This window comes from Streptomyces sp. NPDC090106, assembly GCF_044747265.1.
Lineage (GTDB): Bacteria > Actinomycetota > Actinomycetes > Streptomycetales > Streptomycetaceae > Streptomyces.
The window spans coordinates 115,343-173,013 of record NZ_JBIVDS010000006.1; the positions used below are offsets into that span (position 1 = coordinate 115,343).

Here is a 57,671-nt window from a genome sequence, read left to right on the forward strand (position 1 = left end):
CCCCGCCGATCTGCCGCCCCCGCCACCAGCTCTCCTGGAGCCCCGCCTCCTCCTCCACGCTCCGCACCAGCCGCAGCAGCAGCGAGCAGGAGTGCTCGGTCAGGACGCTCTCCACCCCGGAGATGAACTCCATGTAGAAAGGTTCCAGGCCCAGTTGGCGCGCGGGCCGGCAGATCGCCAGCCCCACCGTGTCCACCCGCGACCCGGCCAGCGTCCGTGCCGTCGGGTTCGGCTCCCACCCCAGCTCCCGCGCCGCCCGGAAGATCCGGTCCCGCGTCGCCTCCGACAGCCCCGGCTTGTGGTTGAAGGCGAGCGACACCGCGCCCTTGGACACGCCCGCCCGCGCGGCGACGTCCTTGATGGTGACGCGGGAGGCCGGCCGTGCTGTCATCGAGGCGGCTCCACGCAGAACAGGGCCGCCCGGGCGGCGTCCGCGCCGGGAGTCCGCCAACCGTCGACCCCGATGGTCACCCGCTCCCCGGGCAGCAGTGTGACGAGCCCCCGGTCCGCCCGCGCCCCGGGATCCAGCCGGTCCGCCTGGAGCAGCAGATCCCGCACCAGGGTGCGGGCCGTCACGGTCACCGAACCCGCCGCCACCGACACGTCGAACTCCGGCTTCGGGTAAGGGATCTCACGGTCGGGCGCCGGGAAGTACAGGGCCCGCAGCGGAACCAGGTCCACGTCCGCCCCCGGAGCCGCGTCCGCCACGAGGAACTCCTCCGCCCCGGCCGGCTCCAGCTCCTTCGGAACCTCCACGCGTGCCACCGCCCGTGCCCCCGCGGTGAACGCGACGCTCGCCTCCCCGAGCGGCGCCCCCTCGACGGACATCCGCCGCAGCCGCACCACGCCCGTCCACGGCTCCGCGCCCTGGTTCACGACGGCGACGGTCCCCTCCCGCACGGTCAGGAGCCGGTCGGCGTACAGCCGCCGCAGCTCGTGATAGAGCGGCTTCTCCCGCCCGTCCCCGTCGATCGCCGCCCAACTCGTCACCGGCCAGCAGTCGTTGAGCTGCCATACGACCGTCCCCGCGCACACCGGCCAGTGCGAGCGCCAGTGCTCGATCCCGGCGGCCACCGCCCGCGCCTGGTTGACCTGCATGAGGTAGTGCCAGCGGTCGAAGTCCCCCTCGGGCGGCACGAAATGGCGCGCGAGCCCCCGCTCCAGCTTGCCGTTCCCGTCCTCGGCCTTCTGGTGGTGCAGCATCCCGGGGGAGTCCGCCGCGAGCACTTCACCCGGCAGCGCCCGCCGCAGCGTGGCGTACGCGGGCGGCGCCTGCCAGCCGAACTCGGCCATGAACCGCGGCACGTTCGCCCGGTACCCGGCGTAGTCCTCCCGGTTCCACACCTCCCACGAGTGATGGGTGCCGTGCGCCGGATCGTTCGGGTGGTGCTCCCACGACCCGGACCAGGGACTGCCCGCCGTGTACGGCCGCGTCGGGTCCAACTCGGCCACCACCCGCGGCAGTACGCCCAGGTAGTACCCCTCGCCCCAGGAGTCCCCGGCCAGCCGCGGCTCCCACCCCCAGTCCCGGAACCCCCACAGGTTCTCGTTGTTCCCGTTCCACAGCACGAGCGAGGGATGCGCCATCAGCCGTACGACGTTCTCCCGCGCCTCCGCCTCCACCTCGCCCCGCAGCGGCTGCTCCTCGGGGTAGGCGGCGCACGCGAAGGGGAAGTCCTGCCAGACGAGCAGCCCCAGCTCGTCGCAGACGTCGTAGAAGTCACCGCTCTCGTAGATCCCGCCGCCCCAGACCCGCACCAGGTCGACACCCGCGCCGGCGGCCTGCGTCAGCCGCTCCCGGTACCGCTCGCGCGTCACCCGGGACGGGAACACGTCGTCCGGGATCCAGTTGACGCCCCGCGCGAAGAGCCGCTCGCCGTTGACGACGAACGTGAATCCGGTGCCGTGCTCGTCCCGCGACCGGTCCAGTTCCACGGTGCGGAACCCGACGCGCCGCCGCCACACGTCCAGCGGCGCGCCCTCGTGCAGCAAGGTCAACTCGACTTCGTACAGCGGCTGTTCGCCGTATCCGCGCGGCCACCACAGTCGTGCGCCGGGGACTTCCAGACGGATCCGGCCGTGTGTGCCGTCCACGGAGCCGCGCACCCGCACCCCGCCGACCGTCGCCTCGACGGCGAGCGGCGCCTCCACCCGGGTCCGCTCCACGTCGATCGCCAACTCGACCACGCCCACGCCCTGTTCGACGCCGACAAGGGGCCGCACCCGGGCGATCCGGGCCGTCGACCAGCGCTCGGTCCGCACCGGGCGCCACATCCCGGCCGTCACCAGGGTCGGACCCCAGTCCCAGCCGAACGAGCAGGCCATCTTGCGGAGGTACTGGAAGGGCTCGGCGTACGCGTTCGGCCGCTCGCCGACCTGCCCGCGCACCGCCTCGGCCTCCGCGTAGGCGGAGGCGAACCGCACCGACAGCCGCCCGGACAGCCCGGTCACGTCGAAGCGGTAGGACCGGTGCATGTTCCGGGTGCGCCCCAGCAGCCGTCCGTCGAGGCTGATCTCGGCGACGGTGTCGAGACCGTCGAAGACGAGATCGGTCTGCTCATGACCGTCGGCCGCCACGATGTCCGTCCCGTACGTCCACTCCCGCTTCCCGACCCACGCCACCTCGGTCTCGGCGCGGCCGAGAAAGGGATCCGGGATCACCCCGGCCGCCAGCAGGTCGGTGTGGACGCAGCCCGGCACGGTGGCCGGGAGCGCGGCCCCCTCGTGCCCGAGGACCCAGCCGTCGGTGAGCGGTGTCGCCTGCAGCATGTACGCACTCCCTAAACCGATCAAGTCAGATCAAGTCCCGTGCCGTGGAGGCTTTCGGCAGCCATGGCATGCGTTGGCGAGATAGGGACTTTACCGGTTAAGAAAACGTTGTCAGAGTACCGAACCAGCCAACCCCCACGTGCTGTCCGTCAACCCGCAAGTGCTCGTCCGTGTCGTGAGTGTTCGTGAACGGAGCTGATGCACATGTACCGCCGTACAGTCCTGGCCGCCGTCAGCGGAGTGCTCGTCCTCGCCGCCTGCACGGGAACCGGCGGCTCGTCCAAGGGCGCCGACGCGAAGGCGCCCACCGACCCGTCGAAGGTCACCGGCACCATCAAGGTCCTCACCGTCCGCACCGACCTCGTGCAGGACGGGACGCTGGACGACTACGCCGCCGAGTTCAACAAGGTCTATCCGAAGGTCAAGGTCGAGTTCGAGGGGCTCACGAACTACGAGTCCGAGGTCAAGATCCGGATGAACACCGAGAACTACGGCGATGTGCTGCTGATCCCGGCCGTCATCCAGAAGAAGGACTACCCGAAGTTCTTCGCCTCCCTGGGCACCCAGGAGGAGCGCGCCGCGAAGTACCGGTTCACCGACTACACCACCGTCGGCGGCAAGGTCTACGGGCAGAGCCCGGTCGGCGTCGCCCCCGGGTTCATCTACAACAAGCGGATCTGGTCGCAGGCCGGGATCACCCGATGGCCCACCACCCCGGCCGAGTTCATCGCCGACCTGAGGGCCATCAAGGCGAAGACGGACGCGATCCCGTACTACACCAACTTCTCCGCCGGCTGGACGCTGACGTCCTGGACCTACGTCAACGGCGCGGTCCACTGCGACACCCGGGCCACCGAGAAGCTCGCCACCGGCGACCCCTGGGCGCAGGACGCCGATCTGCGGGTCGGCGACACCATGCTCTACGACCTGGTCAAGGCCGGGCTCATCGAGAAGGACCCGACCACCAGCAACTGGGAGGAGTCCAAGCCCCGTACCGCCAAGGGCGAGATCGCGACGCAGTGGCTGGGCACCTGGGCCATCGTCCAGTTCCAGGACGCGGCGAAGAAGGCCGGCGTCGACCCCGACGACATCGGCTTCATGCCGTTCCCGTCGCAGACGAACGGCAAGTACTGCGCGACCGTCGCCCCCGACTACAACCAGGCCGTCAACGTCCACTCGAAGCACAAGGACGCCGCCCGCGCCTGGATCGACTGGTTCACCGACAAGTCCGGCTACGTCGAGGACAACCTCTCCATCTCCCCGCTGAAGAACGGCGCGATGCCCGCCGTCCTCAAGCCGTACGAGGAGCAGGGCGTCCAGCTCATCGAACTCGACGACGCCAGGGGCGCCGAGGTCAAGCAGATCGACAGCGAGTCCGAGGTCGGCATCTACGCGCCCGAGTACCGCCAGAACCTGGTCGACCTGGCCCGCGGGGCCCGCAAGGGCAGCCTCGACGACTTCTTCGCCGACCTCAGCGGTCGCTGGACGGACGCCGAGAAGAACCTGGGGTCCTGATGACGGACACGACGCACGAGGCGGCGGCCGTGGAGGTGACCCCGGCCGCCCCGCCCCCGGCGCCCGCGCCGCGCACGACCCGGCTGTGGCGCGGCGTCACCCCCTGGCTGTTCCTCCTGGTCCCGCTCGCGCTGCTGATCACCTTCACCTACGCGCCGATCGTCAACATGGTGGCGTACAGCTTCACCGACTGGGACGGGGTGAGCCCCGAACTGCGCTACACGGGCGCGCGGAACTACCAGGAGATCTTCACCCGCGAGGATCTCTTCCGGGTGTTCTTCGTCAGCGGTTACTACCTGGCCGCCTCCGCCGTGCAGATCGTCGCGGCGCTCTATTTCGCGACGGTCCTCAGTTTCGACGTCCGCTTCCGGAATTTCTTCAAGGGCGTCCTGTTCTTCCCGTATCTGATCAACGGGGTGGCGATCGGTTTCGTCTTCCTCTACTTCTTCCAGGACGGCGGCACCCTCGACTCGGTCCTGGCCCTCTTCGGCGTGCACACGGACCACGCCTGGCTCGGCACCCCGTTCTCCGCCAACACCTCGCTCGCGGGTGTCTCCGTCTGGCGCTATCTGGGCCTGAACTTCGTCCTGTTCCTGGGCGCGATCCAGTCGATCCCGGGGGAGCTGTACGAAGCGGCCGAACTGGACGGGGCCAACCGCTGGCACCAGTTCCGGTACATCATCGCGCCCGGGATCAGGCCGGTGCTGACGCTCACGGTCATCCTCTCGATCTCCGGGTCGCTGTCGGTCTTCGAGGTGCCGTACATCATGACGGGCGGCGCGACCGGCACGGAGACCTTCGTCATCCAGACCGTCAACCTGGCCTTCCGCTTCAACAAGACGGGGCTGGCCTCGGCCGCCGCGGTGGTCCTGCTCCTGATCATCCTGCTGGTGACCTGGATCCAGCGGCGCCTCGTCCCCGACGACAAGGTGGACCTCGTATGACCCGCCGCGCGGTCACCCGCACCCTCGTGTACCTGTCCCTGGTCGCCGCGGCAGTGATCGTCGTGCTGCCGCTGGGCGTGGTCTTCCTGACGTCCCTGAAATCCGAGGACGAGATGGCGCGGGGCAGCGGGGCGCTGACCTTCCCCGACGACGTCCTGCACTTCGGCAACTACGTGACGGCGTTCCGGGACGGCGAGATGCTCTCGGCGTTCGCCAACACGGCGTTCATCCTCGTCGTCGCCGTCGGTGGCACGGTCCTCATCGGCTCGATGACCGCCTACGCCATCGACCGCTTCACCTTCCGCTTCCGCAGGCTGGTGGTGGCCCTGTTCCTGGTCGCCGCGCTGGTCCCCGGGGTGACCACTCAGGTGGCCACCTTCCAGATCGTCGACAGCTTCGGCATGTTCGACAGCCTCTGGGCGCCGATCACGCTCTACATGGGCACGGACATCGTCTCGATCTACATCTTCCTGCAGTTCGTCCGGTCCATTCCGACCTCGCTCGACGAATCGGCCCGCCTGGACGGCGCGAACGCCTTCACGATCTACCGGAAGATCATTTTCCCGCTGCTGAAGCCGGCGATCGCGACGGTGGTCATCGTGAAGGGGATCACCGTCTACAACGACTTCTACATTCCGTTCCTCTACATGCCGTCCGAGGATCTTGGCGTGATCTCGACGTCCCTGTTCCGTTTCAAGGGCCCGTTCAGCGCGCACTGGGAAACGATCTCGGCAGGAGCGATTCTCGTGATCCTGCCGACCCTGATCGTCTTTCTCTGTCTCCAGCGCTACATCTACAACGGCTTCACGAGAGGAGCGACCCGCTGAGGACATGCGACCGGGGCCCCGGTGCCCGAGGCCCCGTGACCGGCGCGGCTCAGGCCGACAACGCCTTCACCAGCACCGGAGTGACCAGCTCGACCTGCCAGGGCCGGGCCCCGTGGGCCGCGAGAGCCGCGGAGACCGTCGCGGTGTCCACGGTCTTCGGGGGCTCCCAGCAGACCCGCCGGACCGTGTCCGGGGTGATCAGGTTCTCCTGCGGCATGGTGATCCGTTCCGCCAGCTCGGACACACCGGCTCGGGCGGCCGAGAGGCGTGCGGCGGCGGCCGGGTCCTTGTCGGCCCAGGCGCGGGGCGGCGGGGGACCGGTGACGGGCTGGCCGGGCGCGGGCAGCTGGGCCTCGGGCAGGGCCTTGGCCCGGTCCACGGCGGCCTGCCACTGTTCCAGCGCGCGCCGGCCCATCCGCTGTCCGAAACCGTTCAGCGCGGAGAGCGCGTGCACCGTGGCCGGGAGGGCGAGCGCGGCCTCCACGATCGCCGTGTCCGACAGCACCTTGCCCGGCGACACGTCACGCCGCTGAGCGATCCGGTCCCGCGTCTGCCACAGCTCCCGGACGACCCCGAGCTGACGGCGCCGCCGGACCTTGTGCATCCCGGACGTACGGCGCCAGGGGTCCTTGCGGGGCTCGGCGGGCGGTGCCGCGGCGATCGCGTCGAACTCCTGCCGGGCCCAGTCCAGCTTGCCCTGCCGGTCCAGCTCCTTCTCCAGCGCGTCCCGCAGGTCGACCAGCAGCTCCACGTCGAGCGCGGCGTAGCGCAGCCACGGCTCGGGGAGCGGCCGGGTCGACCAGTCGACGGCGGAGTGGCCCTTCTCCAGCACATAGCCGAGGACGGACTCGACCATCGCACCGAGCCCGACCCGGGGGAACCCGGCGAGCCGCCCGGCCAGCTCGGTGTCGAAGAGCGAGGTCGGCAGCATGCCTATCTCGCGCAGACAGGGCAGGTCCTGGGTGGCGGCGTGCAGCACCCACTCCACCCCGGCCAGCGCCTCGCCGAGCCCGGAGAGGTCGGGGCAGGCCACGGGGTCGATCAGGGCGGTCCCGGCGCCCTCGCGGCGCAGCTGGACCAGGTAGGCGCGCTGCCCGTAGCGGTAGCCGGAGGCGCGCTCCGCGTCGACGGCGACGGGTCCCGAACCGGCGGCGAACGCGGCGATCACCTCGGCGAGCGCGGCCTCGTCGGCGACGACGGGCGGGATGCCCTCGCGGGGTTCGAGCAGGGGGATCGGTTCGGGTCCGGCGGCCTCGGGCCCGGGTTCGGGTTCCGGCGCCCCCGTAACAGAAGTTCCGCCGTCTTCCGGAGGGGCGCCTCCGGTGGTTCGCAGTGAGCTGTCTGCTGCGGTGTCTTGGGCGTCGGTCACATGTCAAGGGTATCTGTGTATGGACAGCGCCCGTCGACGGAACGTTCCGTCGACGGGCGCTTGAGGGGCGTAAACCAGTCAGTTCGGTGAATGCTCTGGCTCACGTCCGTGAACGGCGAGACGCGCGGGGCGCCTCAGTGGATGATGCCGGTCCGCAGAGCCACCGCGACCATGCCGGCGCGGTCACCCGTGCCGAGCTTGCGGGCGATGCGGGCGAGGTGGCTCTTGACGGTCAGCGCGGACAGGCCCATCGAGACGCCGATGGCCTTGTTCGACTGGCCTTCCGCGACCAGCCGCAGGACCTCGACCTCACGGCCGGACAGCTCGCGGTAGCCGCCCGGGTGGCTCGGGGCACCCGGGGGGCGGCGGTGCATACCGGCGCCACGGGCGCCGATCGGAGCGGCACCGGGTCGGGTGGGGAGCCCGAGGTTGGTGCGGGTGCCGGTGACGACGTAGCCCTTGACGCCACCGGCCAGGGCGTTGCGGACGGCGCCGATGTCGTCGGCGGCGGAGAGGGCGAGGCCGTTGGGCCAGCCTGCGGCTCGGGTCTCCGACAGCAGTGTGAGGCCGGAACCGTCGGGCAGGTGGACGTCGGCGACGCAGATGTCGCGGGGGTTGCCGATGCGGGGACGAGCCTCAGCGACGGACGAGGCCTCGATCACGTCGCGCACACCGAGCGCCCACAGATGGCGGGTGACGGTGGAGCGGACGCGGGGGTCGGCCACGACCACCATCGCGGTCGGCTTGTTCGGGCGGTAGGCGACCAGGCTTGCGGGCTGCTCGAGGAGAACGGACACCAGGCCTCCTGGGGTGCGGGGACGACTTGGAAGGTCACAGACGTCTTCGGCACCGGATCCCGGGTCCTTTAGAGAATGATCACGATCTAGTGAGTAACAATTGGTGCAATTCGGACGTGTGGTCGATCGTTCGGTGAACGAATCGGTTCGTTCGAGAGGTCACTCCTGACTGAAAGTGGCCGTATCGACAAAGTGATGCTGAAACGTCCCCGACGAGTGAGAACCGTCGGGGAGGGTCTTCGGCCCGGAGGACGAAAGGGTTCAGCGGGACTGCGGGCCGCGGCGCTGCGGCAGCGTGACCACGGACGCGTCACCCGGGCCCGCCGGCGGCAGACCCGCGATCTGGGCCAGCAGATCGCACCAGGCCACCAGATGACCCGCCGCGTCCGGCACACCGCCCAGACCCGTACGCGGCGTCCAGGACGCCCGGATCTCGATCTGCGACGCCGACGGCCGTTCGGACAGTCCCCCGAAATAGTGGGAACTCGCACGGGTGACGGTGCCGCTCGGCTCACCGAACGCCAGACCGCGGGCCTGGAGCGCACCCGTCAGCCACGACCAGCACACCTCCGGGAGCAGCGGATCGGCCGCCATCTCCGACTCCAGCTCCGCGCGCACCAGCGTCACCAGCCGGAACTCCCCGCGCCAGGCGTCGTGCCCGGCCGGGTCGTGCAGCAGCACCAGGCGGCCGTCGGCCAGATCCTGGTCGCCGTCCACGACGGTCGCCTCCAGCGCGTACGCGTACGGGGCCAGGCGCTGCGGCGGCCGTGTCGGCTCCACCTCCACCTGCGGCCGCAGCCGCGCGGTCCGCAATGCGTCGACGGCGGCCCGGAAGGGCATTGGAGCGTCACTGCTCGTACCGAGGTCCCCCTCCTTCGCGTCGTCCATTCCGCCAGTGCCGTCCGACAGTCGTCCCTGAGCCGCAGCCATGGCGGAAGATTAGGGGAATCACGGCCCGCTACGGGGCTGACACCCCGGCCCGGCGACCGCCCGGGGTCGGGGGACCGGCGTCGAAGGGCCCCCCGCGGACCGTGCGAGACTGGCCCCGTGAGTGCCAACGACACCCCCAAGGCCCAGCCCCCCGCCGCCACGTACGAGTCGGCCTTCCTCAAGGCCTGCCGGCGTGAGCCCGTGCCGCACACCCCGGTGTGGTTCATGCGGCAGGCCGGGCGCTCACTGCCCGAGTACCGCAAGGTCCGCGAGGGCATCCCCATGCTGGAGTCCTGCATGCGGCCCGAGCTGGTCACCGAGATCACGCTCCAGCCGGTGCGCCGGCACAACGTGGACGCGGCGATCTACTTCAGCGACATCGTCGTCCCCCTCAAGGCCATCGGCATCGACCTCGACATCAAGCCCGGTGTCGGCCCGGTCGTCGAGAAGCCGGTCCGCACCCGCGCCGACCTCGACCGGCTGCGCGACCTGACCCCCGAGGACGTCTCCTACGTCACCGAGGCGATCGGCCTGCTCACCGCCGAACTCGGCGCCACCCCGCTGATCGGTTTCGCCGGCGCGCCTTTCACCCTCGCGAGCTACCTCGTCGAGGGCGGTCCGTCGCGCACGTACGAGAACGCCAAGGCGATGATGTACGGCGACCCCGAGCTCTGGGCCGACCTCCTCGACCGCCTCGCCGAGATCACGGCGGCGTTCCTGAAGGTGCAGATCGAGGCGGGCGCCAGCGCCGTCCAGCTCTTCGACTCCTGGGCCGGCGCGCTCGCCCCCGCCGACTACCGCCGCTCCGTCCTGCCCGCCTCCGCGAAGGTCTTCGACGCGGTCCAGGGGTACGGCGTCCCGCGCATCCACTTCGGTGTCGGCACCGGTGAGCTGCTCGGCCTGATGGGCGAGGCCGGCGCGGACGTCGTCGGCGTCGACTGGCGCGTCCCGCTCGACGAGGCCGCCCGCCGCGTCGGCCCCGGCAAGGCGCTCCAGGGCAACATCGACCCGACGGTGCTGTTCGCCGGCCCGGACGCGGTCGAGACCAAGGCCCGAGAGGTCCTCGACTCGGCCGCGAACCTGGAGGGCCACGTCTTCAACCTCGGCCACGGCGTCATGCCGTCCACCGACCCGGACGCGCTGACCCGCCTCGTCGACTACGTCCACACGCAGACGGCCCGCTGACCGGACCTCACCACGTCTCCCGGGACCGCGCCCTCCTGCCGAACAGCAGGCCGCGCGGTTCCGGCGGCGGTGGAGTGCCCGGTTTCAGCGGCCAGGCGAGCAGCATCCCGGCGAGGAAGCCCGCGATGTGCGCCGCGTACGCCACGGTGCCCGCGTCGGAGACGCCCTCGCCGGAGGAGTACACGGCCTGGAGCACGAACCAGAAGCCCAGCACCAGCCACGCGGGCAGCCGCAGCGGCAGGAACACCAGGAACGGCACCAGCACCCACACCCTGGCTCTCGGATACAGCACCAGATAGGCGCCCAGCACCCCCGCGATGGCCCCCGAGGCGCCGATCAGCGGATCCGTGGACGACTCGTTGAGATACGCGAAGCCGTACGACGCCGCGTAGCCGCACACGACGTAGAAGACGATGTACCGGACATGGCCCATGCGGTCCTCGACGTTGTTGCCGAAGATCAGCAGGAACAGCATGTTGCCCAGCAGATGCAGCCAGCTGCCGTGCAGGAACATCGCCGTGAACACCGACAGGAACGGCGACTTGTCGTAGCCGGGCTCTCCGATCACGCACCCCGGGCCCTGCTGCCCCACGGCGACCTCGCCGGTGGGCACGCGCGTGGGCAGCTGACCGTGGATCAGCTCCTTCGGCACCGCCGCGTAATGGTCCAGGAACGCGTGCAGATGACACAGCTGGGAGATGCTGCTCTCGCCCGCCACCGAACCGGCTATGCCGGGCGTGGACAGGAAGACCAGCACGTTGGCGGCGATCAGCGCGTACGTCACCACGGGGGTGCGGCGCACCGGGTTCACGTCATGGACGGGGATGACCACACCGGAAATCTGCCCCCGATACGCCCGTCGAACCGGTGAACGCCCGCACGCGTGCGTGCGTATCAGTCGGAAACCGACGTGCAGGGACACGCACGTGCAGGAACAGGCGACGTGAGGAACAGGCGATGACCGACCGAGTGACTCCTCCGATTCACGCACTGCCCGACGGTGAGGCCGAGATCGCGGTGGTGGTGCGGCTGCCGTGGGAGGACGTGGCCCGCCTCGGCCAGGAGGCCGGGCGGCTCGCCTCGCAGATGCAGCGCCCGGTGACGCTGGACGAGGCGGTCAGCCACCGTCTGCGCTCCGCCCGGCCCGCCGCCGCCCACGCCAAGCCCGCGGGCGAGCAGCCGCCCGCCATCCCGACCGCCGCGTCCGTGTCCTCGCTGCCCGCCCGGCCGCCCGCCGAACAGGCCCGGCAGGCCATCGAGCGGATCAACGGGACGGCGGGGGCGGGGGCGTAGCGCCGTCGCGCACCTTCGCGGCGGCCTTGCGCGCCGCCACCAGCACCGGGTCCCACACCGGGCTGAACGGCGGTGCGTAGCCGAGGTCCAGCGCGGTCATCCGCTCCACCGTCATCCCGGCCGTCAGCGCGACCGCCGCGATGTCCACCCGCTTCGCGGCGCCCTCCCGGCCGACGATCTGCACGCCCAGCAGCCTTCCCGTCCTGCGTTCGGCGAGCATCTTGACCGTCATGGGGGAGGCGCCGGGGTAGTACCCCGCGCGTGAGGTCGACTCGATGACGACCGTCTCGTACTGGAGGCCGACGCGGCGGGCGTCCTTCTCCCGCAGTCCCGTGCGGGCGATCTCCAGGTCGCACACCTTGCTGACGGCGGTGCCGACGACACCCGGGAAGGTGGCGTAGCCGCCGCCCACGTTGGTGCCGATGACCTGGCCGTGCTTGTTGGCGTGGGTGCCGAGCGCGATGTGGCGTTCCTGCCCGGAGACCAGGTCGAGGACCTCCACGCAGTCACCGCCCGCCCAGATGTCCTCGTGCCCGCGCACCCGCATCGCGAGGTCCGTGAGCAGCCCGCCGTGCCGCCCCAGGGGCAGTCCCGCGGCCCGCGCGAGCTCCGTCTCGGGCCGTACGCCGATGCCGAGCACCACCACGTCCGCCGGGTACTCCGCGTCGGCGGTGGCCACCGCCCGCACCCGCCCGTCCCCGTCGGTGAGGACCTCGGTGACCTCCGTGTCGTCGACCATGGTGATGCCGAGGCCCTCCATCGCCTCGTGCACCAGCCGCCCCATGTCCGGGTCCAGCGTGGACATCGGCTCGCTGCCCCGGTTGAGGACGGTCACCTCGTAGCCGCGGTTGATGAGCGCCTCCGCCATCTCCACGCCGATGTACCCCGCGCCGACCACCACCGCCCGGCGGCCACGCGTGCGTGCCAGCGTGTCGAGGAGCGCCTGCCCGTCGTCCAGGGTCTGCACCCCGTGCACCCCGGCGGCGTCGGCACCCGGCAGGTCCGGACGGATCGGCCGCGCCCCGGTGGCGATGACGAGCTTGTCGTACGACGTCCAGGACTCGGCGCCGCTGTCGACGTCCCGCGCGCGCACCCGCCGCCCCGCCACGTCGATCTCGACGACCTCGGTCCGCGTGCGCAGGTCGATGGCGCGGGCCCGGTGCTCCTTTGGGGTGCGGGCGATCAGCTGGTCCCGCTCGGGGACGTCGCCGCCCACCCAGTACGGGATGCCGCACGCCGAGTACGAGGTGAAGTGCCCCCGTTCGAAGGCCACGATCTCCAGCTCGTCCGGACCCTTCAGCCGGCGCGCCTGGGACGCCGCGGACATTCCCGCGGCGTCCCCGCCGATCACGACCAGCCGTTCCCGCGCGGTCCCCGCACTCATGCTCATGCTCATGCGAACACGCTACGAGGGCCGCGCATTTCAGTCCTGCCCGGCCTCGCCCCGCGGCACCGGACGGGCGGTCGGCAGCGGACCCACCGTGGCCGGGGCCGCGGCCGGGCGGCGGGGCAGCCGGGGCCGGATCAGCCGCAGCCAGACCAGCACCAGCAGCGCGAGGCCCGCCGCGAAGGGCAGCACGGCGGCGAGGGCGACGCCGATCCAGCGCAGCGTCGTCACGAACGCGTCCCAGCCGCCCGCGAGCGCGTCCACGATCCCCGGGTCGTCGTCCTCGGCGGCTTTCACCACCGGCTTCTCGGACAGCGACAGCGTGATGGTGGCCAGGCTCGCCCGGTCCTTCAGCGACGCCTGACGGGCCAGCAGGGACTCCAGGTCGGCCTGGCGGGAGCTGAGTTCGCCCTCCAGGGTGACCACGTCGCTCAGCTTCGTCGCCTGGTCCATCAGCTCCCTGATCCGGACCACGCTCGCCCGCTGCGACGCGATACGGCTCTCCACGTCGACGACCTGGTCGGTGACGTCCTGCGCCTTCGAGGTGCGCTCCAGGAGCCTGCCCGAGCCCTCCAGATCGGCCAGGACGTCCTCGTACCGGTCCACGGGCACCCGCAGCACCACCCGGGTCTCCTCGGCGCCGTCCTCGTCCCGGGACGTCGTCTCCTGGCCGACGTACCCGCCCGCGTTCTCGGTGCTGCTCCGGGCCGCGTCGAGCGCCTTGGGCACGTTCTTGACCTGCACGGTGAGTTCGGCCGTGCGGATGATGTGCGCCGCGGGCAGCCGGGGCGCGGAGGTCGCCTGCCGGGCCCCGCCGCCCGAGGCGTCCGCGGCGGCCCCGGAGGCGGCCTCCGGGGCGGCGGCCTTCGCCCCGGAGTCGCTCCCGCTGCTCGCGTCGTCCGCGCCGGAGCAGCCGGACAGGGCGAGCGCCGAGGCCAGCAGGAGGCCGGCCAGGGCCTGGACGGGTCGTACGGAACGTCGTGCGCGCATGGGACTGCCCCCCGAGGGCGGTGACTGGTGACGACTGACGCTTCTTCGACGCGGGGGCGGCACGGAACGTTGGGCCCCGCCGGTTCCGAAGCGGTCACGGTCGGGACTCGGAAGGGACAAAGGTCCCTGGCGGCACTGTCGGTGACGTCTGAGAGGGTGGAGCCATGAGCGCAGCAGGTACGACGGAGCACGTCGTCGTCATCGGAGCCGGGATCGCGGGACTGGCCGCCGCACACCGGCTGGTGGGCCGCGGGGCGCGGGTGACCGTCCTGGAGGCGTCCGGCAGGGTCGGCGGCAAACTCCTGCCCGGCGAGATCGCGGGCGCGCGCGTCGACCTCGGCGCGGAGTCGATGCTGGCCCGCAGACCGGAGGCCGTGACCCTCGCCCGCGAGGTCGGCCTCGGCGACCGGCTCCGGCCCCCGGCCACCGCGACCGCCTCGCTCTGGACCCGCGGAGCCCTGCGCCCCATGCCCAAGGGCCACGTCATGGGCGTTCCCGGCACCGCCGCCGCCCTCGCCGGCGTCCTCTCCGACGAGGGCCTCGCCCGCATCGCACGCGACGCCGACCTGCCCCGCACCGAGGTCGGCGACGACGTGGCCGTCGGCGCCTACGTGGCCGAGCGGCTCGGCCGGGAGGTCGTCGACCGGCTCGTGGAACCGCTCCTCGGCGGGGTCTACGCGGGCGACGCGTACCGCATCTCGATGCGCTCGGCCGTCCCCCAGCTCTTCGACGTCGCGCGCACCCACACCTCGCTCACCGAGGGCGTCCGCGAGATCCAGGCCAAGGCCGCCGCGAACCAGGCGACCGGCCCCGTCTTCATGGGCATCGACGGCGGCGTCGGCAGCCTCCCGCTCGCCGTCGCCGAGTCGGTGCGCGCCCGGGGCGGCGAGATCCTCACGGACGCGCCCGTGACCGAGCTGCGCCGCGCGGGCGCGGACGGCTGGCGGATCGTCGGCGGCGACCGCGTGCTGCACGCCGACTCCGTCGTCGTGGCCGTCCCCGCGCCCGCCGCCGCCGCGCTGCTGCGCGCCGAGGCGCCCGCCGCCGCCGCCGATCTCGCCGCCGTCGAGTACGCCTCCATGGCCCTGGTCACCCTCGCCTACCGCCGCGCCGACGCCGCCCTCCCGGCGGGCAGCGGCTTCCTCGTCCCGCCCGTCGACGGACGCACCATCAAGGCGTCCACGTTCGCCTCGCAGAAGTGGGGCTGGATCGCCGAGGGCACCCCCGACGTCGTGGTCGTGCGCACCTCGGTCGGCCGGCACGGCGAGACGGAAATCCTGAGCCGCGAGGACGCCGACCTCGTCGACGTCTCCCGGCACGACCTCCGTGAGGCCACCGGCCTCACCGCCACCCCCGTCGAGACCCGCGTCACCCGCTGGACCGACGGTCTGCCTCAGTACCCCGTCGGCCACCACGCGCGCGTGGCCCGTATCCGCGCCCACCTCGCCGCCCTGCCGGGCCTCGCGGTGTGCGGCGCGCAGTACGACGGCGTCGGCATCCCCGCGTGCGTCGCGAGCGCGTACGCGGCCGTCGACAAGATCCACGGAGACGATCGCGGTGTGCAGCAGCTCACCGCCCACCCGGTGCAGAGTCTGCACGGAGGAGCAGGAGAATAAGGACCATGAGCAACGACGCCCCCACCCCCGAGGCCGGCCGGATCCCGAACAAGGGCAAGCTGGCCAAGGACCTCAACGAGGTCATCCGCTACACGCTCTGGTCCGTCTTCCGGCTGAAGGACGTCCTCCCCGAGGACCGCGCGGGCTACGCCGACGAAGTCCAGGAGCTGTTCGACCAGCTCGCCGCCAAGGACGTCACCGTCCGCGGCACCTACGACGTGTCCGGGCTGCGCGCCGACGCCGACCTCATGATCTGGTGGCACGCGGAGACCGCGGACCAGCTTCAGGAGGCGTACAACCTCTTCCGCCGCACCCGTCTCGGTCGCGCGCTGGAGCCGGTCTGGTCGAACATGGCGCTGCACCGCCCCGCCGAGTTCAACCGCTCGCACATCCCGGCGTTCCTCGCCGACGAGACGCCCCGCAACTACATCAGCGTCTACCCCTTCGTGCGCAGCTACGACTGGTACCTGCTGCCCGACGAGGACCGCCGCCGCATGCTCGCCGACCACGGCAAGATGGCCCGCGGCTACCCCGACGTCCGCGCCAACACCGTCGCCTCGTTCTCGCTCGGCGACTACGAGTGGATCCTGGCGTTCGAGGCCGACGAGCTGTACCGCATCGTCGACCTCATGCGCCATCTGCGGGCCTCCGAGGCCCGGCTGCACGTCCGCGAGGAGGTGCCGTTCTACACCGGCCGCCGCAAGTCGGTGGCGGACCTGGTGGCGGGCCTCGCCTAGGAAGCCTTCCCCGGCCGGGGCCTGGGCTTCGGTTCCTGGTGCGGTGCGCAGGCCGCGCGCCGCACCGGGAGCCGCCCCTCCAGCAGATACGCGTCGACATACCCGTTGACGCACGCGTTGGAGCCGCCCGCGATGCCGTGCGTCCCCGCGTCCCGCTCGGTGACCAGGACCGAGCCGGACAGCCGCCGGTGCAGCTCCAGGGCCCCGTCGTACGGGGTCGCCGCGTCCCGCTCGGCGGCCAGGATCAGCGTCGGCGGCAGCTCACCGGGGCCGGTCCGCACGTCCAGCGGCTCCTGCCGGGGCGCCTTCCAGTACGCGCACGGCAGGTTCGTCCACACGTTGTCCCAGGTCTCGAACGGCGCCACGCGCGCGAGGCGCGTGTTGTCGCGGTCCCACACCTTCCACTCGGTGGGCCAGGCCGCGTCGTTGCACTCGACGGCCGTGTACACCGCCGTGGAGTTCTCCGCCTCGACGGCCGCCTCCGGGTGCGGTCCCGCCTGCGCGATCAGCCTCTTCGGGTCGCCCTTCAGATACGTGGACAGCGCCTCCGCCCGGTGCGGCCAGTAGTCGTCGAAGTAGCCGGCCTGGAGGAACGCGCCCTGGAGCTGTCCGGGCCCCACCTTCCCGCCCGCCGGTTCCGCCGCGAGCCGCGCCGCCGCCTTGTCGTAGCTGCGCTGCACCTCGTCCGCGGTGTCACCGAGCCCGTACACGGCGTCGTGCTTGGCCGTCCACTCCCGGAAGTCCGCCCAGCGGCCCTCGAACGCCGCGGACTGGGCGAGGTTGTTGCGGTACCAGATCTGTGAGGGGTCCGGGTCGACCGCCGAGTCGAAGACCATCCGGCGCACGTGCGAGGGGAACAGCGTCGCGTACAGCGCCCCGAAGTACGTGCCGTAGGACGCGCCCATGAACGTCAGCCTGTCCTCGCCGAGCGCGGCCCGGATGACGTCCAGGTCGCGGGCGTTGTTGAGCGAGGTGTAGTGCCGCAGGGCGGTGCCGTTGCGCTCGGCGCAGCCCCGCGCGTACGCCTTCGCCTCGGCGATCCGCTCGCGCTTGTACGACTCCGAGGGGTGCGTGGGCGCCTGCGTGGGCCCCTTGGCGAAGTGCTTGGGGTCCTTGCAGGACAGCGGCGCCGACCTGCCGACGCCGCGCGGGTCGTAGCCGACCAGGTCGTACGCCGCGCCGAGCCGCTTCCACTCGGGGACGTAGCCGATCAGCGGGAAGGAGAGACCGGAGCCGCCCGGGCCGCCCGGGTTGTAGACGAGGGCGCCCTGCCGGGGCACCCTGCGCTTGCTGTTGTGCGGGTCCTTGTGGGTGGCCCGGATCCGGCTCACCAGCAGCTTGATCCGCTTGCCGTCGGGGCGCGCGTAGTCGAGCGGGACGGTGACCGTGCCGCAGCGGATCGCGGCCGGGAGCTCCGCGGACCCGGGGCACGTGCCGAACTCGACCCCGGCGGCCCGGGCCCGGGCGGCGGCCGTCATCGTGCCGAGCAGCTCGGCGGCGCGCGGAACGCCGGTCGCCCCCTCGGCCGGGGCGGCGACCAGGGTGGTGAGGAGCATCGACCCGGCGGCAGAGTAGAGGGCGAGGCCTCTCATCGCGGTTCCCTTCGGTGCACGGCAGCAACAAAGGGGATATTTCGTTCGCCCGTCGGTGAAGGCAAGCACCGTCGCCCGGTGTCGGCGCCAATGCCCCCTGTGCGCCCCCTGGAGAGCGGGGGAGGCCCTTGGCGCCTTGGCGCCGAACAGGCCCTAGACGCCCCGGATGTGGCCCGCGCGCCAGTGGTCGCGGTCGGTGAACGCCGCGGTGAGGTCCGGTTCGCCGACGGCGCGGATACCGCGCACGGCGACCGTGGTGAGGTACGTGCGGTCGCCGCCGCCCGACGCCCGCCGGGCCAGCGTGCCCAGCAGACGCTGACCGGCCGGGGAGGCCCAGCGGGAGTAGGGATGGACCTCGACCCGGGCGATCGCCAGGCAGCTCAGGGTCAGCGCGAGCGGCAGCGCGAACCAGAGGGCGACCAGATGACGCGGCATCTCCGACGGGGCGGGGCTCAGCAGCGCGACGGCGCCGAGCACGAGGACACCGACGGCCGCCGCCTGCACCTGGCGCACCGCCGCCGCCACCGACGTACGGGCGCTGTCGGGCACCGCGAGGCCCGCGCGCACCAGCCGGTCGGCGAGACCGCGCACCGGGGCCGCGGTGGCCGCCGCGTCGCGTACCGGCGCGATACGGGACTGCCCCTCGGGGCCGATCGCCCCGATCACGGAGCGCTCGATCTCGTCCCGGCCGCGCGGGTCCACGACCGTCGCCCACCCCGTGTGGGCGAGTAGCAGCCGGCGCTGGCGGGCCATCGAGACGAGCGTGAGGTCGGCGACCCGGCGTGGGCCGCCGGACAGGAACGCGGCCTCGTAGAGCGTCAGGTCGTGTCCCCGGCCCGTGTCCGCGTCGGTGGCCGCGGTGCGTACGGCGGCCAGGCACAACCGCGTACACGCGGTACCGGCGGTGGCCCAGGCGAGCAGCAGGAGAAGGACCCAGAACATGACGCTGTTCTATGCGACCGGTCTTGGACGCGCCATGCCTTGTTCACGATCCGGACGCACAGTTGCCTGTCTGAGACCTTCCGCTTAGGACCCGGTGGGCAGCGGGCTGCTCGCCGGGGGCGGCAGCGTGTACGTCGGTGTCACCGGGACCGCCGGGACCGGGTCGGCCGTCGGGCCCGGTGGGCCGGGGGAGCGGGTGATCGGCGGCGTGGAGTCGGCGGCCAGCTGCTCGGCCAGCGCGTCGAAGTCGACGTAGCCGGTGGCCTCCAGGATCTTGATGTGATCGAGGACGGTCGTGTTGGCGTCGTCGGCCAGGGTCCTGACTAGGGAGTTGCGGGTGCTCGCCCGGACCTGGGCGACCAGCGAGAAGACCCTGCCGTGCGCCAGCCGCAGGATGTTCGCGAACTGCCGGTCGTACTCGACGCCTTGGGCCGAGTCCAGGGTGGCCAGCCACTGCTTCTGCTGCTCGTTGGGCTCGTTGGGGAGCTGGAGCCCGAGCTGGGACGCCACGTCACGGACCCGTTCGTCCAGGAACGTGTGCCCGTCGACGAGATGCTGCCCCGCCGTGCGCACGGCGGCGGTGGTGCCCTTCTGGAGGGCCTGCCGGCCGGCCGGCAGCTCCCACAGCCCGGCCAGCCGGACTTTGACGACGAACTCGCGGTCCAGCGCGGACAAGGGCCCGTATCTCGTCGCCACGGTCTGGGCGTTGAGCACGTCGGCGCTGGTCCCGGACCGGTCGGCGTACGACCAGATCGGGAAGAGCAGCGCCACGATGGTCGCCGTCAGGCCCGTGATGATGAGCCCGGTACCACTGAGAATGCCTCGGCCTCTGACCGGGGGTCGGGGTCGCATGGTGCCTCCTGCTTGCGGCACCGCACGCTAATGCTCTTCAGGTGCGGGACTGGCATATTACCGCCCGGTCTACGACAACTGCCGTACGGGACAGGAGGGTTGCAACCGGGACACCAAGGGCGAATGGGGGAGGGTGAGGTGGTGCCGTACAGCCGCAAAACGGTGTGAAGCGTATGCGGAATCCGTCTGTGGGACCTGTGGTGTTAACCCGGGCACATTCCGACGTGGACGCGGTGTCGGTACATGTCCGGCCGGGGCACCACGGCCGGCGTAGTCCGGCTGCGCCGCTCGCTGTCAGCGGCGCAGCAGCACCCGGCGGGTCGCGCGGGCCAGCCGCACCGCCGGGCGGTGCGAGCGCGGGCGTGAGCCGGAGCGCTCCAGCCACCACTCGCGCAGCTCACCGCGAGCCCGTGCGTCCTCGGGAAGCTCCGACCGGAGCAGATGACCCGCGAAGTCCAGCGCGTCCCGGCGGTAGCCGCCGGACATCGGGTGTCCGTGGGCGTACCCGAGGAACGCGGTCCGGTACTCCGCGCCGAGGATCTCCGGCAGCTCCGGGGCGATCTTCGCCACCACGTCCGCCCGCTTCCCGGCGAGCGCCCGCGCCTGCACCCCCAGCCGCACCCGGTCGAACCCCTCGGGCACGGGTGTCCCGGCGACGAGCGCGGAGAGCAGCGCGGTCTGCGCGAGGGCGAGCCGCTGACGGGCGGGGGAGAGGTCCGCCGAGGCGTCGGGAGTCCTCCCGTGGGCCGGCGTTCCCTCGCGGGCCGTCGTCGCGGCCTGCTCGCGCCCCTTCTCCAGCGCGCCCCTGATGGCCGTCAGCTCCCCCTCCAGCTCGGCCTCCGCGGGGAAGTTCTCGTCCCGCTCCAGCAGCACGCCCGGCGGCGAGACGCGGGAGGCGAGGTCGGTGAGGATGTCCAGGACCGGCCGGGGGACGGGGTGGGCGTGGCTGTCGTGCCAGACGCCGTCCCGCTCGAAACCGCCGGCGACGTGGACGTAGGCGATGGCCTCCAGCGGGAGCGCGGAGAGCGCCTCGGCGGGGTCCTCGCCGCGGTTGACGTGGTTGGTGTGCAGGTTCGCCACGTCGATGAGCAGCTTCACGCCGGTCCGGTCGGCCAGCTCGTACAGGAACTGGCCCTCGGTCAGCTCCTCGCCCGGCCAGGAGATCAGCGCGGCGATGTTCTCGACGGCCAGCGGTACGGGCAGCGCGGCCTGGGCGATGCGGATGTTCTCGCACAGCACGTCGAGGGCGTCGCGGGTGCGCGGGACCGGCAGCAGGTGGCCGGCCTCCAACGGCGTGGAGGCGGTGAGCGGGCCGCCCGCGCGGACGAACGCGATGTGCTCGGTGACCAGGGGCGACCCCAGTGCCCGGGCGCGCTCGGCGAGGGCCGTCAGCCGCGCCTCGTCGGGGCGGTCGGCGCCGCCGAGACCGAGGGAGACGCCGTGCGGGACGACGGTCACCCCGCGCTCGCGCAGCCGCGTCAGCGACTCGGGGAGATGGCCGGGACAGGTGTTCTCGGCCACGACCTCGACCCAGTCGATGCCCGGCATGCGCTCCACCGCGTCCGCGATCTCCGGCCGCCATCCGATTCCCGTGCCCAGTCGCTCCATGGTCCGTCCCCTCCCCGGTCTCCTCCGGATCCGCTCGGTGTGTGAGGGGGGTATGACCCCCGCCATCCGATACGAACCCCGGAGCGGGAACGTTCAGAGCAACATTTGAGGTTGGGGCCCGTCCGGCGGGCGGCCTCCGGGGTCCCCGGGTCAGCGCAGTGCCGGGTGGTCCGCCACCACCGTGCAGGACCCCGGCGCGATCTCCGTGAACCCCGCGTCCCTGACCAGCGGCAGCCCGCCGGTGACGAGTTCCCGCCACCGCGCGGGCGACGCGGTCCGCACGGCGAGCGGGAAGCCCGCGTCCCGCCAGGCGGCCTTCTCCTCGTCGGACAGCTCCCACCAGGCGAGCTGGGCGCCGTGCCCGGCCTGGGCCATCAGCTTCCCGGCCGACATGTCGAGATCGGGGTTCGTCCACAGCACGGGCCCGCCCGGGTCGGCGTCCGCCGGGGGCTCCGGGTCGTCCAGGTCGGTGCCGGACACCTGGAGCTTGGCCAGCTCCTTGGGCCAGCCGTCGAGCGGCACCGGCGGATAGACCCGCACCTCGGCCGACTTCCCGGTGACCGTGATCCCCGGCAGTGCCTCCGCCTTGCGCCACTCCGCGCCCCGCGCCCGCCGCACGACCTTGCGGATGCGCGCGTCCTGCCAGTCCCGCATGGCCCCGGCCCACTCGCCGTCCCCGAGGGAACGCTCGTCGCTCAGCACGGTGAGCACCGCCCGCGCGGCCGTCTCCAGGGCGTCCGTTCGGGCCGGGGGAGAGGCCTTCTCGATCCGGACGACCAGGGGGAGCACGAACTGCGGCGCGGTGTCACGGGCGCCGGCCTCGTCCTGGAAGGGGTGCTGGGGTGCCTGCTGCGAAGGACTGTCACTCACGTCGGCCCACCTTACGTCCCGCCGTGACGCGACAGGTTCCCACCGCCGGGCTCCCGCCGCCGGCCGCGTTCGCCACCCGGCCGGTGCCGTGGTCGCCGACGGGCCGCGCCGGGCCGTCGACGCCGGTCGAGGTGACGCCGTGACGGGAGCGGGCGCCGACCGGCCCGTCCCGGTGCCGCCCCTGGGCCGTCGCCGTGCTGCCCGCGGCCGTCCCGTTCGCCCGGGTCCGCGGCCTCACGCCAGGGCCGTCACCCCGAACAGGCGGTCCGCTGGGCTTCCTGCCACTCGCAGACCGGGCAGAGGGTGATGCCCTTGTGCGACTCCGGGTACTCCGTCGGCTTCCGGCACAGCACGCACTCCGCGTACGGCGGCTCCTCGGCCACGGGAGGCTTCGGGGCGTCGCCGGTCGCGCAGTACTCGTCCTCGCTCATGACTCCAGCGTAGGACGGTCAGCGGCTCGCCCCGATCAGCTCGGAGACCTTCACGAACCGGTACCCCCGGGCGCGCAGCTCCGGCACGATCCGCCGCAGCGCCCGCTCGGTCGTCGGGGCGGCGCTGCGGGTGCAGTGCATGACGACGACCGACCCCGGCCGCACCCCCTTCAGCACGTCCTCGGCCACCGCGTCCGCGTCCGTCGCGAACGCGTCGCCGCTCACCACGTCCCACTGCACGGCCGTCACCCCGGCCGGGGTGAGCGCCTTGAGGGCGGCACGGTCGTAGCAGCCGCCGGGGAACCGGAAGTACGGCATCGCGTGTTCCACCCCGGCCTCGCGGAACGCGGCGTACGCCCGCTCGACGTCGGTCCGCATCCGCTCCGGGGACACCGTGGGCAGCCCGTAGCAGTCACCGGTGAAGGCGTAGTGGCTGTACGAGTGGTTGGCGACCTCGAACAGGGGGTCCTGGCCGATCGTGCGGGCCTGGACCGGGTACTGCTCGGCCCAGCGGCCCGTCATGAACACGGTCGCGGGCACCTTCAGCGCCCGCAGCGCCGCGATGAGCGGGGGATTGTCGAACCGCTCGCCCGCCGCGGCCCGGGGGCCCTGGTCGGCCGTCATGTCGGCGTCGAAGGTGAGGGCGACGGTCCTGCCCGCGGTCCGCGGACCGTGCTCGAACACCGGGGTGAGCCCGGCGGGGCCCGGCGCGAGGGTCGGCGGCGCCGAGGGGGCGGTGGCGGAGGGGGCCGGACGGGCGGCCCGCGGGGCCTCGGGGGCGGCGGTGCCGCAGGCGGTGAGCGCGGCGCCCAGGACCCAGGCGGTGACGGCACAGGAGGCGACCGCCCGGCGGACGTGCCGGGCCGGTCGGACGCGGCGCACTGGTCGTACTGGAGTGATCACCGCATGAACATAAGTGGAGGAATCGGGCGCTTCCGGGATTGGGTCGTCTCACGCGCCGGGTGTGCGCCCTTCGGACGTCCCCCGGTCGCCGCTCAGCAGACGCGCCCGGCACTCCGCCACGTCGAAGTCCGCCTTCGGGTACTGCGGGTCCAGGGCCTCCAGGTGTTCCAGGAGGAGCCGGCTGACGGCCCAGTTCCGGTACCACTTGCGGTCGGCCGGGACGACGTACCAGGGGGCCTGCGGGGTGGAGCAGCGTTCCAGGGCCAGCTCGTAGGCGTGCTGGTAGGCGGGCCACAGCGCGCGTTCGTCGATGTCGCCCGGGTTGAACTTCCAGTGCTTGTCCGGGCGGTCCAGGCGTTCGAGGAGGCGGTCGCGCTGTTCGTCGAAGGAGATGTGGAGGAAGCACTTGACGAGGGTGACGCCGTCGTCGGCCAGCGCCTGCTCGAAGTTGTTGATCTTGTTGTAGCGGCGGCCGATCTCGGTGGCCGGGGCGAGCTCGCGGACGCGCGCGATGAGCACGTCCTCGTAGTGCGACCGGTCGAAGATGCCCAGCTCGCCCGCGCGGGGCAGGGCCTGGCGGATGCGCCACAGGAAGGGGTGCCGGCGTTCCTCGGGGGTGGGCGCCTTGAACGCCTTGATACGGCAGCCCGACGGGTTGAACAGGCCGATCACGTGCTTGACCGTGCCGCCCTTGCCGCTGGTGTCCATGCCCTGGAGCACCAGCAGGACGCGGCGCCGGTCACCGGCGGTGCCCGCCGCCCACAGCCGCTCCTGGAGCTCACCGAGACGGCCGCCCATCGCGGCCAGGTCCGCCGGGGCGGCCTTCTTGTCCTTCGGGCCGCCGGGCGTCGCGCGCGGGTCCCGGGCGGACAGGTCGACCGGTTCGCCGGGCGGGACGCGCAGCCGCTCGCCCAGCCCGCGGTCCTTGCTGTGCTTGGCCATGGCTGCCCCTGTCGGTGCCGGTCCGGTCGTCCCTCGATCCTGCGCCGGGCGGCGGGGTGCCGCCACCCGGCGCAGTCGCGTCCCACCGGTGCGTCACCGGCGGGTCATCGGTGCCAGGGGCCCGTCACCGCGAACGTCGTGCCGGGCGTGTAGCAGTTGACGTACATCGTCCGGCCGTCGGGGGAGAAGGTGACACCGGCGAACTCGCCCCACTCCGGGGCCTGCTCGGTGCCGATGTTCTGCGCGTTGCGGGCCATCGCGTAGACCTCGCCCGTGCGCGTCACGCCGTAGACGTGCTGGACGCCGTTGCCGTCCTCGCAGACCATCAGGCCGCCGCTGGGCGCGAGGCAGATGTTGTCCGGGGACTCGCCGGGGAGCTGGACGTCGGTGTCCGGGCCGAACACGATCACCAGGGTGAGACGGCGGCGCTGGGGGTCGTAGCGCCAGATCTGCCCGTAGTGGTCGGCGGCCGACCCCTCCGCGCTGTGCGCGAACGACGAGACGAAGTACACGCACCGGCCGCCCCAGTAGCAGCCCTCCAGCTTCTGCGCGTGGGTGATGCCCTTCGGCCCGAAGTCCTGGAGCCTGATCGGGGTCCGGGCGGCGAGCGGGTCGGGGACGTCCACCCAGGTGACACCGTCGAAGCTCGCCCCCGTCTGCTGCACGGACGACAGGTCGGGGACGCCCGGCACCCGCATGGCCTGGAGCCGGCCGCCCGCGCGCAGCGAACCCAGCCCGCCCAGCGGCTTCTCGGGCAGGAAACGGTAGAAGAGGCCGAAGGGCTGCAGGAAGGCGTCCTCGGTCTCGTAGACGACACCGCTCCTCGGGTCGACGGCGATCGCCTCGTGCTGGAAGCGGCCCATCGCGGTCAGCGGCACGGCGCCCGAGCGGTGCGGATCGGCGCCGTCGACCTCGAAGATGAACCCGTGGTCCTTGGTGTACCCGTTGGTCCCGGCCAGGTCCTCGGTCTCCTCGCAGGTCAGCCAGGTGCCCCAAGGCGTGGGCCCGCCCGCGCAGTTGACGGCAGTACCGGCGATGGCGACGCGCTCGGAGAGGACGTTCCCGCGCTGGTCGAGCGTCAGCGACGTACAGCCGCCCTTGCCCGCCGGGTCGTAGGTCAGGCCCTCGACCGTCGGGACGGGGACCTTGCCGGTGCTGCGGTTCTCGTGGTTGCGGACCAGATGGACGCGGCCGTGTCTGCCGGTGAAGGCGGACATGCCGTCGTGGTTGGAGGGGACCGGGCCCTCACCGGAGCGGAGCTGATCGCCCTCGCGGGATAGGACCCGATAGCGGAAACCTTCCGGCAGATCGAGGAGACCGGCCGGGTCGGGCACCAGGGGGCCGTAGCCGGAGCGGCCGGAGGGCTGGGCGGCGGCGGTGCCGGCGAAGAGCTCGGAGAGGGCGCCGGTGAAGGCGATGCCCGCTCCCAGGGCGCCGGAGCGGGCGAGGATCTGTCGTCGTGTGGCGGACATGGCGGAGCGACCTTCCTGCTGGCGGACAGGACTGTGACTCCGCTGTGTCTACCATTTGATGTCTCCCGCGTGAACTACGCGCGTCGTCGTGTCACTTGGCCGGGTCGCGCCCCGGGGGCGCGGGGTGCTCCTGCGCCCGCTCCAGGAACCGCAGCAGCTCCACCGGGAAGGGCAGCACCAGCGTCGAGTTCTTCTCGGCGGCGACCGCCACCACCGTCTGCAACAGCCTGAGCTGGAGCGCGGCGGGCTGCTCGGACATCTCCTTGGCGGCCTCGGCGAGCTTCTTCGACGCCTGGAGCTCGGCGTCCGCGTTGATGATCCGGGCCCGCCGCTCCCGGTCGGCCTCCGCCTGCCGGGCCATCGAACGCTTCATCGCGTCCGGCAGCGACACGTCCTTGATCTCGACCCGGTCGACCTGGACGCCCCAGCCGACGGCCGGGCTGTCGATCATCAGCTCCAGGCCCTCGTTGAGCTTCTCCCGGTTGGACAGCAGATCGTCCAGCTCGCTCTTGCCGATGATCGACCGCAGCGAGGTCTGCGCCATCTGCGAGACCGCGAACCGGTAGTCCTCGACCTTCACCAGCGCGCTCGGCGCGTCGACCACCCGGAAGTAGACGACCGCGTCCACGCGGACCGTCACGTTGTCCCGGGTGATGCCCTCCTGGGCGGGCACCGGCAGGGTGACGATCTGCAGGTTGATCTTGTGCATCCGGTCCACGAACGGGATCACCATCGCGAGACCGGGCTCGCGCACGCCGTCCCTCAGCCGCCCGAGCCGGAAGACGACCCCGCGCTCGTACTGCTTGACGACCCGCGCCGCGGCGGAGACGTACACGAGTCCGGCCGCACCGGCCGCGACGGCCACCGCCACCACTTCCTGGAGCATGACGACCCCCTTCGTACGCTGTCACGAGAGGTCTTTTGTCTGCTCTTTCAACGATATGCCCGGCTCCCGGCCAGAAGCCAGAAGCCGGGCGAGCACGTCAGACGGAGGTCATCCGTACCGGTTCCGTACCGACCGCGCTGTGCCGTTCCGCCCAGTTCTCCAGGGCCGTGCGGCAGGCGTGGTCGAGGTGGTGGAGGCCGGAGAGGTCCAGCTCCACCGGGCGGTCCTGCGGGAGCGCCTCCAGGCTGTCGAGGATCTTCGGCAGCCGCAGGAAGGTCGCGTTGCCCGACAGATACGCCTGGACGGGACCCGCGCCCTTGTCCACGACCTCCAGCTTCAGATGCGAGGCCTCCCAGGCGGTCTTGGCGACGGCCAGCGCCAGACCGATCAGCACGCCCTCGAACATGCTGACCGCGACGATCGAGACGGCCGTGGCCATCAGGATCAGCGCCTCGCCGCGGTGCTCGCGCCACAGCCCCGCGATCGCCCGCACCGGGATCAGCTTCGCGCCGGAGTAGACCAGGATGCCCGCGAGCGCCGGGATCGGGATGTAGGCGAGGACGCCCGGCAGCAGCGCCGCGAACAGCAGCAGCCACACCCCGTGCAGGACCCGGGACGCCTTCGTCCGCGCGCCCGCCTGGACGTTCGCCGCGCTGCGCACGATCACGGCCGTCATCGGCAGCGCGCCCAGCACACCGCACAGCGCGTTGCCCGCGCCCTGGGCGACCAGTTCCTTGTCGTACTCGGTGCGCGGCCCGTCGTGCAGCCGGTCCACGGCCGCCGCGCTGAACAGCGACTCGGCGGACGCGATCAGCGTGAACGCGAGGATCGTGGCGAGCACGGCGACGTCCGCCAGCTCGCCGAAGGCGGACAGGGACGGCGGCTGGACCGAGCCCAGCAGCCCCTGCACCTCGACGGTGGCGACCGGCATCGCGAACGCGGTCGCGGCGGCCGTCGCCAGTCCGACCGCGGCCAGCGGACCGGGCAGGGAGCGCACGACGGACGGCATCCGCTTCCACAGCACCATCACGGCGACGGTGCCGACGCCCAGCCCCAGCGCGGCCAGTGCCTCGGCGTCTCCCAGGGCCTCCACGAGCGCCCCGGGCAGTCCGGCTATCTTGCCGAGCCCCGAGGCGGGCGCCTCCGCCCCGGCCATCGCGTAGAGCTGTCCGGCGATCAGCACCAGGCCGATGCCGGCGAGCATGCCCTCGACGACCGAGACGGAGATGGCCCGGAACCAGCGGCCGAGCCTGAGGACGCCCATGGCGATCTGGAGCACCCCGGTGACCAGCACGATCACCCCGAGCACGGGCAGCCCGAACTCCCGGACCGCCTCGAAGACGAGCACGGTCATACCGGCGGCGGGCCCCGAGACCTGGAGGCTGCTGCCCCGCATGAGCCCGGTGACGATGCCGCCCACGATGCCGGTGGCCAGGCCCAGTTCGGCCGGGACACCGGAGGCGACGGCCACGCCCACGCACAGCGGCAGCGCGACCAGGAAGACGACCAGGGACGCGGCGAAGTCCCGCCGCAGATGAGGGTGGTTGGTCATCGCGCCGCTCACAGGGCCTGGAAGGCGTCGGTGTCCGGCCGGTGTTCGAGCACCGCTCCCGTGTGCACCTCGTAGTACCAGGCGCGGAGCGTGAGGTGACGTGCCGCCAGCTTCGCCTCGATGAACGGGTACGAGCGCAGCCGCAGCACCTGGGCGAGGACATGGCTCTGCACGCCCTCGGCCACGGCCGGGTCCTCGACGGCCCCGGCGGGCCGCGGTTCGGCCCGCGCGAGCCAGTCGCGCACGGCGGGTACGGCGGTCAGGTCGTCCCCGCGCACCAGCGCGCCCACCGCGCCGCAGTGCGAGTGGCCGCAGACGACGATGTCGGTGACGCCGAGGACCTCCACGGCGTACTCGATGGTGGCCGCCTCGCTCGTGGGGTGCTCGGAGGCGTACGGGGGGACGATGTTGCCCGCGGTGCGCAGCTCGAAGAGCTCGCCGGGGCGGGCGCCGGTGATCAGGGCCGGGACGACCCGTGAGTCGGAGCAGGTGATGAACAGGACCTGAGGGGACTGCCCTTCGGCTAGTTTGGCGAACTCCTCAGGGCGCTGTCCGAACAGACGGGCGTTGTCGATGAGGGGCTGCATATGCGGTGACTCCTCCTGGCGCGCCGCAGCGGCGCGTCGGGTCTGCACGACAGATGTGGGGGGACGGCCGTCTCTCAGGCGTACGCGATCGCGCAGACGTACGCGGTCGCGAACATATGTCTGAGAGCGAAGAGAGGGAGCGCCGGGGGCGTGCCGGGGCGCATCGGGCAGCCGGATCGAGCCGTCCTACCTGGCAACATGCGCCCCCCTCCCGACAGTTCACGGCCTTGACCTGGACCAAGAATTGGTCAATGAATGGTCAAGAAACATGTTAACCCTGCAAAGTCATTTGCAGGGTTAACTTAGCGTTTCCGGCTGAAGACAGCCTGAAAGCGCGGGTGGGTCGGCCGGAACCAGCCCTTGACCTGGGGTTGTTGAAGGCTTAGGCGGTCTCGACGAGGCCCTTGCCGTCGCGCGCCAGCGCGGTGAGCCGCGATATCGCGCGGAAGTACTTCTTGCGGTAGCCGCCGGCCAGCATCTCCTCGCTGAACAGGCGGTCGAAGGGCAGTCCGGACGCCAGCACCGGGACCTCGCGGTCGTAGAGCCGGTCCGCGAGGACGACGAGACGCAGCGCCGTCGACTGGTCCGGGACGGGCTGGACGTCGGTCAGGCACACCGCCTTCAGGCCATCGGTCAACGCACCGTAACGGCTGGGGTGGACGCGGGCGAGGTGCTCCAGCAGCGCCGAGAAGTCGTCGAGCGAGGCGCCCTCGGTGGCGTACGCGGCCTTGGTGACCTGTTCGTCGCTGTAGGGCGCGGGGGCCTCGGGCAGCCCGCGGTGGCGGTAGTCCTCGCCGTCGATGCGCAGCGTGCGGAAGTGCGCCGACAGGCCCTGGATCTCGCGCAGGAAGTCGACCGCGGCGAAACGGCCCTCACCGAGCTTGCCGGGCAGCGTGTTGGAGGTCGCGGCGAGCGCCACGCCCGCCTCCACGAGCTTGCGCAGCAGGCTGGAGACGAGCACGGTGTCGCCCGGGTCGTCGAGCTCGAACTCGTCGATGCACAGGAGGCGGTGACCGGACAGCGTCTGGACCGTCTGCTGGAACCCCAGGGCGCCCACGAGGTTGGTCAGCTCGACGAAGGTGCCGAACGCCTTCAGGGAGGGCTCGGCCGGGGTGGCGTGCCACAGGGAGGCGAGGAGGTGGGTCTTGCCGACGCCGTAGCCGCCGTCGAGGTAGACGCCGCGGGGACCGGAGGGTGCCTTGGCCTTCGCCTTGCCGAAGCCGAACAGGCCGCGCCGGCCGCCGCCGGTGGCGTGCGCCCCGCCGAGGCCGCCCGCGAAGCCCTCCAGCACCCGCACGGCCTCGAACTGGCTCGGCTGGTTCGGGTCCGGCATGTAGGTGCCGAAGCGGACCGAGTCGAAGCGCGGCGGCGGCACCATCTCGGCGACCAGACGGTCCGCGGGGACGTGCGGCTCGCGGGCGCACAGGGACACGGGGGCCGCGTCCGCTATCGGGCTGATCCCGGAGGCGGTGGATGAGGAGGACGACACGGTTCCCCATGCTAGGGCCTGCCCGGCGGACCGGGGCGCCCGGGACGGAGGGGGCGGCACGGGAGGGGGCAGGGCCGAGCCGGGCCCCGGGAGCCGGAGGCCGACGGCAACGCCGCAGATGAGCGGGGTCGGGCCCGGTGGGCGCGGCACGATGGACCGGGGAGGTCGCCCGGTACCGTGCCACACTGCACGACATGCGACGCCTGTTCCCTGTGACCGACAAGACAGCGGCGAACGCCTCCGGGGCCGAGCCGGCCGACCGCGAGTGGACCCTCCAGGAGCTGGCCTACGCCTACGCCTACCCCGCCCCCGACGCGGCCGGGGCGCCCTGGCTGCGGGCCAACATGGTGTCCACGCTCGACGGGGCCGCTCAGCACGACGGCCGGTCCCAGCCCCTCTCCACCGCCTCCGACATGCGGATCTTCGGCACCCTGCGGGCGCTCGCGGATGTCGTCGTGGTCGGTGCGGAAACGGTACGGCAGGAGGGGTATCGCCCGGCACGCGCGCGTGCGGAGTTCGCCGCCGCGCGCGAGGCGGCCGGACAGGATCCCGCGGCGGCGATCGCGGTGGTCAGCGCGGGCCTCGACCTGGACTTCTCGCTGCCCCTGTTCACCTCACCGCTGGTCCCCACCCTGATCCTCACCGGCGCCTCGGCCCCCTCCGACCGGGTCGCCGCCGCGGAGAAGGCGGGCGCGCGGGTGGTGATCGCCGGTGACGGGGCCGGCGTGGAGCCCGCGCGCGCGGTCACGGCCCTCGCCGGGCTCGGGCACACCCGGCTGCTCACCGAGGGCGGACCACGGCTGCTCGGACAGTTCGTGGCCGCCGGCGCGCTGGACGAGATGTGCCTGACCCTCGCGCCGATGCTCAACGCGGGGGACGCCCAGCGGATCACCGGGGGGCCGTCCGTTCCGGTTCCGCGGCGGTTCGCACTGGTGTCCCTGCTGGAGGAGGAGGGGTTCCTCTTCGGCCGCTACCGGCGCACCTGACATTCGACCAGGCGTACGCCGGTCCTCAGATCGGCGGAATCTCCCGTTCCGTTTAGCTTCCGACGGGCACACTAAATCTCGCAGCCCCGTGAGATCACGGGGCAGGATGGTTTCCGCAGAAGGGGCGCGCGGTGTTCAGAAGCGTATTGATGATCGAGAAGGCGCTGACGTCCGCGGACGTCGAGTTCGTCACCACCCTCCACGGGGACGAGCAGGTCAGCTTCCAAGTGCTCCTCCAGCCGCGCGGCGACCAGGCCGACCGGCTGCTGCGGGCGATCGACGACGTCGCACTCGGCGAACTCGACGAGGTCGCGCACGAGCGCGAGGTTCCGGAAGGGGCCGCGGCCCGCGATTTCGGGGAGCGGGCCCTGGAGGTCTCGTTGCGGGCGCTGCGCGCCTCGGGCAGCGAGGCGGAGGGGCGGCTGATCGAGGACCACCCCCTGGACGCGCTGAAGTCGCTCGTCGACGAGTTCACGGCGGACGAGGTGATCGTCCTGACCGATCCCCACTACGTGGAGGAGTTCTTCCACCGCGACTGGGCCTCCCGGGCCCGGCACAAGGTGGGGGTGCCGGTGCTGAAGCTGTTCTCGCACAGCGAGTCGTAGGCGGGCGCGGGCAGGGACGCGGTCGTGGCCGGGTGCCCGGGCCGGGTGTCCGTGACTGTCGGTGGCTCGGCATAGGCTTGCCGCTGACCGTCCGCCGTATCCGTACGTACAGGGAGAACCACATGGCACCCGGCCTTCCCCCCGCCATGGACCGACCGCACTTCATCGGCATCGGCGGCGCCGGGATGTCGGGGATCGCCAAGATCCTCGCCCAGCGCGGGGCCGCGGTGGCGGGCAGCGACGCCAAGGAGTCGGCGACCGCCGAGGCCCTGCGCGCGCTGGGGGCGACCGTGCACATCGGACACGCGACGGAACACCTCGCCGACGACGCGAGCTGCGTGGTCGTCTCCTCCGCGATCCGCCAGGACAACCCGGAGCTGGCCCGCGCGGCCGAGCTGGGCATTCCGGTCGTGCACCGGTCCGACGCGCTGGCCGCCCTCATGGACGGGCTGCGGCCGATCGCGGTCGCGGGCACCCACGGCAAGACGACGACCACCTCGATGCTGGCCGTCTCCCTGACCGAACTGGGCCTGCACCCGTCGTACGCCATCGGCGGCGACCTGGACGCCCCCGGCTCCAACGCGCTGCACGGCGACGGCGAGATCTTCGTCGCCGAGGCCGACGAATCGGACCGCAGCTTCCACAAGTACGCCCCCGAGGTCGCGATCGTCCTCAACGTGGAGCTGGACCACCACGCGAACTACGCCTCCATGGACGAGATCTACGAGTCCTTCGAGACGTTCGCGGGCCGGATCGTCCCCGGCGGCACGCTGGTGATCTCCGCCGACCACGAGGGTGCCCGGGAACTCACCCGCCGGCTCGCCGCGAGCGACGTGCGGGTGGTGACGTACGGCGAGGCGCCGGACGCCGACGTACGCGTGCTGTCGGTGCTCCCTCAGGGCCTGAAGAGCGAGGTCACGGTCGTCCTCGACGGCCAGGAGCTGACCTTCGCGGTCTCCGTGCCCGGCCGCCACTACGCGCACAACGCGGTGGCCGCGCTCGCGGCGGGCGCGGCGCTGGGCGTCCCGGCGGCCGAGCTGGCCCCGGCCATCGCGGCGTACACGGGGGTGAAGCGGCGCCTCCAGCTCAAGGGCGAGGCGGCGGGCGTCCAGGTGATCGACTCCTACGCCCACCACCCCACCGAGATGACCGCCGACCTGGAGGCGATGCGCGCGGCGGCCGGTGACGCCCGCATCCTCGTGGTCTTCCAGCCCCACCTCTTCTCCCGCACCCAGGAGCTGGGCAAGGAGATGGGCCAGTCGCTGGCCCTCGCCGACGCCTCCCTGGTCCTGGACATCTACCCGGCCCGCGAGGACCCGATCCCCGGCATCACCAGTGACCTGATCATCGAGGCCGCGCGGGCCGCGGGTGCCGATGTGACGCCGGTCCACGACAAGGCGGATGTGCCGTCCGTCGTCGCGGGAATGGCGAAGCCCGGTGATCTCGTTCTCACCATGGGCGCGGGTGACGTGACGGACCTCGGCCCGCTGATCCTGGACCGTCTGTCGAAGTGAGGGGCTGAGCAGCATGTCGTACGACGTCGAGAAGCCGGACGAGCAGTGGCGCGCGGAACTGACCCCGGCCGAATACGCCGTCCTGCGCCAGGCCGGCACCGAGCCCGCGTTCGCCGGTGAGTACACCGACACCAAGAAGAAGGGCGTCTACTCCTGCCGCGCCTGCGGCGCCGAGCTCTTCACCTCCACCACCAAGTTCGAGTCCCACTGCGGCTGGCCGTCCTTCTACGACCCCAAGGACACCGACGCCGTCGAACTCATCGAGGACCGCTCCCACGGCATGGTCCGCACGGAGGTCCGCTGCTCCCGCTGCGGCTCCCACCTCGGCCACGTGTTCGCGGGCGAGGGCTATGCCACACCCACGGACCAGCGGTACTGCATCAACAGCATCTCGCTGCGACTGACGGAGGACGAGGGCTGACGCCGGCGTGAACCGGCTGAGCGGCTCTTGGACGCTGTCCGGGAGCCGCCGTCCGGCGGGGTGCCACGGGTGCTTTTCGCCGACGTGTGGATATCGACCACCTGTGCGGAAAGGATTCCCCCGAGGCGCTGGTTCGGGCGCACGGTGTGAGGGGGCGCGCGTGCGGGGCCACGGGCTCGATGCGCACAACGAGTTGAGCGGCACGGTGCACGGAGCGGTCGTGCAGGCCGGCGCGGTGTACGGCGATGTCCACATCGGCTCCGCGCCGCGTCCTGTGGACGAGACTCCCTGGCAGCTTCCGCCGCGCGGGCATGTGGTCGACCGATCGCCGGAACTGCGGGAGCTGGAACGGCACCGGGCCCACGCCCTGCGTCAGGACAGGCACGTGCTGGCCGCGGTGAGCGGCCTCGGCGGGGTCGGCAAGACCACCCTCGCGGTGAAGTGGCTGACCACGCTGCGCCCCGACTTTCCCGACGGGCAGCTGTATGCGGATCTCGGCGCCCAGTCGGCCGAGGGGCCGGTGCTCCCGGGCGAGATACTCGGACGCTTTCTGCGGGCCTTGGGCATCCCCGTGCAACAGGTGCCGGTCACGCCGGCCGAGCGGTCCGTCCTGTACCGGTCACTGACCGCGGGCCGGCGTCTCGTCGTGCTGCTCGACGATGCCGCGACCGCCGCACAGGTACGGCCCCTGCTGCCCGGCGGCGCCAATGTGACCGCGGTGACGAGCCGAAACAGACTGCCGGGGCTGGCGGTCGACGGCTGCCGGGCCGTCCACCTGGACGCGCTTGCTCCCGAGGCGGCCGTCGAACTGCTCGCCGACACCCTCTCCGACGGCCGGGTGGCCGCCCAGCCCGACGATGCTCGCACACTGGTCGAGCTCTGTGCCGGACTGCCCCTGGCGGTCCGGGTCGCGGGCGCCCGGCTCGCGGCGCGTCCCGGCCGACGCATCACCACGATGGTTCACGCCCTCAAGGAAGAGCACGACCGGTTGGAGGTGTTGGCCATCGACGGAGACCACAACGTCCGGGCGGCCCTGGACCTGTCCTACCGGGCGCTGCCCCCTCAGGCCGCTCGGTTGTACCGGCTGCTGGGACTCCATGCCGGTCCGGAGTTCGGGAGCGGTGTCGCGGCGGCCGTGCTGGCCGGCGAGGCGAGCGCGGCCCCGGCCCTGCTGGAGACGCTGCATGACGCGAGTCTCCTCCTGGACGCGGGAGAAGAGCGCCACCGTTTCCACGACCTGGTACGGCTGCACGCCGCCGCTCGGGCGCGGGAGGAGGAACCGCTCGAGGAGCGGGAACGGGCCGTACGCCGGATCGCCGACCACTACCTCGCGAGCGCCACTCGCGCAGAAGAGATCATCGACCCCCAGCACCGCACCATGGCACGTGACTTCGGTCCGGGGCCGGTGGTCGTCGCCGATGTCGGCCGGAACGCCGAAGCCGCCCTGGACTGGCTGGAGCGGGAGCTGCCGCAGCTCATGGCCGTGCTGCGGCGCTCCCGCGCCGAAGGCAGTCCGACCGTCGCCTGGCAGCTCGCGGACGCCCTGTGGCCCCTCTTCCTGCGCCGCAAGTTCTACGACGACTGGCACGGCGCACATGAGGAAGGCCTCGCTGCGGCAACCGAGTCGGGGGACACGGCCGCGCAGTGCCGGATGCTCACCTCCGGCGGAGTGGGTCGACTGGGCTCCGGGGATCACGGGCGCGCCCTGGAGATGTTCGAGCGTGCGGCCCGGCTCTTCGAGGACCGCGGCGACCGGCTCGGCCTGGCTCGGACGCTCAACTACCGGGGACTCGCCCTGCAACGACTCGGGCGATCGGGCGAAGCCGCCGAACTGTTCCGGCGCGCGGCGGCCGAGTTGCCGGTCCACGGTGACCGGCGAGCCGGCGCGCTGGCGGGCCTGAATCTCGCGGACGTCGCTCTGGCGACAGGCCACGCAGAAGAAGCCGTCCAGCAGGGTGCTTCCGCCCGCGACGCCCTTCGGAGTGCCGGTGACACGTACAACGCCGCCCGCGCGGAAACCCTTCTGGGGCGTGCACACCTCGCTCTGGACCGTCTCGCGCAGGCGGCCGACCACTTCTCCTCGGCGCTCGCCACCCTTCGCGGCATGACCGCGAGCTACGAGATCGCCCGTGCCGTCGCGGGACTCGCGGAGGTCGCCGAGCGGCGCGCGGACACGCGCACCGCCCAGGACCTCTGCCGTGAGGCACTGGACCTCTACTCGGCGGTGGGCCGGTCGCACTCACCGGAAGCGGAGCTCCTACGGCACCGACTGCACCGGCTGGACGGCGGTCGGCCGGAAACCTGAACCGGCAGCACGTGCAGCGGTACCGAACCGAAGGCCACGCCCGGCAGGCCGGCCACCAGCCAGGCGTGGGCCGCCGAGGCGATCGCCGGCCACGGATCCTCCCCGTCTCCCGCCGCGCCGATGCCCAGTTCCCGGACGGTGCCTCTCCCGCCGAACCGGATCCAGCCGCGTGCGTCCTGATGCACCACGACCACCAGAGCGCCCGGATGGGAGGAGGCGGTCGCGGCCGCCGCTCCCGCCCCCGTGCCCCGCTCGATCAGCACATCGGCCAGCTGCGCCCGACGGGCCGTTGCGGGAAGCCGGGTTCGGGTGTGCTCCTCCGTGCTCACGGCCCCGGTGAACGGGTCCGTCAGCACCGTACGAACCCGCTGCAGCGACCCGCACGGTCCCGCGTCCAGGGACACCACGGAGACGAGGACCCCGTCATGGCGCGGCAAGACTGCCCGGCCCGTCGTAGCGGACGGTGAGCGGGAGCCGTGCCGGTTCCGGCGTCGTGCTGCCCGCCGGTGCACGCAGCCGCAGCTTGCGGTAGAGCAGCGCGCGCATCTTGTGCGAGAACCGCCCCGGTTCCGAGGAGATCCGCGCCGCGACCCGCTCGTAACGATGCGAACGGCCCACGGCCGAGCTCCGGTTGAGCTGGGGCAGCAAGGGACGGTCCGTGCGCACGCGCGGCGCGAAGGACATCAGTTCCCCCAGCGGGGAGCCCGGATCGACATCGGCCTCTGCCCTGCCCGCCATGAGGACCGGGACGCCGGTCATCGCGCCGTAGAGCGAGACCGAACCGTGGTCGCCCACGATGTAGTCGGCGGCGACCACGGCTCCCACCCAGTCCCCGTACGGACTGACCAGGGTCAGCCCCGCGCGGGCCAGGCCGGCGAGCCAGGCGCGGACCTGCCAGTCGCCGTGCGCGTTCCAGATGTGGGGATGCAGGAGCGCGGCGACCCGGAACGAGGTGCGGGGCAGTTCGGTCACCAGCTGTTCGAGGATCTCCCAGCCGTGTCCGACGACCGAGTCGGCGCCCCAGGTCGAACAGACGAGGACCAGCCGGTGTCCGGCCCTGGCACCGAGGGCGTCCCTGTACAGGGCCCGCGACGGAAGACTGGCCGTGACGCGGTCGAAGCACGGGTCGCCCACCACGTGCGCCGCGGGCACCGCCTCGGGGCATTCACGGCCGAGCCGGGACAGCTCCTCGTGATGGGCGAGGACGATCGCCTCCGGCACCACCGTGCCGTCCCGCACCAGTCGCTGCCTGCTGAGACCGTAGACCCCCCGCTGCGCCACCGGAGCACCGCGCCGGCCCGCAGAGGTGAACTTGTTGTGACCCGCGCCGTGCGGCAGCACGATCACCGGCGCCTGGAGCTCGTGAAGGCTGCCATGGCTCGCGGCCAGCACGAGATGGAACGGTGTCTGCACCGCCTGGCTCCAAGGCAGCACCAGACCTCCCAGCCGGTCCAGGAAGTCCGCAACACCGTTGCTGAACACATCGGGTGCCTGGGTGAAGAAGGTCTGCACCCGCACGTCGCCTTCCAGCAGACGTATCGTGTCGAGCAGCCGTTGACCCGCGATCACCGTGTGCACCACGACCAGCACGCGCCGGTGAGTCCTGCGGGTGGCCCACCGCTCGACGTCCAGCCGCACCGGCACATGACGCCAGTGCGGTTCGGACACTGTCACGCTCATCGTCGAATTCCCCCGGATTCCGTCGTACGGGCCTTCGGTGGCCCGTGGCGGTGAGGTACCCAAGGGGACAGGACGGCGGGCTTGCAGGAACCCTGCACTCCCGTGGATCCTTGACGCCACTGCTCTGTGCGCTGGTCGCGCTTCCGTACGCCCCTGCGTCCTCCCTGCGCCCCGCAGAACAGTGGATCCAGTGCCGCACATGTGTATGAGCACTGCCGGATGCGGCGGGAAGCAGCACACCTTGCGGGGGTGACGGTGGAACTTCTTGCGCTGGGGCCGCTTGAACTGTGGAACGGCCCACAGCAGTACGAGCTGGGATCGCTGAAGGAACGCTGTGTGCTCGCCGCGCTGGTCCATGCCCGGGGCGAGCCGGTCTCCGTGGACACGCTCATGGACCGCGTCTGGAACGGCGAGCCACCGCCAACGGCCCAGGACACCCTGCACAGTTATCTGTCCCGGCTGCGGGGGAGGCTGCGTCGGGCGGTGGGCGAGGAGTCCGTCCGGGTGGAGAGGCCCTCACCACGGCAGTACCAGCTGCGGGCCGACCCCGAGGACATCGACCTGCTCCGTTTCCAGCGCCTGAGAGCCGACGCCGTGGCCGCCCGGGAACGCGGCGAGCGAGAGCTCGCCATCGGGCTGCTGCGGACGGCCGAAGCCCTCTGGCGGGGCGAGCCGTTGTCCGAGTTCACCGACAACGACTGGGCCCTGTCGGCGCGTTCACGGCTGATCGAGGACCATCGACGGGTCCGGGAGGAACGGATCGGCTGGGAAATGGAGTTGGGGCGGCACGCCGACCTCATCGGCGAACTCCAGGAACTGGCCTCGCAGAACCCCTTCGCGCAACGGGTGATCGGCTGCCTGATGCTCGCCCTGTACCGCACCGGCCGCCACGACGAGGCCCTCGCCCTCTACCGGGAGACCTACGTACGGCTCCAGGAGAGCCAGGGGATCGAGCCGGGCGCGGAACTCCAGGACCTTCACCTGCGGATGATCGAACAGGACGGTGCGCTCCTGCACACCGCGCCCGCACCCACTCCCGCGGCGCACACGCTGGAACCGCACAACTGCCTTCCCCGGGACACCCGTGACTTCACCGGGCGGATCGGCGAGCTGCGTATCCTCCTGGCGCCCTCCGGCACCACCACGGACGTGGAGAACGCTCTGCCCGTCACCGTCGTGCACGGCATGCCCGGGATAGGCAAGACCGCGCTGGCCGTCCATGCCGCGCACCTGCTGCGTGCCGCCTACCCCGACGGCCAGTTCCATGTGGACCTGCGCGGCTACAGCAGCCAGGAGCCGCTGGGCCCGGCCGAGGCCCTCGCGATCCTCCTGCACTCGGCCGGGTGGTCGGGTGACCTTCCGGACTCGCTGGAGGAACGGACAGCGGGCTGGCGGGAGTGGACGGGACGCCGTCGTGTGCTCGTCGTGCTCGACAACGCGCGGGACGCCGCCCAGGTCAGACCCCTGCTGCCCGGCAGCGCGACGTGCCGCGCGATCGTGACCACGCGCAGCCGCCTCGCCGGGCTCGACAGCGCCACCTCGCTGGCCGTGGACGCCATGTCCAAGGCGGAGGCGGCCGCTCTCTTCACCCGGATCGTCGGAGGTTCGCGCGTGTCCGCCGAACTCGAGGCGCTGGAACGCGTCGTGGACCTGTGCGGGTGCCACCCGCTGGCCGTGACCATCATGGCCAGCAGGTTCCGCCACCGGGACTCCTGGGCCCTCGCAGACCTGCTCGACCGGCTGGCCCATACCTCCGATCCGTTGGGAGAGTTCGACGACCTCATCGAGGCGGTCTTCTCCTTCTCCTACACGGAGCTCAGCGGTTCCGCACAGAGCCTTCTGCGCTGCCTTGCCCTGCATCCGGGTCCGGACATCACGCTGGTGGCCGCGAGAGCACTGGTCGGACCCGACTTCGGGACCGAGGCAAGGGTGCTGGAGGCATGCGTCGAGGACCTGCTGGACTCCGGCCTCCTCGAAGAGCCCGTACGCGGTCGCTACCAACTCCATGACCTGACGCGTGCGTTCGGGCTGCGGATAGGTGCGCGCTCGGCCCAGAACACGGACCGGCACACCCGCGTCGGCCGTCTCGTCGCCTTCTATCTCGCCGCCGCCAGGCGAGCCGAACGCCTCGCTCACCCACAGCGCCCCGCCCTCGTTCCGGGGCCTGAGCAGGACTGTCACCCCGTGCTCGTCGAGTTCGCCGACCGGGACGAGGCGTCGGTGTGGCTGACCGTCGAGCGCGGCAACCTGCTGGCCGTCGCCCGCACGGCGGCAGCCCACTACCCGGAGCACGCCGGGCTCTTCCCGAGCGTGCTGGCCCGCTCCCTCAAACTGTGGGGAACCGCGGACATCGCCATGGACCTCTTCGACGCGGCCGTACCCGCGCTCCGCGCCTCGGGCGACCGGCCCGCACTCGCCCGGACCCTGATCGACAGGGCGGACCTCCTGGCCCAGCGCAACCATGGAGAGGCGTTACGTTGCGCGACCGAGGCTCTCTCGATCCACGAGGAACTCCTCGACGTCAACGGCCGCGCGGACGCCCTGTTCCAGGCGGGCCGTGCCCACCTCGCGGCGGGACATGGCGCCGCGGCGATGAATGCGCTCGAAGAATCGCTGGCACTGCACCGCGAGACCGGCGACCGGGCGGGCGAGGCCGAGTGCCTCAACGTGCAGGGCGCGGTCCTCTATTACGCCGGACAGTACGACGAAGCCCTGCACCGGGTGGAGCTGATGCAGAGCATCCACGAGGAGCTGCCCGATCTGTACGGTGTGGCCCAAGCCCTCAACAACCGCGGTGAGCTGCACTTTCTCCAGGCGCGCTACGACGACGCCCGGAACTGCTACGAAAAGTCCCTTGTCCTGATGCGTCAGCACGGAGGGCGGCACGAGATCGCGATCTTGGACACCAATCTCGGCGCGGTCCATCAGGCCGTGGGCCGGACAGAGCTCGCCCTGGTCTGCTATCGCCGGGCCTTGGCCGCCTACCGGGCCGGTGGTGACGTGCTGGGGGAGGCTGATGCGCTGATCAGCCTGGGCATGGCCCACGCGCGGTCGGGGCAACGGGGCGAGGCGTTGCTGCATCTCACCATGGCGGAACAACTCGCCACCCGGATCGACAATCCCTTCGAGCGGCTGCGCGCCCTCATCGGAGCGGCGGACGTCCAGCGGGAGTCGGGGCGGCTCGATATCGCTCGGAGCGGTTATGAACAGGCCCTCGGCGTCGCCCGGAGCGTCGACTTCCCTCTGGGGTCCGCGCAGGCGCTCGCCGGACTGGCGCGGACGGCGTTCCTGAGTCCCCAGGGGGCCGGACGGGCCAGGCGGTACGGGGAAGAAGCGATCGCCCTGTACCGGCGGCTCGGCGCCGACCACGAGGCGGACGAACTGTCGCGCCTGCTGACGGGACACGAACCGACCGGCTCCTGAGCCCCTTCCCAGGAGCCGGTGGGGTGCTGGATCACCACATCCAGCGGAGCACCTCTGCTGTCACGTACGCGATGTCGGTCGTAGAGAAGCCGGTGCTCGTCAAGCTCAGAAGTGTGTTCAACTTCGCTCTTTTCAGGGACAGTTCTGGTGAACGCGGAGTGGATCACTCCGGCGCAGCAGACCGTACAGGTTGGCGCGGACGCTCGCACAGGTATCCGCAGAAGCCGGGCGGACTCACTCGCTCGGGTCCGAAGCTGTGTCGTCGGCGGCGCCGAAGGTCAGGTTCGAGAACGTGTGACCCTGCACCACCGGACCGTGCACCGTGCCGCCGGTGATGCTGTTGCGGACGTCCCCCGGCGCCGCGGCCCCTGCGGGGGGTGCCAACTCGTCGATGAGGCGACGGAGTTCCGTCGCCGCGCCGGGGTCCTGGGCCAGGACTCCGCGCAGGCGGAGCCGGATCAGGGCCGTGATGTCGGACGTCAGCGCCTCTTCGTCCGGTGTCCCGGCCGCTGCGACCAGGGCGTTGCGCGACCTGCTCAGCTCCTCGTCCGCGGCGTTCGCGGCGCCCCCGCGTGAGAAGAGCCGGACCAGGCGCTGTCTCGCCTGGTCCCATGTCTCGGTGACCATGAGCCCGACAGCCGTCGTCGCTCCTGTCGCGATCAGCGTTGCCAACTCGGCTTCCACAGCGCTCCCTCGACCGTAAGGACACAGGTGGCGTTCCGCCGGTCCACGGTAGGCGGACGGCTCCGTGGCGTCACCGGTGCCTCGGCCCCAGGGCTCGCCGGCGCCCGCCCGAGTTGCCGCCGTCCCCGCCCCGTGACCTCATGGAGGGCATCGGCTCCGGTGATCTCGGACGGGTGGAGCCCTCGGTGAGGTCCGGGAGCGGGTCATGGGCAGTGGGGCGTCGGTGGGTGAGGGCGTGGCGGTGGCCGAGGAGCGGCCGGGGCCCGTGGCCTGGCGGAACCTGGTGGTGGCCACCGTCGGGTTCACGCTCACCTTCTGGGCGTGGGACCTGATCGCTCCGGTCGCCGCGGACTTCGACGAGGACCTCCACATGAGTTCCTTCGCGCAGTCCGTGCTGGTGGCGGTGCCCGTGCTGGTGGGGTCACTCGGACGGGTGCCCGTCGGGGCGCTCACCGACCGCTACGGCGCCAAGTTGATGTTTCCGCTGGTCAGCGCGTTGACGATCATTCCGGTGCTGTTGCTCATCCCGGCGCACTCGTCGTATGTGCCGCTGCTCGTCGTGGGGTTCGTGCTGGGGCTCGGCGGGACGACCTTCGCCATCGGTGTCCCGCTGGTGAACTCCTGGTTCCCGCCCGCGCGGCGGGGCGCGGCGCTCGGCGTCTTCGGGATGGGCATGGGCGGTGTCGCGCTCTCGGGCTACTTCACGCCCCGGATGTACCACCACAGCGAGAGCCTGCCGTTCCTCGTCCTGGCCGCGGCGCTCGCCGTGTACGCCGTGCTCGCCTACTTCCTCATCGAGGACCGGCCCGACCGTCCGGTGCCCTCCACCCCGCTCACCACCCGGCTCGGGCAGGCCGGACGGCTCCGGGTGACCTGGGAGCTGTCCGCGCTGTACGCGATCGGGTTCGGCGGCATCGTCGCGTTCGGCGTGTACCTGCCGACGTACCTGAAGACCTGGTACGAGCTGGACGCCACCGACGCGGGGACCAGGGCCGCCGGGTTCGCGCTGGTCACCGTCGTGTTCCGGCCCATCGGCGGATGGCTCTCGGACCGGATCCACCCGGCCGTGGTGACCTCCTCCGCCCTCGGCGTGGTGGCCCTGCTCGCCGTCGTCCAGGCCTTCGACCCGGCGCTGGTGCCGGGAGCCACGGTCTGTCTGCTCGTCATGGCCGCCGCGCTCGGTGCCACCAGCGGCGCGGTCTTCGCGCTCGTCGCCCGGGTCACCCCGCAGGCCCAGGTCGGCAGCGTCACCGGCATCGTCGGCGCGGTCGGCGGTCTCGGCGGCTTCGTGCCCCCGCTCGTCATGGGCGCCGTCTACAGCGCCAAGAACTCCTACTCCATCGGCTTCATGCTGCTGTCCGACCTGGCGCTCGCCGGATGCGTGTACGCGTACGGCCGTATGCGGGACGCGGGGCGGGGGAAGGCCCCGGCGGGTCCGGCCACCTGATCGCGGGCCGGGTAGGGCCGGGCCGGGGGCGGCTCCGGTGTCTTCGTACCGCCTGCCTGACCGCCCGGCCGGAGTCCCGCCCCGTCCAGGGCCCCGCTCGCCTCGCCCCCGCCGTCACAGCATCTTGCGCTGCACCATCATCGACAGCACCAGCGCCCCCGGCAGCAGCGGTACCCACACCGTCAGCACCCGGTAGGCGATGAGGGTCGCCGTGGCTGTGCCCATGGGGGCGCCGAACGCGACCAGGGCGAAGACCGTCGCCGCGTCGACCGGGCCGATGCCGCCCGGTGCGGGCACCGCGCCGACGGCCGTGCTCGCGGCGAGGAACGCGAACGTCACCTGGACCCAGGTCAGGGTCAGCCCCAGCGCCGTGCCGACCGAGAAGATCACGGCCGCCTGGAGCACGGGAGCCGCGGCGGCCCCGCCCCACAGGGCGAGGACGCGGCAGGGCCGGGTGTGCAGGACGCGTACGTCGGTCAGGGCCGTGCGCAGCACGTCGAGCAGGGGGCGGCGCAGCGGGCGGACGAACGTCACGAGCAGGGCCGCGAGGAGCAGGCTCACCGCCACGGACGCGGCGGGCAGGATCAGGGTGCGGCCGTCGGGGATCAGGTCGCCGAGGTGCAGCAGACCGGGGCAGGCCACGACGAAACCGAGCAGGACGAGGGTCTTCGCGATCGGCCGGGCCAGCGAGTACAGCGCGAGGGAGGCCGTCGCGCGCGGCAGCGGCACCCCGCAGCGCCGCAGGAAGCGCAGGGTGACCGCGTGGGCGCCGATGCTCGCCGGCAGGACGTGGTTGGCGGCGCCGGCCGCGAACTGCGAGGCGATCAGCGGCCCGGTCGGCAGCCGGTCCGGCAGCGCGCCCTGCCGCACCAGCGCGGCGGAACCCCAGCCGAGGACGGTGAAGAGGCCCGCGGCCAGCAGCCACCAGGGGTCGGCGGCGACGAGCCGGGCGGCACCGTCGTACAGGGACCGCCGGTCGAACGCCGCCCAGGCCGCGATCAGCAGGAGCGGCAGCAGGCTCAGGGCCGTGCGGGCCCGGCGGCCGGAGGTGAGGGCCGGTGCCAGGGGAGGCGCCGGCAGCGGGCGGGGGAGCTCTTCGAGCGGGAGCGTGGTCACGGCGTGCGTCGTCCTTCCTCATCACGCCCGCGGGGGACGGGCGCAGGGGAGGCGGGGGAGGGGGACGACCGAAAGGTGCCCGCACGGTGTGACGCCGGGGTGTCCGGGAGCCTAAGGGTGCGCGACGAGCGGCCGAGAGCATCACCGCGGCACGCGCACCCGGCCGTGACGAGAGCATGCCCACCGGGAGTGTGCGGGGAACCTTGACGCCCGTGATGTTACCGGTAACATCACGTGTCGTGCCGCGCCCGCGCCCCCTCGTCACCCGCACCCCCGCAGGCACCCGCACCTCCGAACACCGCTTGCCGCGAAGGGAAGTTGCCGCATGCCCGCTCTCACGACCACGTCCGACGGATTCCTGCTGCACGGCGAACCGTTCCAGATCGTCTCCGGCGCGATGCACTACTTCCGCATCCACCCCGACCAGTGGGCCGACCGGCTGCGCAAGGCCCGGCTGATGGGCCTCAACACCGTCGAGACCTACGTGCCCTGGAACCACCACCAGCCCGACCCGGACGGCGAGCTGGTCCTCGACGGCATCCTCGACCTGCCCCGCTATCTCAGCCTCGCCCGCGCCGAGGGCCTCCATGTCCTGCTGCGCCCGGGCCCGTTCATCTGCGCCGAGTGGGACGGCGGCGGTCTGCCCGGCTGGCTCCTCGCCGACCCCGGCATCCGCCCGCGCACCAGCGACCCCCGCTTCACCGGCGCCATCGACCGCTACCTCGACCTGCTGATGCCCGCGCTGCGCCCGCACATGGCCGCGGCCGGCGGTGCCGTCATCGCCGTACAGGTGGAGAACGAGTACGGGGCGTACGGCGACGACACCGCGTATCTCAAGCACCTCGAACAGGGCTTCCGGGACCGGGGCGTCGAGGAACTGCTGTTCACCTGCGACCAGGTCGACCCGGCGCATCTCGCGGCCGGCGGGCTGCCCGGGGTGCTCGCCACGGGCACCTTCGGCAGCCGGGTCGAGGAGGGGCTCGCCACGCTCCGCGCGCACCAGGGCGACGGGCCGCTGATGTGCGCCGAGTACTGGATCGGCTGGTTCGACCACTGGGGCGGCCCGCACCACACCCGCAGCGCGGCCGACGCCGCCGCCGGACTGGACCGCATGCTGTCGGCCGGCGCCTCCGTCAACATCTACATGTTCCACGGCGGCACCAACTTCGGCTTCACCAACGGCGCCAACCACAAGCACGCCTACGAACCCACCGTCACCTCCTACGACTACGACGCCGCGCTCACCGAGTGCGGCGACCCCGGGCCCAAGTACCACGCCTTCCGCGAGGTCATCGCCCGCCATGTGCCCGTGCCCGACGAGCCCGCCCCGGCCCCGTCGCCCAAACTCGCCCCGCTGAGCGTGGAGCTGGACCGGCGCGCACCCCTTCTCCCGCTGGCGTCGGCGCTCGCCGCACCCCTGCGCGCCGACGACCCGGCGTCCATGGACGCGCTCGGTCTCGCCGCCGGATACGCCCTGTACCGCTCGGTCCTGCCCGCCGCCGGTCCCGGCCTGCTCCGCTTCGAGGGCGGGGTCGGCGACCGCGCCCAGGTGTTCGTGGACGGCGCCCCCGTCGGCGTCCTCGAACGGGAGCGCCACGACGAGACGCTGCCTCTCGTGGTGCCGCGCCCCGGCGCGACCGTCGAGGTCCTCGTGGAGAACATGGGCGGCGTCAACTACGGCCCCAGGATCGGCGCACCCAAGGGCCTGCTCGGCCCGGTGACCCTCGACGGCGCCCCCGTGCGCGGCTGGGACTGCCACCCGCTCGCCCTGGGCGGCCTCGACGCGGTGCCCTTCGAACGCTCCGACGCCGTCACCGACTTCGTGCCGGCCTTCCATCACGGCACCTTCCAGGTCGCCGAACCCGCCGACGCCTTCCTCGCGCTGCCCGGCTGGACCAAGGGGCAGGCCTGGGTCAACGGCTTCCACCTCGGCCGCTACTGGAACCGCGGCCCCCAGCAGACCCTGTACGTCCCCGCCCCGGTCCTGCGCGCCGGAGCGAACGAACTCGTCCTGCTCGAACTGCACGGCACGACGGCCCGCCGCGCCGCGCTGACCGACACCCCCGACCTCGGACCGGAGGCCGAGTGATGCCGCGCCGGCTGCGCGTACCCGGACCGCCCGCACCCCCGCTCACCGGCCATCTGCCCTTCGCCGACGCACCCGGTGTGCCCGACCCCATCGAGGTCACCAGCCGGTACCTCACCCGGGGCGGGCGGCCCTGGTTCCCGGTCTCCGGCGAGTTCCACCCCACCCGCGTCCCGGCCGCGGAGTGGGAGGAGGAACTGCTGAAGATGAAGGCGGGTGGCATCACGGCCGTCGCCGCCTATGTCATCTGGATCCACCACGAGGAGACCGAGGGCCGGATCCGCTTCGACGGCGACCGCGACCTGCGCCGTTTCGTCGAGCTCTGCGCCCGCCACGGCCTGGACTTCGTCGCCCGCGTCGGACCCTGGGTGCACGCCGAGGTCCGCAACGGCGGCCTCCCCGACTGGGTGCTCGCCCGCGACTGCGTCCCGCGCACCGACGACCCCGCCTACCTGGAGCCCGTACGGCGCTGGTACGCGGCCGTGGCCGAGCAGTTGCGCGGCCTGGACCGGGCCCACGGCGGACCGATCGTCGCCGTCCAGATCGAGAACGAGCTGTACGACCAGCCGGACCATCTGCTCACCCTCAAGCGCATGGCGCGGGAGGCCGGGCTGAGCGCCCCGCTGTGGACGGCGACCGCCTGGGGCGGCGTCCGGCTCCCGCCCGACGAACTGTTCCCGCTGTACGGCGGCTACCCGGAGGCGTTCTGGACCGAGGCCGACGGCGGCTGGCCCGACACCTGCCGCAAGCACTTCTTCTTCACCCACCAGCGCGACGACGAGGGCATCGGCGCCGACCTGCGGCCCACGACCGTGCGCGGCGGCGCGCCCGACGCCTTCGCCGACCGGTTCCCCTGGGCCACCTGCGAGCTGGGCGGCGGCATGGCGGTCGCCTACCACCGCAGGCCCGTCGTCGAGGCCGCCGACATCGGCGCGCTGGGCCTGACGAAGATCGGCTGCGGTTCGGTCTGGCAGGGCTGGTACATGTTCCACGGCGGCACCAACCCCGTGGGTGAACTGACCACCCTCCAGGAGTCCCACGCCACCGCCTACCCCAACGACCTGCCCGTCCTGACGTACGACTTCCAGGCGCCGCTCGGCGAGTACGGCCAGTACCGCGCCTCCTACGACGCACTGCGCCTCCAGCACCTGTTCCTGGCCGACTTCGGGCATCGCGTGGCCCCCATGGAGTCCGTCCTGCCGGAGGAGCGGCCGACGGGGCAGGGCGACCGGGACACCCTGCGGTGGGCGGTGCGCGGCGACGGAGGCTCCGGGTTCCTCTTCGTCAACAACCACCAGCCGCACGAACCGCTGCCCGAACACCCCGATGTGTCCTTCGAGTTGGCGCTCGGCGGCGACGACACGCTCCTGACCCTTCCGTCCGTGCCCGTCACCGTCCCCTCCGGCGCCTACTTCTGCTGGCCGCTGCGGCTCGACGTCGGCGACCTGCGGGTGGAGTGGGCCACGGCCCAGCCCGTCTGCCTCCTCGACGACGACGGCCGAACGGTCCTCGTGCTCACCGCGGTCGACGGCATCGACCCCGAACTCGCCCTGGACGGCCGGACGGTGACCGCTGTCCGTGCGCCTTCCGGTCAAGTCGCCCGCGGCGACGGGCGGGTGCTGGTCACCGGGGTGCGGCCGGGGCCCGACGCGCTCGTCGAGGTCGAGACCGCCACCGGCGAGCGGGTCGCGCTGCTGGTCCTGGACGCGGCCACCGCGCGCACCGCGTACCGGGGCGAGGTGCGCGGCGTGCGGCGGCTGCTGCTCGCGGACGGGGGCCTCGTCTTCGACCGTGACGAGGTACGGCTGCACAGCGCCGCCGAGCGGCCCGCCGTCTCGGTGTTCCGGCACGGCGCCTTCGTGCCGTGCGCGGTGGAGGACGGCGGGCCCGTCGTCGCGGGCGCGTCCGTGCGGCTCGTGCGCGCCGCCGGTGCCGTGCCCGAACCGGTCCTCGGTGTGCTGGGACGGGCGAGCGTGCCCGCCGACAAGCACTTCGAGAGCGCGGCGGCCGAGTACGCCGTCGACCTGCCGGACGAGGTGCCCCCGGGAACGCTGCTGCGGGTGCGGTGGAGCGGCGACGTGGGGCGGGCGTACGTCGGGGACGTGATGGTGGCCGACCAGTTCTTCTCCGCAGGCGTGTGGGAGATCGGCCTGGACCGGCTGCCCGAGGGGGCGTTGAGGCTGCGGGTGCTTCCCGGGGCCGGCCGGGAGGCGGGCGTGACGGGCGTGGAGGCGGTGACCGTGCGCCGTCGGGCCGTGGCCGTAAGCTGAGGCGGCCCCGTCCGTTTGCCCAGAAGGACACTCCGATGTCGTCTCCCGACTCCCCCGCTCCCCGAGGGCGCAGTCGGCGGAACTTCGCCGGGGCCCGGCCCGTGATGGACGACGTGGCCCGGCTCGCCGGGGTGTCCAAGCAGACCGTGTCGCGGGTGCTGAACGAGCATCCCGCCGTGCGCGCCGAGACCCGGGAAGCCGTGCGGGAGGCCATGCGGACGCTCGGGTACAGGCCCAGCGCGAGCGCCCGGTCGCTGGCCAGCGGGCGCACCCGGATGCTCGGGGTGATCTCGTTCGACGCCGCCCGGTACGGGCCCGCCAACATCCTCACCGCCATCAACACCGCCGCGCAGAGCGCCGGTTACCTCGTCAGTTCCATCGCCCTGGACGACACCGCCGACCGGTCGACCGTCGCCGAGGCGGTGGACCGGCTCTCCGCCGAGGGCGCCGACGGGGTGATCGCCATCGCCCCGCAGCACTGGGTGGGCAAGGCGCTCGCGGACGCCCGGGTCGACACTCCGCTGGTGGTCCTGGAGAACGAGATCAGGGGCGGCACCCCCCTCGTCACCTCCGACGCGCGGGCCGGGGCCAGGCTGGCCACCGGGCATCTGCTGGACCTCGGGCACGCCACCGTGTGGCACATCGCGGGGCCCACCGGCTGGACCTCCGCCGACCAGCGCCTGGCGAGCTGGCGGGACCTGCTGCGCGCGGCGGGCGCCGAGGTGCCCGAGCCGCTGGTCGGGGACTGGAGCGCCGGGTCCGGCTACGACCTGGGGCGGCGGCTGGCCCGGCGCACGGACGTCACCGCCGTGTTCGTCTCCAACGACCAGATGGCCGTCGGCGTGCTGCACGCCTTCCACGAGGCGGGCCGCCGGGTGCCCGGGGACATCAGTGTCGTGGGCTACGACGACATCCCCGAGGCCGCGCACCTGCTGCCGCCGCTCACCACCGTGCGCTCCGACTTCGCGGAGATCGGCACCCGTTCGCTGCGGCTGCTCCTGGACCGGATCGACGGCCGGGACGAAGAGGGCCTTCAGCCGTTGATCCCCGCCGAACTCGTCGTGCGGCGCAGCAGCGGTCCGCCGCCCCGCGCCTGACCTCCGAACGCGACCGGATCACCCGTAGGAGGACCGGGGCGGGCCTCCGCTCGAACGCGGGCCAGGAGCGTCGAACAAGGGGGCGAAAGGTACTTCCGGGCCATCTCCGGACTTTGTTGTGATCGGTATCACAAAGGGTCTACCGTGAAATCGCTGGGAGGACTTTGCCGGGGGGCGAGCCGAACGGAGGCGCGCCACCGGGGCTCCTCCGGGTGAGGAAGTGATGCAGTTGTCCGTCGCCTGGGACGACATCGGCGGCCTCGTCGATGCCCATGAACGTTTCCTGGCCGGCGCCCGGGTCGAAGCGGATGTCCGGGGATCGGTGCTGGACTCCTGGAAGCGGTGCCGTTCGGCGGGGGTCGCGCCCGACCGGCTCCTCGTCCCCTACGCGCCCGACCTCGCCCTCGACGAGCCGTTCCTGCACGCCTGCGAACCCGTCCTCGCCGATCTCGCCGACGCGCTCTCCGGCGCCGGGATGACCATCGCCGTGTGCGACGCGCACGGCCGCATGGTGCAGCGGCTCGGGGGCGGCAGACCGCTGCGCGACCGGCTCGACGAGGTGCGGTTCGCGCCCGGCTTCGACGCCTCCGAACCGGTCGTCGGGACGAACGGCGTCGGCACCGCGCTCGCCGCACGCGAACCCGTCTACGTCGTCGGCCGCGAGCACTTCGCCGACTGCCTCCAGCCGTTCGCCTGCGCCGGCGCACCCGTCCGCGACCCGCTCAGCGGACGCATCGAGGCCGTCCTGGACCTGACCTGTCTGCGCGACGACGGCGACCCCGCCATGCTGCGCCTGATCCGGGACGCCGCCCACGCCATCGAGGCACGCCTGCTGGAACAGGCCACGGCACGCGAACGCGCCCTGCTCGCCGCGTACCGCGGAGCCGCCCGCCCGACGGGGGAGGGGAGCCGCCCCGGCGACGACGAACTCGGGCGCGTGGACCGGGCCGTGCTGCGGGAGAAGGCAGAGGAACTCCTCGCCTCCCCGCACCTCACCCTCGACGAGGTCACCCTCTCCGGCGGACGCACCGCGACCCTGCTGCGGCGTCAGGTGCGCGGAGCGGCGGGCGAGACGGGCGTCGTCGTCGAGGCCCGCGTCCTCGGCGGGCCCCGGCTCCGCGCGGTCTGCCGCACCACCGTCCCGGCCGTCCCGCAGCCCGTCCCGGCGCCGCCCCCACCGCGGACCACGGTGGCCGCGCCCGGGGCGACCGTCACGGCGCCCCCCGAGCCGGACCCCGGGCCCGAGGCCCGCCTCCTCCTCGTCGGTGAACCCCGCGCCACCCGCCTCGCCGTACTCGCGCGCGCCCGGCTGGAGTTGCTGCACGACGCGGGCGGACGGATCGGCACCACGCTCGACGTCACCCGGACCGCGGAGGAGCTCACCGAGGTCGCCGTCCCCCGGTTCGCGGACTTCGCCGCCGTCGATCTCCCGGACGACGTGCTGCGCGGCGAGGAGCCGGGCCCGGTCCTGGCGGACACCGTCGTACGCCGGGTCGCGCTCGGCGCCGCCCATGAGGAATCGCATCTGCACGCCGTCGGGGACCCGGTCCGGCATCTGCCGTCCACGCCGCTGGCCCGCTGCCTGGAGAGCGGCCGGCCCGTGCTCGAACCGGTGCTGGCCGAGGCCGGGGGCTGGCTCGCCCTCGACCCGGAGCGGGGCGAGCGGATCCTCGCCGCCAGCATCCACTCCCTGATCGCCGTGCCCCTCAAGGCCCGCGGCACCACCCTCGGCGCCGTCAGCTTCTACCGCTCCGCGAAGGCCGCGCCCTTCGAGAACGACGACCTGTGCCTGGCCCAGGAACTCGCCGGACGCGCCGCCATCTGCATCGACAACGCCCGCCGCTACACCCGCGAGCACAGCACCGCGCTCGCCCTCCAGCGCAGCATGCTGCCCCGGGGCCGCCCCGAGCAGAGCGCCGTCGACGTCGCCCACCGCTATCTGCCCGCACAGGCCGGTGTCGGCGGCGACTGGTTCGACGTCATCCCGCTGTCCGGCGCCCGGGTCGCCCTCGTCGTCGGCGACGTCGTCGGCCACGGACTGTTCGCCGCGGCGACCATGGGCCGGCTGCGCACCGCCGTCCAGAACTTCAGCGCGCTCGACCTGCCGCCCGAGGACGTCCTCACCCAGCTCGACGACCTCGTGGGCCGGCTCGACCGGGCCACCGAGAGCACCCCCGACTCCGGGATCGTCGGCGCCACCTGCCTCTACGCCGTCTACGACCCGGTGTCCCGGCGCTGCACCCTCACCCGAGCCGGGCACCCGCTGCCCGCGGTCGTCGACCCGGACGGCACCGTCACCTTCGTCGACCTGCCGTCGGGGCCGCCGCTCGGGCTCGGCGGGATGCCCTTCGAGACCGTCGAGCTGGAACTCGCCGAGGGCAGCCAGCTCGTGCTCTACACCGACGGGTTGATCGAGGACCGGCACCGCGACATCGACACCGGCCTGGACCGGCTGCGCACCGTCCTCGGCCAGGCCCGGCGCCCGCCGGAGGAGACCTGCGAGGCCGTCCTGGACGCCCTGCTCCCGGCCCGCCCCCAGGACGACGTCGCCCTGCTCGTGGCCCGCACCCACGTCCTGGGCCCCGAGCGGGTCGCCCAGTGGGACGTGCCCAGCGACCCCGCCGCCGTCTCCCGCGCCCGCCTCGCCGTCGCCGGACAGCTCACCGCCTGGGGCCTTCAGGACCTGTCCTTCACCCTCGAACTCGTCGTCAGCGAACTCGTCACCAACGCCATCCGGCACGCCACCGGCCCCGTCCAGCTGCGCCTGCTCCGCGACCGGGCACTGATCTGCGAGGTCTCCGACGGCAGCGGCACCTCCCCGCGGCTGCGGCGCGCGAAGAACGAGGACGAGGGCGGCCGGGGACTGTTCCTGGTCGCGCAGCTCACCGAGCGGTGGGGCACCCGGCACACCCCCGACGGCAAGATCATCTGGACGGAGACGCCGTTGCCGTGAGCGGCAGGGTCACCGTGAAGACGGTCCGGCCCGGGGTGCTGCTCACCTCGATCCGACCGCCGTGCGCCCGCACCAGCGAGTGCGCGACCGCCAGGCCCAGACCGCTGCCGCCCCGGTCCCGGCTGCGGGCCTTGTCGACCCGGTAGAAGCGGTCGAAGACCTTCGCCCGGTCCGCCTCCGGGATGCCGGGACCCGCGTCGGCCACCCGCACCACCGCGCGGTCGCCCGCGACGCCCACCCCCACCGAGACGGGGGTGCCGGGCGGGGTGTGCACGGCGGCGTTGGTGAGCAGGTTGTCCAGCACCTGACGGATGCGGTGCGGGTCCACCCGCACCGCCACCGGGGCCGGGCCGGGATCCACGGTCAGCGGACGGTCCGGGTGCGCGGCCCGGAACGCGTCGGCCGCCTCCGCCGCCAGCTCCACCAGGTCCGTCTCCCTCGGCCGCAGCGGTGTCTCCACCTCCGCCGCGTCCAGCCGGGCGAGCAGCAGCAGGTCGTCGAGGAGGACGCCCATCCGCGCGGCCTCCGCGCGCAGCCGGGCCAGATGCCTGTCGCGCTCCTCGGGCTCGTTGGCGGCGGCGTACTGGAAGAGGTCCGCGTACCCGCGCACCGACATCAGCGGGGTGCGCAGCTCGTGCGAGGCGTCCGCGACGAACCGGCGCAGCCGCCGCTCCGCCTCCGACCGCACCGCCAGCGAGCTGTCGATGTGCTCCAGCATCGTGTTGAACGCGGTGCGCAGCTCCTCCACCTCCGGACCGCCGCCCTTGCGGTCGGCGCGCAGCGGCAGCCGGGACGCCGACTCGGTGAGGTCGTGCGAGGCGATGCCGTGCGCGGTGTGGGTGAGGTCGCTCAGCGGTTTCAGGCCGCGCCGCAGCACCCGCCGTCCGACCAGCACCAGCGCGAGCAGCGCCAGCCCGAACGTGACGGCCTGGATCGTGATCAGCTCGCGCATGGTGTCGTCGATCTCGTCCATCGGCGCCCCCGAGACCAGCACCACCCCGGGCTCCACCTCGCAGGCCCGCAGCCGGTAGTCGCCCGCGCCCTGGAGATGCAGCGTCCGCATGACCTCCGTGCCCTCGCCGGTCTGCGCCCGCGCCAGCTCCGTGAAGTCGTCCACGTCCGCGGGCAGGTCGCCGCTGTCCTCCGGGGTGCGCAGCACGGGGGAGCCGCCCCGGACGTCGTACACGGCGTAGTACCAGCGGTAGTACTTCTTGTCCGCGAGGGAGCCGCTGGCCGCGATGGACTGCGACTGCCCGACCTGGGCGAGCGAGAGCTGCTCGTCGAGCTGGGCGGTCAGATAGTCCCGCATGTACGTCGTCAGCGCGGTGCCCACCACCGCGAACACCACCAGCGCCAGCGCGCCCAGGCCCAGCGCCAGCCGGGTGCCGAGCCGCAGTCCGGCGTACGAGCGGGCGAGCCGGCGGATCATTCGGGCGCCTGCCGGATCACGTACCCGAAGCCGCGCACGGTCTGGATCAGCGGATCGTCGCCGGTCTCGTCCAGCTTGCGGCGCAGCCTGCTGATCACCAGCTCGACGACGTTGGAACGGCCGCCGAAGCCGTACTCCCAGACGTGGTCGAGGATCTGCGCCTTGGTGAGGACGGTCGGTGACTTGCGCAGGAGGTAGCGCAGCACCTCGTACTCGGTCGGGGTGAGCGTGAGGAGCTTGTCCCCGCGCCGCACCTCCCGGGTGTCCTCGTCCATCGTGAGGTCCGCCACGCCCAGCACCGAGCGCTGGAAGCCGGGGCCCGCCGCGCGGCGCAGCACCGTCCGCAGCCGGGCCATCAGCTCCTCCACCGCGAACGGCTTGACCAGGTAGTCGTCGCCGCCCCGGGTCAGCCCCGCCACCCGGTCGGCGACCGCGTCCCGGGCCGTGAGGAACACCACGGGCACCATCGTCCCCGAGCGGCGCAGCCGGTCCAGGACGCCGAAGCCGTCGATGTCCGGAAGCATCAGGTCGAGCACCACGATGTCCGGCCGGAACTCGGCGGCACGGCTCAGCGCCTCCTCACCGGAGTTCGCGGTGACCGCCTCCCAGCCCTCGTAGCGCGCGACGGTCGCGACGAGGTCGGCGATGGGCGGGTCGTCGTCCACGACGAGGAGTCGTACTTTTTCCACCCGTTCATAGTGCGCCACACGGGGCGTGACACCAGGGCCGTACCCTCGGCGGAAGCAGATCGATAAGTACTTGAAAGTGCTACGACAGCAAATCGACAGGTCGCTCAGGCGAAGCTCGAATGGCTGGTCCCGATCTTCGACGACCGTGGCCCGACGATCGACTCCTGACTGACGACTGTCGACGGCCACGGCCCGAGCAAGGAGCTTGTGTCCGTGACGACCGTCCAATCGTCCGCCGCGCCCCCCACCACGGCGATACGGCCCAAAGTGCTGGCCCGGACGGGCCTGTACGCCGTACTCGCCGCGAACGTGGCCGCCGTGGCCGTCCTCTTCGCACAGGCCGGGTTCGCCTCCAACGCCCTCATCGTCATCGGCCGCCTCTGCGGTCTGTACGGCGCCCTCCTCATGGCCTTCCAGCTGCTGCTCGTCGCCCGGCTGCCCTGGCTCGACCGCCGCATCGGCATGGACCGGCTGACCTCCTGGCACCGCTGGACCGGCTTCGGCATCTTCTGGACGCTCCTCGCGCACCTCGTCTTCATCGCCTTCGGCTACGCCGAGGGCACCGACGTGGGCCCCATCGGCACGGTCGTCGACCTCGCCGAGACCACCGAGGGCGTGCTGCGCGCGCTCGTCGCCTTCGCGATCGTCCTGGTCGTCGGCGTCGTCTCGGCCCGCGCCGCCCGCCGCCGCCTGGCCTACGAGACCTGGCACTTCATCCACCTCTACACCTACGTCGCGGTGTTCCTCGCCTTCACCCACCAGGTCGCGGTCGGTACGACGTTCACGTCCTCGTCCGCCGCCACGGCGTACTGGTACGGCGTGTGGGGCGTCGCCCTCGGCGCGCTGGTCCTGGGGCGCCTGGTGCTGCCGCTGTGGCGCAACGCCCGCCACCAGTTCCGGGTCGAGCGGGTCGTCCCCGAGGCCGACAACGTCGTCTCGATCTACGTCACCGGCCGCGACCTCGACAAGCTGCCCGCCCGCGCGGGCCAGTTCTTCCTGTGGCGCTTCCTGACCAAGGACCGCTGGTGGCAGGCCAACCCCTTCTCCCTCTCCGCCGCCCCCGACGGCCGCGGACTGCGGCTGACCGCCAAGGTCGCCGGTGACGGCACCGCCGCCCTGCGCCACCTCCGGCCCGGCACCCGCGTCTTCGCCGAGGGCCCCTACGGCGCCTTCACCGCGATGCACCGCACCCGCCCGGAGTCGGTCCTGATCGCGGGCGGCGTCGGCGTCACCCCGATCCGCGCCCTGCTGGAGGAACTGCACGGCCACGCGGTCGTGATCTACCGCGTCGCCAGCGAGCGCGACGCCGTCCTCTACAACGAGCTGCGCGAGCTCGCGTTCGACAAGGGCGCCGACCTGTTCCTGGTGCGCGGCCCCGTCAGCCCCGACAAGCTGGGCCCGCGCGAGCTGCTGCGCATGGTGCCGGACATCGCCGAGCGGGACGTCTTCCTGTGCGGGCCGCCCCCGATGATGAACGCGGTCCTCGGCACCCTGCGCACGCTGGACGTACCCCGGGCACAGACCCACTTCGAACGCTTCAGCCTGGCGGGATGAGGAAACGATCGTGAAGCGAGCCATACCTGTTGTCGTGCTGAGCATCGCCGGGCTGGTGCCCGTGTGGATGTACGAGCCGAGCATCGCCGGCGCCGACTCCTCGGTGACCCCCGCGACGACCCCCTCCTCGTCCGCCGCCGGTTCCGGGTCGTCCTCGGGCACGGTGGTCAAGGGCACGACGGTCACCACCGACAAGGGACCCGTCCAGGTCCAGGTCACCTTCTCCGGCCAGAAGATCACCGCCGTCACGCTGCTCCAGCAGCCCAACCATCCGCAGACCGAGGCCGCCGTGCCGAAGCTGATCTCGGAGACGCTGGAGGCGCAGAGCGCGGACATCGACACGGTGTCCGGGGCGACGATCACCAGCGAGGCGTACAAGGAGTCGTTGCAGGCGGCGATCGACGAGAACGCCTCCGCGTCCGCCTCGGCCTCGCCTTCGGCGTCCGCCTCGGCCTCGGCGTCGGCCTCCGCGGAGGCGTCGGCGGAACAGACCGTCGACGGGTCGGCGGTGAACACCGAGAAGGGCACCGTGCAGGTCCAGGTGACGTTCTCGGGCGACGAGATCACCGCCGTGAAGATGCTCCAGCAGCCGAACCATCCGCAGACCACGGCGGCCGTGCCGACCCTGATCTCGGAGACGCTGGAGGCACAGAGCGCGGACATCGACACCGTCTCCGGTGCGACGATCACCAGCGACGGCTACCGGGAGTCCCTCCAGGCCGCGATCGACGCGAAGGGCTGAGCGCATGCACAGGGTCGAGCACGTGATGGGCTTCCCCGTGTCGTTGAGGATCGACGACGAGGGCGACTTCGCCGCCGCCGCGGACGCCGTCTTCGCGTGGCTGCGCGAGGTCGACGCCCGGTTCAGCCCGTTCAAGGCCGACAGCGAGGTGTCCCGGCTGGGCCGGGGCGAGCTCGCGGAGGCCG

The 57,671-nt window shown here is 72.4% G+C and carries 47 protein-coding genes (2 of these 47 running past the window's edge); 21 read left to right on the forward strand and 26 right to left on the reverse strand.

Annotated features, from left to right (window positions below; all coding sequences use genetic code 11):
- Positions 1-391, reverse strand: partial view of a LacI family DNA-binding transcriptional regulator gene (locus ACIPSE_RS20705; protein WP_401664539.1) — the start only. It extends 683 nt beyond the left edge of the window; only the first 391 of its 1,074 coding nucleotides appear in the window; it begins with the start codon at positions 389-391; its stop codon lies off the left edge, out of view.
- On the reverse strand, positions 388-2,769 hold the full coding sequence (locus ACIPSE_RS20710) for a glycoside hydrolase family 2 protein (protein ID WP_401664540.1): 2,382 nt from the start codon (positions 2,767-2,769) through the stop codon (positions 388-390). The genes ACIPSE_RS20705 and ACIPSE_RS20710 overlap by 4 nt, the downstream gene beginning before the upstream one ends.
- A gap of 198 nt (positions 2,770-2,967) precedes the next feature.
- On the opposite strand from ACIPSE_RS20710, the gene ACIPSE_RS20715 reads away from it, so the two are divergent.
- The 3 genes from ACIPSE_RS20715 to ACIPSE_RS20725 are packed head-to-tail and all read left to right on the forward strand — an operon-like array spanning position 2,968 to position 6,055.
- A complete protein-coding gene (locus ACIPSE_RS20715) occupies positions 2,968-4,284 on the forward strand; it encodes an extracellular solute-binding protein (protein ID WP_401664541.1) in 1,317 nt (438 codons plus the stop codon).
- Entirely contained in the window at positions 4,284-5,228 is a 945-nt protein-coding gene (locus ACIPSE_RS20720; RefSeq protein ID WP_401664542.1) for a carbohydrate ABC transporter permease, read from the forward strand. Before ACIPSE_RS20715 ends, ACIPSE_RS20720 begins: the two co-directional genes overlap by 1 nt.
- Positions 5,225-6,055: a carbohydrate ABC transporter permease gene (locus tag ACIPSE_RS20725; RefSeq protein ID WP_401664543.1), complete on the forward strand. Its 831-nt coding sequence runs from the start codon at positions 5,225-5,227 to the stop codon at positions 6,053-6,055. Before ACIPSE_RS20720 ends, ACIPSE_RS20725 begins: the two co-directional genes overlap by 4 nt.
- A 49-nt stretch (positions 6,056-6,104) precedes the next feature.
- Here the strand turns inward: ACIPSE_RS20725 and ACIPSE_RS20730 are convergent, their stop codons facing one another.
- The 3 genes from ACIPSE_RS20730 to ACIPSE_RS20740 form a co-directional block, all read right to left on the reverse strand.
- The gene (locus ACIPSE_RS20730; RefSeq protein ID WP_401664544.1) at positions 6,105-7,424 is read right to left on the reverse strand and encodes a ribonuclease D; all 1,320 of its coding nucleotides are present in this window, start codon (positions 7,422-7,424) and stop codon (positions 6,105-6,107) included.
- 134 nt (positions 7,425-7,558) lie between these two features.
- On the reverse strand, positions 7,559-8,221 hold the full coding sequence (locus ACIPSE_RS20735) for a LuxR C-terminal-related transcriptional regulator (RefSeq protein WP_401664545.1): 663 nt from the start codon (positions 8,219-8,221) through the stop codon (positions 7,559-7,561).
- Between the two features lie 261 nt (positions 8,222-8,482).
- On the reverse strand, positions 8,483-9,109 hold the full coding sequence (locus tag ACIPSE_RS20740) for a DUF3000 domain-containing protein (RefSeq protein WP_401664546.1): 627 nt from the start codon (positions 9,107-9,109) through the stop codon (positions 8,483-8,485).
- Between the two features lie 159 nt (positions 9,110-9,268).
- Here ACIPSE_RS20740 and hemE point away from each other — a divergent pair, with 159 nt between their 5' ends.
- On the forward strand, positions 9,269-10,336 hold the full coding sequence (gene hemE, locus ACIPSE_RS20745) for a uroporphyrinogen decarboxylase (protein WP_401664547.1): 1,068 nt from the start codon (positions 9,269-9,271) through the stop codon (positions 10,334-10,336).
- Positions 10,337-10,343: 7 nt separating this feature from the next.
- Here hemE and ACIPSE_RS20750 read toward each other — a convergent pair whose 3' ends face one another.
- Positions 10,344-11,168, reverse strand: a complete 825-nt coding sequence (locus ACIPSE_RS20750) for a rhomboid family intramembrane serine protease (RefSeq protein WP_401664548.1) — start codon at positions 11,166-11,168, stop codon at positions 10,344-10,346.
- A gap of 125 nt (positions 11,169-11,293) precedes the next feature.
- On the opposite strand from ACIPSE_RS20750, the gene ACIPSE_RS20755 reads away from it, so the two are divergent.
- Complete coding sequence (locus ACIPSE_RS20755; RefSeq protein ID WP_401664549.1) at positions 11,294-11,629, forward strand: hypothetical protein; 336 nt, start codon at positions 11,294-11,296, stop codon at positions 11,627-11,629.
- On the opposite strand, the gene ACIPSE_RS20760 is transcribed toward ACIPSE_RS20755, so the two are convergent.
- Together ACIPSE_RS20760 and ACIPSE_RS20765 are read right to left on the reverse strand one after the other, a co-directional pair.
- The gene (locus ACIPSE_RS20760; protein ID WP_401664550.1) at positions 11,601-13,025 is read right to left on the reverse strand and encodes an FAD-dependent oxidoreductase; all 1,425 of its coding nucleotides are present in this window, start codon (positions 13,023-13,025) and stop codon (positions 11,601-11,603) included. The genes ACIPSE_RS20755 and ACIPSE_RS20760 overlap by 29 nt on opposite strands.
- Before the next feature lie 27 nt (positions 13,026-13,052).
- Entirely contained in the window at positions 13,053-14,006 is a 954-nt protein-coding gene (locus tag ACIPSE_RS20765) for a DUF4349 domain-containing protein (protein ID WP_401664551.1), read from the reverse strand.
- Positions 14,007-14,170: 164 nt separating this feature from the next.
- Here ACIPSE_RS20765 and hemG point away from each other — a divergent pair, with 164 nt between their 5' ends.
- A complete protein-coding gene (hemG, locus tag ACIPSE_RS20770; protein ID WP_401664552.1) occupies positions 14,171-15,622 on the forward strand; it encodes a protoporphyrinogen oxidase in 1,452 nt (483 codons plus the stop codon).
- A 5-nt stretch (positions 15,623-15,627) separates the two neighbouring features.
- On the forward strand, positions 15,628-16,359 hold the full coding sequence (gene hemQ / locus ACIPSE_RS20775) for a hydrogen peroxide-dependent heme synthase (protein WP_401664553.1): 732 nt from the start codon (positions 15,628-15,630) through the stop codon (positions 16,357-16,359).
- Here hemQ and ACIPSE_RS20780 read toward each other — a convergent pair.
- The 13 genes from ACIPSE_RS20780 to zapE form a co-directional block, all read right to left on the reverse strand.
- Positions 16,356-17,951, reverse strand: coding sequence for an alpha/beta hydrolase (locus ACIPSE_RS20780; RefSeq protein ID WP_401664554.1), 1,596 nt, complete (start codon positions 17,949-17,951; stop codon positions 16,356-16,358). The two genes, hemQ and ACIPSE_RS20780, sit on opposite strands and share 4 nt — an antisense overlap.
- Before the next feature lie 153 nt (positions 17,952-18,104).
- The gene (locus ACIPSE_RS20785) at positions 18,105-18,893 is read right to left on the reverse strand and encodes a TIGR04222 domain-containing membrane protein (protein WP_401664555.1); all 789 of its coding nucleotides are present in this window, start codon (positions 18,891-18,893) and stop codon (positions 18,105-18,107) included.
- 84 nt (positions 18,894-18,977) lie between these two features.
- Positions 18,978-19,745: a DUF4142 domain-containing protein gene (locus tag ACIPSE_RS20790; RefSeq protein WP_401664556.1), complete on the reverse strand. Its 768-nt coding sequence runs from the start codon at positions 19,743-19,745 to the stop codon at positions 18,978-18,980.
- Positions 19,746-20,039: 294 nt separating this feature from the next.
- Positions 20,040-21,353, reverse strand: coding sequence for a DUF692 domain-containing protein (locus tag ACIPSE_RS20795; RefSeq protein ID WP_401664557.1), 1,314 nt, complete (start codon positions 21,351-21,353; stop codon positions 20,040-20,042).
- A gap of 150 nt (positions 21,354-21,503) precedes the next feature.
- Positions 21,504-22,223, reverse strand: coding sequence for a peptidyl-tRNA hydrolase (locus ACIPSE_RS20800; protein WP_401664558.1), 720 nt, complete (start codon positions 22,221-22,223; stop codon positions 21,504-21,506).
- 248 nt (positions 22,224-22,471) lie between these two features.
- Positions 22,472-22,654 carry a hypothetical protein gene (locus ACIPSE_RS20805; RefSeq protein ID WP_401664559.1) on the reverse strand — a complete coding sequence of 61 codons (183 nt, stop codon included), beginning with the start codon at positions 22,652-22,654 and terminating at the stop codon, positions 22,472-22,474.
- A gap of 18 nt (positions 22,655-22,672) precedes the next feature.
- Positions 22,673-23,536, reverse strand: coding sequence for a polysaccharide deacetylase family protein (locus tag ACIPSE_RS20810; RefSeq protein WP_401664560.1), 864 nt, complete (start codon positions 23,534-23,536; stop codon positions 22,673-22,675).
- Positions 23,537-23,605: 69 nt separating this feature from the next.
- Positions 23,606-24,499, reverse strand: coding sequence for a polyphosphate kinase 2 family protein (locus ACIPSE_RS20815; protein WP_401664561.1), 894 nt, complete (start codon positions 24,497-24,499; stop codon positions 23,606-23,608).
- Positions 24,500-24,603: 104 nt separating this feature from the next.
- A complete protein-coding gene (locus ACIPSE_RS20820; RefSeq protein WP_401664562.1) occupies positions 24,604-25,971 on the reverse strand; it encodes a PhoX family protein in 1,368 nt (455 codons plus the stop codon).
- 91 nt (positions 25,972-26,062) lie between these two features.
- A complete protein-coding gene (locus ACIPSE_RS20825) occupies positions 26,063-26,857 on the reverse strand; it encodes a slipin family protein (RefSeq protein ID WP_401664563.1) in 795 nt (264 codons plus the stop codon).
- Positions 26,858-26,954: 97 nt separating this feature from the next.
- Complete coding sequence (locus tag ACIPSE_RS20830; protein ID WP_401664564.1) at positions 26,955-28,409, reverse strand: SulP family inorganic anion transporter; 1,455 nt, start codon at positions 28,407-28,409, stop codon at positions 26,955-26,957.
- Between the two features lie 8 nt (positions 28,410-28,417).
- Complete coding sequence (locus ACIPSE_RS20835; protein ID WP_401664565.1) at positions 28,418-28,996, reverse strand: carbonic anhydrase; 579 nt, start codon at positions 28,994-28,996, stop codon at positions 28,418-28,420.
- 382 nt (positions 28,997-29,378) lie between these two features.
- Positions 29,379-30,485, reverse strand: a complete 1,107-nt coding sequence (gene zapE / locus ACIPSE_RS20840) for a cell division protein ZapE (protein WP_401664566.1) — start codon at positions 30,483-30,485, stop codon at positions 29,379-29,381.
- 194 nt (positions 30,486-30,679) lie between these two features.
- On the opposite strand from zapE, the gene ACIPSE_RS20845 reads away from it, so the two are divergent.
- The 5 genes from ACIPSE_RS20845 (at position 30,680) to ACIPSE_RS20865 (ending at position 36,316) form a co-directional block, all read left to right on the forward strand.
- Entirely contained in the window at positions 30,680-31,471 is a 792-nt protein-coding gene (locus tag ACIPSE_RS20845) for a pyrimidine reductase family protein (RefSeq protein ID WP_401664567.1), read from the forward strand.
- Positions 31,472-31,620: 149 nt separating this feature from the next.
- A complete protein-coding gene (locus ACIPSE_RS20850; RefSeq protein ID WP_401665028.1) occupies positions 31,621-32,076 on the forward strand; it encodes an indole-3-glycerol phosphate synthase in 456 nt (151 codons plus the stop codon).
- Positions 32,077-32,198: 122 nt separating this feature from the next.
- A complete protein-coding gene (gene murC, locus ACIPSE_RS20855) occupies positions 32,199-33,590 on the forward strand; it encodes a UDP-N-acetylmuramate--L-alanine ligase (protein WP_401664568.1) in 1,392 nt (463 codons plus the stop codon).
- 13 nt (positions 33,591-33,603) lie between these two features.
- The gene (msrB, locus tag ACIPSE_RS20860; RefSeq protein ID WP_401664569.1) at positions 33,604-34,011 is read left to right on the forward strand and encodes a peptide-methionine (R)-S-oxide reductase MsrB; all 408 of its coding nucleotides are present in this window, start codon (positions 33,604-33,606) and stop codon (positions 34,009-34,011) included.
- A 160-nt stretch (positions 34,012-34,171) separates the two neighbouring features.
- Positions 34,172-36,316, forward strand: a complete 2,145-nt coding sequence (locus ACIPSE_RS20865) for an ATP-binding protein (protein ID WP_401664570.1) — start codon at positions 34,172-34,174, stop codon at positions 36,314-36,316.
- 423 nt (positions 36,317-36,739) lie between these two features.
- On the opposite strand, the gene ACIPSE_RS20870 is transcribed toward ACIPSE_RS20865, so the two are convergent.
- The gene (locus ACIPSE_RS20870; RefSeq protein ID WP_401664571.1) at positions 36,740-37,996 is read right to left on the reverse strand and encodes a hypothetical protein; all 1,257 of its coding nucleotides are present in this window, start codon (positions 37,994-37,996) and stop codon (positions 36,740-36,742) included.
- A gap of 249 nt (positions 37,997-38,245) precedes the next feature.
- Between ACIPSE_RS20870 and ACIPSE_RS20875 the strand changes: the two genes are divergently transcribed.
- Entirely contained in the window at positions 38,246-41,419 is a 3,174-nt protein-coding gene (locus ACIPSE_RS20875) for a tetratricopeptide repeat protein (RefSeq protein ID WP_401664572.1), read from the forward strand.
- 234 nt (positions 41,420-41,653) lie between these two features.
- Here the strand turns inward: ACIPSE_RS20875 and ACIPSE_RS20880 are convergent, their stop codons facing one another.
- Complete coding sequence (locus ACIPSE_RS20880; protein ID WP_401664573.1) at positions 41,654-42,103, reverse strand: hypothetical protein; 450 nt, start codon at positions 42,101-42,103, stop codon at positions 41,654-41,656.
- Between the two features lie 205 nt (positions 42,104-42,308).
- On the opposite strand from ACIPSE_RS20880, the gene ACIPSE_RS20885 reads away from it, so the two are divergent.
- The gene (locus ACIPSE_RS20885; RefSeq protein WP_401664574.1) at positions 42,309-43,550 is read left to right on the forward strand and encodes a nitrate/nitrite transporter; all 1,242 of its coding nucleotides are present in this window, start codon (positions 42,309-42,311) and stop codon (positions 43,548-43,550) included.
- Positions 43,551-43,664: 114 nt separating this feature from the next.
- Here ACIPSE_RS20885 and ACIPSE_RS20890 read toward each other — a convergent pair whose 3' ends face one another.
- A complete protein-coding gene (locus ACIPSE_RS20890; RefSeq protein WP_401664575.1) occupies positions 43,665-44,666 on the reverse strand; it encodes a YbhN family protein in 1,002 nt (333 codons plus the stop codon).
- 325 nt (positions 44,667-44,991) lie between these two features.
- Here ACIPSE_RS20890 and ACIPSE_RS20895 point away from each other — a divergent pair, with 325 nt between their 5' ends.
- The 4 genes from ACIPSE_RS20895 (at position 44,992) to ACIPSE_RS20910 (ending at position 53,072) form a co-directional block, all read left to right on the forward strand.
- On the forward strand, positions 44,992-46,755 hold the full coding sequence (locus ACIPSE_RS20895; RefSeq protein WP_401664576.1) for a beta-galactosidase family protein: 1,764 nt from the start codon (positions 44,992-44,994) through the stop codon (positions 46,753-46,755).
- The gene (locus ACIPSE_RS20900; RefSeq protein ID WP_401664577.1) at positions 46,755-49,022 is read left to right on the forward strand and encodes a beta-galactosidase; all 2,268 of its coding nucleotides are present in this window, start codon (positions 46,755-46,757) and stop codon (positions 49,020-49,022) included. The genes ACIPSE_RS20895 and ACIPSE_RS20900 overlap by 1 nt, the downstream gene beginning before the upstream one ends.
- A 35-nt stretch (positions 49,023-49,057) precedes the next feature.
- The gene (locus ACIPSE_RS20905; RefSeq protein ID WP_401664578.1) at positions 49,058-50,119 is read left to right on the forward strand and encodes a LacI family DNA-binding transcriptional regulator; all 1,062 of its coding nucleotides are present in this window, start codon (positions 49,058-49,060) and stop codon (positions 50,117-50,119) included.
- Positions 50,120-50,342: 223 nt separating this feature from the next.
- Positions 50,343-53,072, forward strand: a complete 2,730-nt coding sequence (locus ACIPSE_RS20910) for a SpoIIE family protein phosphatase (RefSeq protein ID WP_401664579.1) — start codon at positions 50,343-50,345, stop codon at positions 53,070-53,072.
- Here the strand turns inward: ACIPSE_RS20910 and ACIPSE_RS20915 are convergent.
- Positions 53,044-54,501, reverse strand: coding sequence for a sensor histidine kinase (locus tag ACIPSE_RS20915; protein ID WP_401664580.1), 1,458 nt, complete (start codon positions 54,499-54,501; stop codon positions 53,044-53,046). The genes ACIPSE_RS20910 and ACIPSE_RS20915 overlap by 29 nt on opposite strands.
- Positions 54,498-55,166, reverse strand: a complete 669-nt coding sequence (locus ACIPSE_RS20920) for a response regulator transcription factor (RefSeq protein ID WP_401665030.1) — start codon at positions 55,164-55,166, stop codon at positions 54,498-54,500. The genes ACIPSE_RS20915 and ACIPSE_RS20920 overlap by 4 nt, the downstream gene beginning before the upstream one ends.
- A gap of 237 nt (positions 55,167-55,403) precedes the next feature.
- On the opposite strand from ACIPSE_RS20920, the gene ACIPSE_RS20925 reads away from it, so the two are divergent.
- The 3 genes in view from ACIPSE_RS20925 to ACIPSE_RS20935 are tightly spaced (at most 10 nt apart) and all read left to right on the forward strand, a layout consistent with a single transcriptional unit that may run on beyond the window.
- Positions 55,404-56,744, forward strand: coding sequence for a ferric reductase-like transmembrane domain-containing protein (locus ACIPSE_RS20925; RefSeq protein ID WP_401664581.1), 1,341 nt, complete (start codon positions 55,404-55,406; stop codon positions 56,742-56,744).
- A gap of 10 nt (positions 56,745-56,754) precedes the next feature.
- Positions 56,755-57,486, forward strand: coding sequence for an FMN-binding protein (locus ACIPSE_RS20930; RefSeq protein WP_401664582.1), 732 nt, complete (start codon positions 56,755-56,757; stop codon positions 57,484-57,486).
- Between the two features lie 4 nt (positions 57,487-57,490).
- Positions 57,491-57,671: the 5' portion of an FAD:protein FMN transferase gene (locus ACIPSE_RS20935; protein WP_401664583.1), read on the forward strand. 560 nt of this gene lie beyond the right edge of the window; only the first 181 of its 741 coding nucleotides appear in the window; its start codon is at positions 57,491-57,493; the stop codon falls past the right edge of the window.

Excerpts from the sequence above, each read along its gene's own strand:
- ACIPSE_RS20845 (WP_401664567.1), top strand. The coding sequence starts at position 30,680 with ATGCGACGCCTGTTCCCTGTGACCGACAAGACAGCGGCGAACGCCTCC.
- ACIPSE_RS20790 (WP_401664556.1), bottom strand. The coding sequence starts at position 19,745 with ATGCGACCCCGACCCCCGGTCAGAGGCCGAGGCATTCTCAGTGGTACC.
- ACIPSE_RS20760 (WP_401664550.1), bottom strand. The coding sequence starts at position 13,025 with ATGAGCATGAGCATGAGTGCGGGGACCGCGCGGGAACGGCTGGTCGTG.
- ACIPSE_RS20755 (WP_401664549.1), top strand. The coding sequence starts at position 11,294 with ATGACCGACCGAGTGACTCCTCCGATTCACGCACTGCCCGACGGTGAG.
- hemG (WP_401664552.1), top strand. The coding sequence starts at position 14,171 with ATGAGCGCAGCAGGTACGACGGAGCACGTCGTCGTCATCGGAGCCGGG.
- ACIPSE_RS20725 (WP_401664543.1), top strand. The coding sequence starts at position 5,225 with ATGACCCGCCGCGCGGTCACCCGCACCCTCGTGTACCTGTCCCTGGTC.
- ACIPSE_RS20780 (WP_401664554.1), bottom strand. The coding sequence starts at position 17,951 with ATGAGAGGCCTCGCCCTCTACTCTGCCGCCGGGTCGATGCTCCTCACC.
- ACIPSE_RS20740 (WP_401664546.1), bottom strand. The coding sequence starts at position 9,109 with ATGGACGACGCGAAGGAGGGGGACCTCGGTACGAGCAGTGACGCTCCA.
- ACIPSE_RS20795 (WP_401664557.1), bottom strand. The coding sequence starts at position 21,353 with ATGGAGCGACTGGGCACGGGAATCGGATGGCGGCCGGAGATCGCGGAC.
- ACIPSE_RS20830 (WP_401664564.1), bottom strand. The coding sequence starts at position 28,409 with ATGACCAACCACCCTCATCTGCGGCGGGACTTCGCCGCGTCCCTGGTC.
- ACIPSE_RS20900 (WP_401664577.1), top strand. The coding sequence starts at position 46,755 with ATGCCGCGCCGGCTGCGCGTACCCGGACCGCCCGCACCCCCGCTCACC.
- ACIPSE_RS20915 (WP_401664580.1), bottom strand. The coding sequence starts at position 54,501 with ATGATCCGCCGGCTCGCCCGCTCGTACGCCGGACTGCGGCTCGGCACC.
- ACIPSE_RS20815 (WP_401664561.1), bottom strand. The coding sequence starts at position 24,499 with ATGGCCAAGCACAGCAAGGACCGCGGGCTGGGCGAGCGGCTGCGCGTC.
- ACIPSE_RS20910 (WP_401664579.1), top strand. The coding sequence starts at position 50,343 with ATGCAGTTGTCCGTCGCCTGGGACGACATCGGCGGCCTCGTCGATGCC.
- ACIPSE_RS20715 (WP_401664541.1), top strand. The coding sequence starts at position 2,968 with ATGCACATGTACCGCCGTACAGTCCTGGCCGCCGTCAGCGGAGTGCTC.
- ACIPSE_RS20870 (WP_401664571.1), bottom strand. The coding sequence starts at position 37,996 with ATGAGCGTGACAGTGTCCGAACCGCACTGGCGTCATGTGCCGGTGCGG.
- ACIPSE_RS20895 (WP_401664576.1), top strand. The coding sequence starts at position 44,992 with ATGCCCGCTCTCACGACCACGTCCGACGGATTCCTGCTGCACGGCGAA.
- ACIPSE_RS20785 (WP_401664555.1), bottom strand. The coding sequence starts at position 18,893 with ATGTTCTGGGTCCTTCTCCTGCTGCTCGCCTGGGCCACCGCCGGTACC.
- ACIPSE_RS20805 (WP_401664559.1), bottom strand. The coding sequence starts at position 22,654 with ATGAGCGAGGACGAGTACTGCGCGACCGGCGACGCCCCGAAGCCTCCC.
- murC (WP_401664568.1), top strand. The coding sequence starts at position 32,199 with ATGGCACCCGGCCTTCCCCCCGCCATGGACCGACCGCACTTCATCGGC.
- ACIPSE_RS20905 (WP_401664578.1), top strand. The coding sequence starts at position 49,058 with ATGTCGTCTCCCGACTCCCCCGCTCCCCGAGGGCGCAGTCGGCGGAAC.
- ACIPSE_RS20825 (WP_401664563.1), bottom strand. The coding sequence starts at position 26,857 with ATGCTCCAGGAAGTGGTGGCGGTGGCCGTCGCGGCCGGTGCGGCCGGA.
- ACIPSE_RS20720 (WP_401664542.1), top strand. The coding sequence starts at position 4,284 with ATGACGGACACGACGCACGAGGCGGCGGCCGTGGAGGTGACCCCGGCC.
- ACIPSE_RS20820 (WP_401664562.1), bottom strand. The coding sequence starts at position 25,971 with ATGTCCGCCACACGACGACAGATCCTCGCCCGCTCCGGCGCCCTGGGA.
- msrB (WP_401664569.1), top strand. The coding sequence starts at position 33,604 with ATGTCGTACGACGTCGAGAAGCCGGACGAGCAGTGGCGCGCGGAACTG.
- ACIPSE_RS20850 (WP_401665028.1), top strand. The coding sequence starts at position 31,621 with ATGATCGAGAAGGCGCTGACGTCCGCGGACGTCGAGTTCGTCACCACC.
- ACIPSE_RS20765 (WP_401664551.1), bottom strand. The coding sequence starts at position 14,006 with ATGCGCGCACGACGTTCCGTACGACCCGTCCAGGCCCTGGCCGGCCTC.
- hemQ (WP_401664553.1), top strand. The coding sequence starts at position 15,628 with ATGAGCAACGACGCCCCCACCCCCGAGGCCGGCCGGATCCCGAACAAG.
- ACIPSE_RS20885 (WP_401664574.1), top strand. The coding sequence starts at position 42,309 with ATGGGCAGTGGGGCGTCGGTGGGTGAGGGCGTGGCGGTGGCCGAGGAG.
- ACIPSE_RS20710 (WP_401664540.1), bottom strand. The coding sequence starts at position 2,769 with ATGCTGCAGGCGACACCGCTCACCGACGGCTGGGTCCTCGGGCACGAG.
- ACIPSE_RS20835 (WP_401664565.1), bottom strand. The coding sequence starts at position 28,996 with ATGCAGCCCCTCATCGACAACGCCCGTCTGTTCGGACAGCGCCCTGAG.